Here is a 48657-nt window from a genome sequence, read left to right on the forward strand (position 1 = left end):
CCAGAGCCTCCGCCTCACAAAGCAGACACCCTCAGAATCCCGTTCGGATCAAAAATCCATATGCGATTCCCCTGCCCACGGGGGGAGGGTCTTGAACTCGGGCATCCTCTACCCCTCGACGAACACTTTCTTCAGCTCGTTCTTCATGATCTTGCCGTTGGCGTTGCGCGGCAGGGTCTCGGGCCAGAACAGCACCCTGACCGGCACCTTGAAGGCGGCCAGGCGGTCAGCGACAAAGGCGCGCAGCTCGGCCTCGGTGGCCCCGGCGCCAGGCTTCAGCGTCACCACGGCGGCCGGCTCCTCGCCCAGGGTCTTGTGAGGAATGCCGACCAGGGCGGCGTCCATCACCGCCGGGTGGTCGTACAGCAGGTTCTCGACCTCGATGCAGTAGATGTTCTCGCCGCCCCGGATCAGCATGTCCTTGGCCCGGTCGATGATGTAGCAGAAGCCCTCCTCGTCCAGCCGCGCCAGGTCGCCGGTGCGCACCCAGCCGTCGACGAAGGTCTGGGCGGTGGCCTCGGGCTTGTTCCAGTAGCCCTTCACCACCTGCGGCCCCTTGCACCACAGCTCGCCGACCTCGCCGATCGGCAGCTCGCGATACGGGGCCTCCAGGGTCATGATCTTCAGGTCGGTGACCGGCACGGCCGGGCCGCAGCTGTCGGGCCGGTTCTCGTAGTCTTCCGCCGAGTTGCTGGTGGCGGTGGCCGAGGTCTCGGTCATGCCCCAGCCGTTGCCCGGCAGGGACTTGGGCCAGATCTCCTTGATCTTGCGCACCAGTTCGGGGGCCGAGGGCGCACCGCCATAGGCCACGGTCTCCAGCGACGACAGGTCGTAGTTGGGACGGCTGGGGTGCTCGATGATCTGCCAGGCGATGGTCGGCACCCCGCCCATCTGGGTCAGCTTCTCGTCCTGGATCAGCTGCATGGCCTTTTCCGGGTCCCACTTGCGGATCATGGCCAGCTTGGCGCCGCCGAACAGCGAGGGGTTCATCACCGCGAAGCAGCCGGTGGCGTGGAAGAAGGGCACCGAGACCAGCGAGCCCTTCTGCGGCAGGCTGGGATCGGGCTGGGGCGGGATCTCGCCGCGTCGCAGATAGCCGCGGGCCGTCGCCGCGGCGGTGGCGAAGATGTTGCTGTTGACGTTGCGGTGGGTGCCCAGGGCCCCCTTCGGCTTCCCGGTCGTGCCGGAGGTGTAGAAGATCGTCGCGTCGTCTTCGGGCCCCAGCGCGACGGTCGACAGCGGCTTCTCGTCCAGCTTGATCCAGTCGTTGGGGCAGCCGATCACGCTCTCCAGACGCTTGACGTAGGGGTGGGCGATCTCTTCGCGGGAGCGGCTGACATAGACCCGCTTGAGGTCGGGGCAGTTGTGCAGGTGCTCGGCCAGGCGCTCGAAGCGCTCGACATCCATCACCGCCACCGAGGCGCCGCTGTCGACCAGGCCGTATTCCAGCTCCTGGCCGGTCCACCAGGCGTTCAGCGGGGTCAGGATCGCGCCCAGCGACAGGCCGGCATAGAAGGCCACCGGCCATTCGGGCAGGTTGCGCATGACCAGGGCCACCCGGTCGCCCTTCTTGACGCCGGCCGTCTCCAGTTCGGCGGCGAACACCGTCACGGCGCGGTAGAAGGCCTCGAAGCTGACCCGCTCGTCCTCGTGGACCAGATAGATCTTGTCGCCGTGGGTGCGGCCGACCAGCAGGGTGTCGCGCAGGGTCGGCGGGCAGTGCTTCCACACCCTCGTCTTCACGCCGCGAATCTCGATCTCCTCCATCTCGCCGGGCGAGCCTGGGGCGGTGATCAGGGCGTAGGCCTGTTTCACCGACATGGCGGGCCAGGGGATCGTGGGGGCGGACGCTGCGGCGGCCTGGGTCATCGTTACTCTCCCGGTATGTGTCGCGCTTCGCTGGCCGAGCACGTTTCCTCAAGGAGAAAGCACAGGCCGAGGCGGGATGCAAACGTCCGTTCGAACCTAAGGGAACAATGATAAGTTAGGGTGGGACCGTGCGGGTCTGGCCGGCGCCGCTGGCCCCCTCCGGCCCTTCGGGCCACCTCCCCCAGAGGGAGAGGATCTAGCACAGCGTAGCTGCTCCCCCCTCTGGGGGAGCTGTCGGCGAAGCCGACTGAGGGGGCCTTTCGCGGCGCGATCTCCTGTCCTCGCGAGCGCGACTTGCCGCGTCGCGGGGATCGCCCTACGTCAGGTCGCCAAGACAGGGAGTCGCCGCATGCGTCCGTGGATCTCGAGCCTCGCCGTCGCCGCCAGCCTGGCCCTGGCCTCTCCCGGCTTGGCCGCGCCGCCCGCGGCTCCGGCCCTCGCCGTCGCGCCCGACGCGGCCCTGGCCGCCCGGCTGGACAAGGTGGTCGACACCGCCCTGGCCGAGCACCGGCTGGTCGGGACCGTCGTGCTGGTCGCCCGCGACGGCAAGCTGGTCTACCACCGCGCCGCCGGCCTGGCCGACCGCGAGGCCGGCCGCTCGATGCGCGAGGACGCCATCTTCCGCTTCTCGTCGGTGACCAAGCCGTTCGTCAGCGTGGCGGTGATGAAGCTGGTCGAGGACGACAAGCTGAACCTCGACGATCCGGTGACGAAATGGCTGCCGGACTTCAAGCCGAAGCTGGCCGACGGGACCGCGCCGGTGATCACCCTGCGCCAGCTTCTGACCCACACCAGCGGCCTGACCTACGGCCTGGCCGAGACGTCGTCGCATCCCTATCACACCCTGGGCGTCTCGGACGGGATCGACCTGTCGGGGATCAGCCTGGACGAGAACATGCGCCGCCTGGGCCAAGCGCCCCTGGCCTTCCCGCCCGGCTCGCGCTGGCGCTATTCGCTGGCCATCGACGTGCTGGGCTCGGTGGTCGAGAAGGCGACGGGCGAGCCCCTGCCCCAGGTCGTGGCCGAGACCGTCACGACGCCGCTGGGCCTGGCCGACGCCGGCTTCGTGGCCCGCGATCCGGCCCGGCTGGCGACGCCCTATGTCAACGCCCAGCCCCTGCCGACCCGGATGACCGACAACCAGGACGTCTCGCTGGGCGCCACGGCCGTGCGCTTCGCGCCCAGCCGCGCCACGGACAAGACCGCCTTCCCGTCCGGCGGCGCGGGCATGGTCGGCACGGCCGGCGACGTGCTGGCCCTGCTGGAGACCGTGCGCAAGGGCGGCGCGCCGATCCTGAAGGCCTCGACGGTGGCCGAGATGACGAAGGACCAGGTCGGCCCGCAGGCGGCCACCCAGGGCCCCGGCTGGGGCTTCGGCTATGGCTGGGCGGTGCTGGACGACCCGGCCGTCGCCAGGACCCCGCAGGCCGCCGGAACGCTGGCCTGGGGCGGGGTCTACGGCCACAACTGGTTCGTCGACGGCAAGAACGGCCTGACCGTGGTGATCATGACCAACACCGCCTTCGAGGGCATGAACGGCCCCTTCACCAGCCAGGTGCGCGACGCGGTCTACGGGCGCTGAACAGGGCGCTTGGGCGAACCGCGTTCGGAAACGGACCCATTTTGACCGCATCAGCGTCCAGCCGACGCCCCATTGTCACGTCAGCGTAACGGAACGTCGGGGGACGTTTCGACAGATGGGAAACCGCATGCGTTCATTTCTGACCCTCGGCGCCGCCGCCGTAGCCCTCGCCATCGCCGCCCCGGCCCTGGCCCAGACCACGACTCCGACCGCCCCGGCTCAGGACCCGGCGGCGGCGGCCCCGGCCCAGGATTCCACCACGGCCCCGACCGGAACCTCGGCGTCCACCTCCGCGACCGCCGCCGCGCCGGTCACCGCCGGCCAGCCGGTCAAGGACAACACCGGCGCCACGATCGGCACCGTCGCCGAGGTCAAGCCGGACGCGTCCGGCAAGACGATGGCGGCCATCAAGATGGACGACAAGACCTTCGCCGTGGACGTCGCCAACCTGGCCGTCCGCGACGGCGCCACCCTGATCAACGCCAGCAAGGCCGAGATCGAGGGCATGCTGGGCGGCGCGAAGAAGCAGTAGCGCTTCGGGCGCCGAGGGGACGCACGCTCAGCCAGGAGCTTTCGCCAAGCTGGCCGAGGCCTTGCCGTGAGCGTGCGTCGCCCGCCGAGCCCTACCCCACCGCCTCCAGCCGCGCCAAGGCCGCTTCCAGCTTGGCCTTGGCGGCCTCCGCCTCGGCCAGGCGTTCGCGGTTCTCCTCGACGACCTCTTCCTTGGCCCGGGCCAGGAAGTCGGGATTGTTGAGCTTCTTTCCCGTCTTCTCGATCTCGCCGACATGGCCGGCGATCTCCTTGGCCAGGCGGGCCTTTTCCGCCGAGAGGTCGATGAACTCGGCGATGGCCAGGGCGCCGGTCGCCTCGCCCAGCACGATCGGGACCGAGCCCGTCGGGGCCGCGTCGGCCTCGCGGGCGCTGTCCAGCCGGGCCAGGCTGAGCAGCAGGTCGCGGTGGCGGGCCAGGCGGCCCTTGGTCTCGGCGTTGGCGCCGATCACCGACAGCGGCGGCTTGGCGCCCGGCGGCACGTTCATCTCGGCGCGGATCGAGCGGATCTCGCCGACCGTGTCGACCAGCCAGCCGATCTCGGCCTCGGCGTCCGCGTCGATCCAGGCTTCCGGCAGGTCCGGCCACTTCTCGACGATCAGCAGGCCTTCGCGGGGCGCGCCGAACTCGGCGGTCTTGTCCCACAGTTCCTCGGTGATGAACGGCATGACCGGGTGCAGGAGCTTCAAGATCACATCCAGCGCCCAGGCGGCCGTGGCGCGGGTCTCGGCCTTGGCCTCGGCGTCGTCGCCATTGAGGATCGGCTTGGCCAGCTCGACGTACCAGTCGCAGAACACGTTCCAGATGAACTTGTAGAGCGCGTCGGCGGCGTCGCTGAAGGCCGGGGCCTCCAGGGCCCGCGTCACCTCCGCGGCGGTCTTGACCGTCTCGCCGCGGATCCACTTGTTGATCGGCTGCTTGACGGTCGACGGGTCGAAGCCCTCGACGCGGACGCACTCGTTCATCTGGGCGAAGCGCGAGGCGTTCCACAGCTTGGTGCCGAAGTTGCGGTAACCCTCGATGCGCTGCTTGGAAAGCTTGATGTCGCGGGCCTGGCCCGACATCGCCGTCAGGGTGAAGCGCACCGCGTCGCAGCCCAGCTCGTCGATCAGGACCAGCGGGTCCATGACGTTGCCCTTGGACTTGCTCATCTTGGCGCCCTTCTCGTCGCGGACGAGGGCGTTGATGAACACCTGCTTGAACGGGACCTCGCCCATGAAGTGGATGCCCATCATCATCATCCGGGCCACCCAGAAGAAGATGATGTCGAAGCCGGTGACCAGGGTGCTGGTCGGGTAGAACTGGGCCAGGTCCTGCGTCTTCTCCGGCCAGCCCAGGGTCGAGAACGGCCACAGGGCCGAGCTGAACCAGGTGTCGAGGACGTCCTCGTCGCGCTTCAGGGCCGGGGCCTCGTCGCCATAGTGCAGGATGGCGGCGGCCAGGGCCTCCTCCTCGGTCTCCTCGACGAAGATGTGGCCGTCCGGCCCGAACCAGGCCGGGATCCGGTGGCCCCACCACAGCTGGCGCGAGACGCACCAGGGCTCGATGTTGCGCAGCCACTCGAAATAGGTCTTTTCCCAGTGCCGGGGCTCGAAGACCGTGGCCCCCTCCTCCACCGCCTTCAGGGCCGGTTGAGCGAGGGTCTTGGCGTCGACGTACCACTGGTCGGTCAGGTAGGGCTCGATGACCACGCCCGAGCGGTCGCCGTGCGGGACCATGTGCCGGGTCTTCTCGATCTCGCGCAGCCAGCCGTCTTCCTCGGCCCTGGCGACGATCGCCTTGCGGGCCGCGAAGCGGTCCAGGCCGCGATAGGCCTCGGGGACCTCGTCGTTCAGCCGCGCGTCGGGCGTCAGGATATTGATCGCCGGCAGGCCGTGGCGCTTGCCCACGCCGAAGTCGTTGAAGTCGTGGGCCGGGGTGATCTTGACCGCGCCCGAGCCCTTGGTCGGGTCGGCGTAGTCGTCGGCGACGATCGGGATGCGGCGGCCGACGATCGGCAGGACCACGTCCTTGCCGACCAGGTCCTTGTAGCGTTCGTCCGACGGATGGACGGCCACGGCGGTGTCGCCCAGCATGGTCTCCGGCCGCGTGGTGGCCACGACGATGAAGTCGCGGGTCTCGAACTGCGTCGGCTCGCCCTCGTCGTCGAAGGCGACCGGATACTGGAAGGTCACGCCGTCGGCCAGCGGATAGGCGAAATGCCAGTAGTGGCCGTCGACCTCCTTCTGCTCGACCTCGAGGTCGGAGATGGCGGTCTGGAACTGCGGGTCCCAGTTGACCAGGCGCTTGTCGCGATAGAGCAGGTTCTGCTTGTAGAGCTGGACGAACACCTTGCGGACGGCGGCCGACAGGCCCTCGTCCAGGGTGAAGCGCTCGCGCGACCAGTCGCAGCTGGCGCCCAGGCGGCGCAGCTGGTTGGTGATCGCCCCGCCGCTCTCGGCCTTCCATTCCCAGACCTTCTCGACGAAGGCCTCGCGGCCCATCTCGCGGCGGCCGATGTTGCCGACGGCGGCCAGCTGGCGCTCGACGACCATCTGGGTGGCGATGCCGGCATGGTCGGTGCCCGGCAGCCACAGGGCCGACTTGCCCCGCATGCGGTGGAAGCGGGTCAGCACGTCCTGCAGCGTGTTGTTCAGCGCGTGGCCGATGTGCAGGCTGCCCGTGACGTTCGGCGGCGGGATGACGATCGTGAACGCCTCGGCGCCCGGCGCCTGGCTGGGCTTGAAGGCCCCAGAGGCCTCCCAGGCGGCGTACAGGCGGGGCTCGACGGATTTGGGATCGAAGGTCTTTTCAAGCATGGCGCGGTGGGTATGCCATCTGCGGCCGCCGGACGAAACCGTGGGCCTTGGTTCAACTGGGATTTTAGGACGGAAAAAGGCGGCCGCCGGAGCGACCGCCTTTGATTTTTCGTGGGCCGCCGCCCAGGAGGCGAGGCCGCGCCGCTATACCCCGCGTCCGCGGGCGATGCGGTGGACCTCTTCCTCGACCTTGGCCTCGACGATGCGCGGCAGGTTCTGGTCCAGCCATTCCTTGAGCAGCGGGCGCAGCAGTTCGCGCACGACGTCCTCCAGGGTGCGGCCGTCCTTGGGCATCAGCAGGGCCGAGCTGAGGCTGCCGAACGCGCTGGCGGCCAGGCCGGCGGCGTGGTCGCCCACCAGGTTATCGGCCACTTCCTCGCGCGAGAACACCGGCGCGGGGGCCGGCTCGGGCGGAGGCGGCGGCGTGGGCTCGGGTTCGGGCTCGGGTTCCGGCGAATAGACGTCGATGTCGCCCAGGCTCTCGACCGGCGCGGGCGGCTCGATCGGGTCGGTCAGTTCCAGGACGTCGTCCTCGGCCGGAGCCTCCTCGACGGGCGCGGGCTCCGGTTCGGGCGCCGCAGCGGCCTCCGCCGGCGCGTCATCTTCCGAGATGATGCGTCGGATGGAGGCGAGGATCTCCTCCATCGTCGGTTCTTGGGGGCTCTGGTCGGACATGTGTGGGGCCGTCTCGAAGAGGGTACGAATCCTGGAACGCCCAGGCCGGGCGCTTACCGCGATGGTGCAGACTTGCGCCGGTTAAGCAAGCTCAAGCATCATCGGCGCTTCAATTCGCCCTATTTGCCGGCCGGCGCGGGCGCGTTCCTGACCGCCGTCGACGGGGCGCCGACCTTGTCGATCACCTGGACGACGGGCTCCCAGGGCACCCAGCCGAAGGCGTGGTTGACCTTGTTGTACGACTTGACCGGATCGTAGCGCTCGACCTCGGGGGTCAGGTTGGCGACGTTCAGCACTCCCATGGCCTGCAGCACGCTGGCGCTGGCCACGTACTCGTCGCGGCGGGCCACCACCAGGGCGACCTCGGCGTTGGCCAGCTCCAACTGGGCGTTCAGCACGTCCAGGGTGGTGCGCAGGCCGACCTGCTGCTCCTGGCGCACGCCTTCGAAGGCGATCTTGGTGGCCCGGACCTGCTCCTCGTTCGAGACCAGGTTGGCGCGCGAGGCCAGCAGGTTGTTCCAGGCGGTGGAGATCTGCTGCAGGGCCGAGCGCTGGGCGCTCTCGACCGCGATGCGGGCGGCGTTCTCGCGCTCCTTGGCGGCGCGGACCTGCGAGGCGTTCAGGCCGCCGGTGAAGATCGGCACCGAGGCGGTGACCGAGCCGGTCAGGGCGCGGTCGAACTCGTTGAACTGCGAACCGACGCCATTGGCCCGGCTGGCGTCGACGTCGTAGCCGGCGCGCGCCGACACCGAGGGGCGATAGGCGGCCTTGGCCAGGGCGACGCGGGCCGCGGCGGCCTGCTGGGCGTAGCGGGCGGCCTGGATCTGCGGGTTGTTCTTGTCGACCAGGTCGAAGGCCTGCTCGACGCTGGCGGGCAGCAGGGGGGCCAGGGACGGCTCTGGCGTCAGGTCGGTCGGGTTCTGGCCGACCACGGCGGCGTAGGCCGCGCGGCTGGCGGCCAGCAGGGCTTGGGTCGACGACAAGCTGGCGCGGGCCGCGGCCAGGCGGGCTTCGGATTGGGCCACGTCGGTGCGGGTGATCTCGCCGACCTCGAAGCGCGCCTTGGATTCCTCCAGCTGACGGGTCAGGACGGTGACGTTCTCCTGGGCGATGCGCAGGCGTTCCTGGTCGCGCCGAACGTCGACATAGCTCTGGATGACGCTGCCCAGAACCGACTGCTCGACGCTGCGCAGGTCCTCGCGACCAGCCAGCACGTCGGCCTCGGCGGCGGTCAAGTTGGCCGTGGCGCGACCGCCCGTGTAGAGCGGCTGGGCCAGCGCCAGGCCAGCGCCGCTACCACGGCGCTTGTCGGTGTCGCGGTAGGTCGTGACCAGTTGCCCGTTGACCACCGTGGTGCCCGTGGCGACCGGGTCGGCCAGGTGCGTCTCCGAAGCGCTGACGCTGACCGAACCGTTCAGGGTGGGCCGGAACGCCGTCTTGGCCTGGACCACGCCCTCGTCGGTGACGCGCTGGTTGGCGCGCTGGCCCTGCAGGGTGGGGTTGGTCTGGTAGGCCAGGGCCAGGGCGTCGGCCAGGGTCTCGGCCCGCGCGGCGGAGACCAGGCCCGCCATGAGGCCCATGCTGCAAGCGGCGGCCAGCAAAGCGGCCCGACGGCTATTCGACATCAACTTCATTCCCCACGAAACCCCTGGCCAGACCCGGCGCGACGCCCGCACCCTGTATGACCGGCTGTAAGGCGCGAGACCACAGGCCGCTAGTTAAGCTTTTTTCACGCAAACGTTGCGCTTCAGCTTTCTGGACCCAAGTGGTCAGAACGCAAAGCCCTGTTCAACGGTGAAGCCCGCCAACATCGGCGGGGTGGCGTCGAAAACCGCGCGACGGCCCACGCCGTCCTCGGCCCGAACATAGATCACGGCGCGTCCGACCGGGCCTTCCCGCTCGATCACCGCCAAGCGGCCGCCCTGGGCCAGGGCCCTGGTCCAGCTGTCCGGAGCCCGCGGCACGGCGCCTTCGCAGATGACGACGTCATAGCCCGAGCCCGGCACGGCGGTCAGGTCGTCACCGTCCAGGCGGGTGACCACCAGGCCCATCTGCTCGAGCACGGCGGCGGCGTAGGGGGCGGCGATGGCCAGGGCCTTGTCGCCCTCGCGCGGACGCAGGTGCTGCAGCAGCTTGCCCACCTCGCGCGGGCGCAGCAGCCAGCGCCCGGGGGCGTATTCGACGTCGGCGTCGGCATAGGCCAGATAGCCCTTGCCGGCCGGCACGCAGGCCTCGCGCGCCACGACGCGCAGGGCGTCCTGCAGGGGCAGATCGGTGACGTCGGCCGTGCGGATCTGGCTTTCGACCATGTTCAGGCGCGCGGCCGCGAAATCGGAGCTCATGGAATCCCTCGAAGGGCTGGAATTTTCAGGCCGCTTATAGGTCCGCCGCTCGGTTCTAGGCAATCGAGGGTTTTTACTAGCGAGACTGTAGAATGCCGCCGAGACCGCCTCACCACCGCCGATAGCCCGCGACCCGCGCGGCGAAAGCGTCGGCGTCCTCGTGACCGTCCCAGTCGGCGATGGCCGGGGCCAGGGAGGCGGCCTCCAGCAGCTGCTGCTGGGCGTCCTTGTAGCGGGCCGTGCGGGCGTAGCGGGCGGTGTCCAGGATCATCGCCCGCAACAACAGCGTGGCGGCCAGCGGATGGCGGCCCTCGATGGCGCGCGCGGCGGGCTCCAGCAGTTCCGGACGGTCGCCGTCCAGGTCGCCGGCGCGGCGCAGCACCAGGCGCGCGGCGCGGTCCCAGGCCGGCCAGCGGACCAGGAAGTCGAGCGCCGCGTGGACGTCGTGGAAGTCCTCGGCGTGGGTCAGGGCCCTGTCCTCGGCCTCGACGTCGTCGAAATCGGGCAGGCGCTTGAGGTAGTCGCGCAGCCGCTCGACCGACAGGCCGCGCTCGAAGCTGGTCCAGCGCATGTCCTGGGCCAGGTCGCCCTGCCCGCGCGCCTCCAGCACTTCGATATAGGCGTCCTCCCAGTCCAGGGCGCCGGGGCCGGGCAAGGTCGGACGGCCCAGAACCGTCCCGACCAGTTGGACGAACGAGCCCGGCGTCGAGCGGTCCAGCGCCGCGACGGCCTCGTCCAGCCGGCCCGCCGCCGCCAGGCGCCGGGCGATCTGCGCCCCGATCGGCGGCAGCACGGCCTGGGAGTCGGTGAACTGGGCGATGTAGCCGTCGACGTCGCCCTGGGCGTCGGCCAGCACCTGGACGGCGGCCTTCAGCGCGCCGCTGACCCGCTTCTGCCCAGCCATGGTCGTCTCGACCTGGGCCCGGAGCAGGGCCACGCCCGCCGCGCCCAGCGCCGGCAGGGCGTTCTTCAGCACCCGTGGCCCCAGCCCCGCGCGGCCATGCAGCAGCAGGTCCAGAAGCTGGTCGCCCAAGGCGCGCGGGTCGGACAGGGCCTTGGCCGCGATCGCCGCCACGTCGTCGACGGCCGCGTCGAACACCGCCTCGATCTCGCCCTTGGCGTCGGCGGTGCGGTGCGACACGCCCTCGGCCAGGCCCAGGAACCGCAGCATCATCGGCAAGGCCAGGGTCGCGTCCAGTTCGGCCAGCCGCCCCGCGATCAGGGCGCGCTGCATGTCCAGCTCGCGGACGAACTCCTTGTGCTTGCGCCAGTGGATGCGCGCCCGGCTGTCGGCGATGGCGTCCAGGCGCTTGGCCAGCTCGGCGGCGAGATCTTCGGGCCCGATCTCGCCGGCCAGCTCCAGGCGCAGCCGCCGCTTGATCTGGGCGTGGCCCTCGGCGACGTCGATCAGCAGTTCGGCCAGCCGCTCGGCGCCCAGGGCGGCCAGGTTGGCCGTCGTCAGGGTCTTCTTCGAGCCCGTGCGCTTCACCGTCGCCAGAGGTGTTCTCCTGTCCCATCCCAGCCGGCGCGGCCGAGTCGCCGCGGCCGCCGCCACACCCTAGCACGACCGTTCCGGCGGGTGACCGGACGGCCGATCTTCGTCCAGGGACCGACGCCCGACCGCTGGATCCCCCTGCGGATCTCGCCCTCGGTGACCGCCCCGCCCTCGACCGCGAACGGCTGATGGCGGCGACCTTTTCCCGGTCCCTGACCTGCCGCATCGCTGGCGGCGGACCGGTCAGGATCGCGGCCTGCACCCTCGCCGGGGCGACCGCTGGAGGCCCTACTGGCCGAACCCGCGACGATCACGGAGGCCAAGAACTGGCGCTGACGGCGTAATTCCCGCCGGCCCCTTGCACCGCGAGGCTTCATGTAACATCTATAATTACATGAAACCGAACAGCCGCCTCTCCGTCGCCTTGCACGTGCTGCTGCACATGGCCCAGCGCGACAATCCCATGACCTCCGAAGAGATGGCCGCCTGCGCCGGGACCAACCCGGTGGTCATCCGCCGGACCTTCGCGGGCCTGCGCGAGGCCGGAATCGTTGCTTCCGCCAAGGGCCACGGCGGCGGCTGGCGGCTCGGCCGCTCGCTCCGCGAGGTCAGCCTCGCCCAGGTCCAGGACGCCTTGGGCGAACAGATCGTCGCCCTGGGCAAGGCCGAGGAAATGCCCGACTGCGCCATCGAGAAGGCGGTCAACGCCGCACTCGACGAAGCCGTGACCGAGGCCCGAGCCCTGCTGGCCCGCAAGCTGGCCACCCTTTCGCTGGCCGACCTGTTCGACGGCCTCGACACCGCCCGCATTCCCCAACCCAAGGATCATCATTATGCTTGACGTGGTCGTCGTTGGCGGCAGCTTCGCCGGTCTCTCCGCCGCCATGCAGTTGGCCCGCGCCCGCCGCTCGGTCCTGGTGGTCGACGCCGGCCTGCCGCGCAACCGTTTCGCCGACGCCTCGCACGGCTTCCTGGGCCAGGATGGCAAGGCGCCGGCCAGGATCATGCGCGAGGCCGCCTGCCAGGTGGCGGCCTATCCGACCGCCGAGATCGTGCAGGGCGAGGCCTACAGCGCCGAAGCCGCGCCGGGAGGCTTTTCCGTGACGCTGACGGGCGGTCGACGGGTCCTGGCCAGGCGGCTGATCCTGGCCACCGGCGTCGCCGACATCCTCCCCGACCTGCCCGGTCTCAAGCAACGCTGGGGCGCCAGCGTGCTGCACTGCCCCTATTGCCATGGCTACGAGCACCGCGACCGGCCGCTGGGCGTGCTGGCCGGCCACCCGATGTCGGCCCACCAGGCGGCGCTGATCCCGGACTGGGGCCCCACCACCCTGTTCACCCAGGGCCTGTTCGAGCCCGATGACGAGCAGCGGGCCCTGCTGGACGCGCGGGGCGTCGCCATCGAGCGCACGCCTGTCGCCGCCCTGCTGGGCGACGCCCTCGACCTGGAGGCGGTGCGCCTGGAAGACGGCCGCGTCCTGCCTCTCAACGGCCTGTTCGTCGCGCCCGCCCAGCGGATGGCCAGCCCCCTGGCCGAAAGGCTGGGCTGCGCCTTCGACGAGGGTCCGCTGGGCCCGATCATCCGCACCGACGCCTGGAAGGCTACCACCGTGCCGGGCGTCTTCGCGGCGGGCGACGCGGCGCGCCCGATGCAGAACGCAACCCTGGCCTCGGCTGACGGCGTCCTGGCCGGCGTCGCCGCCCACCAGTCGCTGGTGAAGGCCGCCCTAGCCGCCTAGGCCGAGCGCCTGAAAGGCGCGGCTGGACAATGGGTTCTCAGGAACTCTTCATGACTGGGCAGGGTCGCCACGAAATCGGCCAGCATGGGCGCGGACTTGTCCATCAGGTTCATGATCACGCTCAGCGGGATGCGGTCGACCAGCTGCTGGTAGCGGTCGGGCCGCACGCCCATGCCCTCCATCACCGACTGCCAGCTGGGGGCGCGGAACATGTCGTCGACGCCGTCGCGCAGCACCCCGGCCGCCTTGAACAGCGCCATGCGCTCGCGAAGGCTCTCGGGCGGGACCACCTTCTGGTAGTCGCGCCAGAACGGCGTGTCGTCGCGCCGGGTGGTCACGTAGTGCAGGACGATGAAGTCGCGGATCTCCTCGTAGTCGGCGACCATCCGGCGATTGTACTCGGCCGCCAGGATCGGGTCGGCGTCCATGTCGGGCATGAAGCGCAGCAAATAGTCCATGCCCTTGTAGATCAGGTGCAGGGCGGTGGATTCCAGCGGCTCGATGAAGCCGCACGACAGGCCAATGGACACCACGTTCCGGACCCAGGGCCGCTCGCGCACGCCGGTCTTGAACGGGATGACGTTGGGCCCCAGCACGACCTCGCCCTGAACCTGGCGCATCAGGGTGGCGATCGCCTCGTCGTCGCTCAGATACTTGCTGGCATAGACATAGCCATTGCCCGAGCGGTGCTGCAGCGGGATGCGCCAGCGCCAACCGAAGTCCTGGGCCTGGACCAGGGTGTAGGGATGCGGCGCGCCGACGTTCTCGGTCTGGACGGCGATGGCCCGGTCGCACAGCAGCACATCGCCCCAGTCGCGGAACGGCTCGCCCAGGGTCTTGCCGATCAGCAGGGCGCGGAAGCCCGAACAGTCGATGAAGAAGTCGCCGGCCACCTCGCGACCGTCCTTCAGGATCACCTTCTGGACGCCACCGTCCGGGCGGGTCGCCACCTCGGTGACAATGCCCTCGGTGCGCTTGACGCCGCGCGCCTCGGCGAACCTGCGCAGGTACAGGGCCACCAGCCGCGCATCGACGTGCAGGGCGTAGTTGGCGTTGGCGATCATCGTCCGCTGGGCCTTGGACGGCAGCATGAACTTGCCGGCCTCGGCCATCACCGAGGCCGGGGCGAAGTCCTGCAGCTTCGACGGATGGCCGTTCTGCTTGGCCCGCAGCCAGCACTGGTAGAACTCGTTGACCTCCAGCGGCCCGCCGATCTGGCCGAACGGGTGATAGTAGACGTCGCCCTTCTCCAGCCAGTTCTCAAACCGGATGCCCAGCTTGAAGGCGGCCTGGGTTTCCTGAATGAAGTCCTGCTCGTTGATCCCCAGGGTGCGGATCAGCTGGAGGAACGGCGGGATGGTCGATTCCCCCACCCCGATCGTGCCGATCTCCTCGGATTCGACCAGCTCGACCGCCGTCGGCCCGTTCTGGAAATAGTGGCTGAGCATGGCCGCGCAGATCCAGCCGGCCGAGCCGCCGCCGACGATGACGATCTTGTTCAGGTGGGCCATCTCTAGGGTTCCTACTCGGCCGCCACCGGCTGGGGACGGGCGTACTGTTCGATGAAGTCGCCATGGGCGCGCGTGGCGGCGACGGTGTCGGCCACGGCCTTGCGCATCTCGCCCAGGGCGGCCGACAGCTGTCCGGGGTCGAAGCCGTCGACGCTGAGGTCGTAGGTTTCCGGCAGCAGACCAAAGCCGGCATAGATCGCCAGCCAGCTGGGCGGGGAGAACATCTCCCAGCGATAGCGGACGAAGTGGCCCTGGGCGCGCCACAGGTCGATCTTCTTCTGGAGGGTCTCGGGGACCGCCATCTCGCGGCAGTGGGTCCAGAAGCCCGTCGGGTCGTCGGTCCGCTGGTTGAGCTTGTAGTGCAGGATGATGAAGTCGCGGACGCGCTCCATCTCCAGGCGCGACATCGCGTTGAACTCGTCGACCACCGCGGAGTCGAAGTCGCGGCTGGGGAACAGTTGCTTGATCTTCTCGATGCCCGTCTCGATCAGGGCGATGCTGGTGCTCTCCAGCGGCTCCAGAAAGCCCGAAGCCAGGCCCAGGGCGATGCAGTTCTTGTTCCAGGCCTTCAGGCGGCGGCCGGGATGGAAGCCGATCTTGCGCGGCTCGTGCAGCAGGCGCCCATTCATTTCAGAAGGGGCGAGAGCGCCGGTCAGCACCGCCCTCGCCGCCTCGTCGGTGGTGTGGCGGCTGGAATAGACATAGCCGTTGCCCCAGCGGTGCTGCAGCGGGATCCGCCACCGCCAGCCGGCCTCGTGGGCGGTGACGTCGGTATAGGGCGGCGGCGACCCCGCCGCTCCCCCTTGGCCTTCGCTCTGGACCGCCAGGGCGCTGTCGCACAGCAGCCACTGGCTCCAGTCCTCGTAGCCGGTGTGCAGCGCCTCCTCGATCAGCAGACCCCGAAAGCCCGAGCAGTCGATGAACAGGTCGCCGGCGACGGTCGCGCCGGTGTCCAGCGACACCGACTCGACGAAGCCGTCCTCGCCGCGCAGGTTGGTCTGGACGATCTTGGCGTCGATGCGGCGCACGCCGTTCTGCTCGGCGACCTGGCGCATCAGCCGGGCGAACAGGCCGGCGTCGAAATGCAGGGCCCAGTCGAACACCGACAGCGTCGAGGGCGGGTTGCGCGACGGCGTGGTGAACTTGCCGCCGGCGGCCAGGCTGGCGCCCAGCGAATAGTCGCCGATCGGCGCGGCCTCGCCCAGGGTCCGCAGCCGCATCCAGTAGTGATGGAACGCCACGCCCTTCAGGTCCTGGCCGTAGAGGCCGAAGGGGTGGATGAACGACGAGCCGGGCCCGGACCAGTCGTTGAAGCGGATGCCCAGCTTGCAGGTGCCGCCGGTGGCGCGCAGCACGTCGATGTCGGACAGGCCCAGGGCCTGGTAGAAGCGGCGGATGGTCGGGATCGTCGCCTCGCCCACCCCGATCGTGCCGATCTCGGAGGACTCGATCAGGGTGATGGTCACCGGCGCGGCGCCGAAATGCCGCCTCAGGCTGGCGGCGGCCATCCAGCCCGCCGTACCTCCGCCGACGATGACGATGTCGCGGATGCGCCGGTCGCGCGCGTTGTCCTGCATGGTGGCCTACTCCCTTGGTCGAAGCGCTCGCCGGCTTCTTCTCGCGGGCTTCGAGCGCCCGTCTTGGTCGCAATCATGCTAGCCGCCCCGCTCGAAAAAAGAAGCCGCTGCGACAGGGATCGCAGCGGCCCGCAGGGAAGGGCTGGTCTAGGTCACCACTTGGCGCGAATGCCGAGGGTGTAGCGCGGTTCGAACTGGTTCTGGCTGAAGTACTGAGTCTTACCGTCCGCGAACTTCACGTAGTAATTCTCGATCTCGCCGCTCACGTTCGAGCCGTTGAGGTAGACGACGATGTTGTCGCGAACATTGTAGCTGACGTTCACATCGACGAAGCCGGTGGCGTCCTGGAACACCGCCAGGTTGTCGCCAGAGCTGCCGGTGACGCTGTTCAGGCGGTCGGTGCGGTAGTTGTAGGCGACGCGAGCCTGCCACTTGTCGTCCTGGTACCAGCCCACGAGGTTGTACTGGTACTTGGAGTTATCGGTGAACGGCAGCTTCTTGCCGTCCAGGCCGAGGCGCGACTCCGAGCTGGGCGAGTAGGTGGCGTTGGCGTCGACCCCGAAGTTCGAGAAGAAGCCGCCGTCCGGCAGCAGGTCGCTGAAGGCCAGCTTGGCGCCGACTTCCAGGCCCTTCACCGAACCGCCGTCGCCCTGGATGGGCTGGGTGACGTTGACGGTGCGCGGCGTGCCGTCCTCGTCCTTGAACGTGCCGGTGGTGGTGCCGCCGGTGACGAAGCTGTCGATCTTCAGCTTGAAGGCCGACAGGTTCACCATCGAAGCGCCGCCGAAATAGTACTCGATCGCGCCGTCGAAGTTGGTCGAGCGCCACGGATCCAGGTACGGGTTGCCCGACGAGCTGGCGCCCGTCACGCAGCGGCCCGGCTTGGTGCCGCAGTCGGCGGTCGAGATGCTGAGGCCGCCCCCGTAGTTGCCCAGGTCCAGCGGCTGCATCGTCTTGGAATAGGCGAAGCGGAACTTCAGGTGGTCGTCGAAGTCGTAGACCGCGTTCAGCGACGGCAGCCAATCGGTGTACTTGCGGCGGGTGACCGTGTCGCCGACGTCCAGGTTGGTGTCGCCGTAGTTCTGGGTGGCGCCGGTCAGGTTCTGCTTCACCAGCAGGTCGGTTTGGATGACGTGCAGGCCGATGTTGCCCGACAGCTTGCCGATCTCGAAGTTGGCGTCGGCGTAGGCGCTCTGCTCCTTCAGCGTCACGTCATAGGTGGCGCCGGGGATCTGGTAGCGGACCGCCGCGCCGAACACCTTTTCCTGGAACGACTTCACGTCGTCGAAGTCGCGCGGGTCCACGACCCAGAAGCCCGGGATGCCCTGGGTGATGCTGCCCAGGTCGTCCATCCAGATGACGTTGTTGTAGGCGTCGATCTTGGTCGGCCTGTTGACCGTATAGCCCTGGAAGACCGGCGCCCCGCCCAAGGGATTGGGCACGAACTCGCCCGCCTGGCACTGGTCCTGGCTCATGACCACGTCGATGGCCTTCCACTGCGCGAAGCAGCCCGCGGCCGGCACCGGCGTGCCGTTGGCCTGCACCGCGCCCGGCGTGCCGCCGTAGAACGGCGAGAACAGGTGGAACGCCTCGACCTCGACCGAGCGGTCGCTCTGGCGGACGCCGGCGTCGATCTTGGTGATGAAGCCCAGGAAGTTGTCGTCGAACTTGTAGTGTCCCTCGGCGCGGAACACGTTCATGTCCGACTCGACCTCGTTGTTGCCTTCCGAGGAGAACGCCGCGATCGCGTAGCTGTCCTTGTTGGCCATGTAGTCCTTGAGGGTCTTGCCTGCCCCCAGGCCGCCGGCCAGCGGGTTGTCGAAACCGCTCCAGACCGCCTTGTTACCCCCGATGTTGTAGTGCAGCTGGGGATTGGCGCCGTAGCCCAACGGGTTCGGGTTCAGGTAACAGCCCCCGGCGCTGCCGACGACGGCGTTGCTGCGTTGCGAGGCCGGATACTGGGCGCAGATCGAGGCCGGATAGAACGGCCCGCGCGTGCGGTCGTTCGGGTCGCGGAAGAGATTGAAGCGGCCCGGCGCGTACTGCCAGTTGCTAAGGTCGCCCTGGGCCTGGCCGTTCATGCTCAGACGGTCGCCGTTGGCGCGGATGGCCCGCACCTCGCTCGTGAAGTTGCCGCCGTTGTCGTACTTCAGTTCGAGGTTGTAGTTCTTGGTCTCCGACTTGGTGGTGCGGTTCACCGAGAAGCTGTTCACCCACCAGGCGTTGATGTCGTACTCGTCGACCGCCAGCCAGGGGCGGCCGTTGCCGGTGCTGACCTCGCCGGTGTTCTCGAACGCGGTCGGGGTGGTCCAGACGCCGAACGCGCCGCCGTCCCAGCGGTTGGAGATGTTGATGCCGGCGGCGCGGTTGTACTCGTCGAGCTTGGCGTAGAAGCCCTCGGCCACCAGGGTGAAGCCCTCGCCCAGGTCGGCCTCGAAGGCGACATTGACGCCCAGGCGCTTGCGCTCGACCTCGCGATGGAAGCTTTCGAAGCCGTGCGGCGAGATGAAGTTGTTGGCGGCCGAGCCGCCCCAGTCGTTGTTGCCCGACAGACCCACGACGCCCGACGCGTTGTTGCCCAGGTTGGCCTTGCTGGCCGCGGCCGAGACCATCAGGCCGACGCGGTCGTTGCGCCAGTTGACTAGGCCGTTGATCAGGTAGTCGTTTTCCTTGGTGCGCTCGCCGCGCTGGCCTTCGGCGCCGCCGGCGATCGACAGCCCCGGCTCCATCTGGAACGGACGGCGGGTGCGCAGGTCGATGGTGCCGGTGATGCCCGACAGGGCGTTGGTCGGGTCGGTGGACTTGTAGACCACCACCGAGCTCATCAGCTGGGACGGCACGTCCAGCAGGTTCGGCTGGGCCGAGCCCATGTTGCCGGCGCTCAGATACTGCTCGCCGTTCAGCAGGGTGATGACCTGGGCCAGGCCGCGGATATTGACCGTCGCGCCCTCGCCGGCGTCGCGCTTGATCTGGATGCCCGGGATCCGCTGCAGCGAGTCGGCGATGGTGACGTCGGGAAGCTTGCCGATGTCCTCCGACGAAATCGCGTCGACGATCGAGGCCTCGCGCCGCTTGACGTCGACCGAGCGCATCTGCGAGCCGCGGATGCCGGTGACGACGATCTCGTCGACCTGCGCGGAATCGTCCGGCGCGGCCTGGGCGTGGGCGCCCGTGGCCAGGGCCATGGACGAGGCGCCCGCCAGCAGCGCCAGGGTCATGCCCCGGGTCCAAGCGGACTGATTTCGTGGATTGGACAAGGTCTTCGCTCCCCAAACGTTTTTATGGCCGTTCTTGACCCCGCCAGTTTCGGCGAGGCTGCGTAATCGTTCGCCTGTCGAGGGGGCCTCCAGCCTGCCCGGCAAGCCCCTCTTCCAGCGACAGTCCGTTGGCGACCCTGGCGCCTCTCGACGCCCGCGCTGGCTCACGCCCTCCCCAGCCGTGTCTCAAGATCGGCAAATGTCCCGTTCGTGTCAATCGAAATGTCAACGTTGTCATTTTTTGACCACGTCGCCCAAGAACGGCATGGCCACGGGCGTCGCATCGCTCCCAAAGATCCAGGCAGACCATTACAAACTATTGTTATTATTAAGTTTTCCATGATCTAGATCGAAACAAGCGGCGATCAATCCTGGAAACGTGACTAGGCCGCCGCCAACCGATCGCCACGAATCTGATCACGCAGCCCTCTTGAAATGTCGCCGAACCCCATCGAATTTCCCAGGCGAAATGTCCAACCCCAACCGAAATGTCCCGATAAATGTCTTTTGTGGACAAAACGATGTCCTGCCGCATGACATCGTTGTCGGGCTGAGCTATGGCTTGGGCCACGGGGCGGACGGCGACCACGGCGGTCGGCGCGCGGCGGCGACTTGAATTCTGGGTGCGACAAAGGTCATGGCGACGATCCACGATGTGGCGCTGCGAGCGGGCGTGTCGCCCAAGACCGTCTCGCGGGTGATGAACGACCACGAGAGCGTCAGCACCAAGACCCGCGAGCGAGTGCGCGCCGCCATGCAGGCCCTGGACTACCATCCCAACGCCGTGGCGCGGGGCCTGCGCGCCCAGGCCGCGCCGGCGGTCGGCATCCTGATGGGCGACCCCAGCGGCGGCTACCAGACCCGCATCCACCACGCCCTGATGGTCGCCTGCCTGCAGAACGGCCGCCACCTGTCGGCCGAACTGGTCGAGGGCGACATGGCCGGCTGGCAGGACCGCATCCGCGCCTTCGTGACCGAGGGCGGCATTCGCGAGATGGTGCTGCTGCCGCCCGAATGCGATTTCGCGCCGCTCAAGGCCCTGCTGCGCGAGCACGGCGTGCGCTGCGTGCTGATTTCGCCGACCAGCCCCGATTCCCTGTCGCCCAGCATCGTGATGGACGACCGCGCCGCCGCCCGGGAGGTGGTCGAGCACCTGTTCAGCCTGGGACACGAACGGATCGGCCACATCGCCGGGCACCCCGACCACGCCGCCAGCACCCTGCGCCGCAACGGCTTCTACGAAGCCTACGCCGCCGCCGGCAAGCCGCGTCCCGATCCCGCCCTGATCGTCCCCGGCGACTTCAGCTTCAAGGGCGGCCTGGCCGGCGCCCAGGCCCTGCTGGACATGGACCATCCGCCCACCGCCATCTTCGCGGCCAATGACGACATGGCCGCCGCCACCTGCATGGAGGCCCAGCGCCGCGGCCTCAAGCTGCCCGACGACCTGTCGGTGGTCGGCTTCGACGACGCGCCGATCGCGGCCGCGATCTGGCCGTCCCTGACCACCATCCGCCAGCCCTTCGACCAGATGACCCAGCGCGCCATCACCGCTCTGAACGCCTGGAACGCCAACGAGGCGGTCGGCAAGGCGGCGGCCACCATCCTGACCCAGCACAGCCTGGTGATCCGCGAATCCACCGGCCCGGCCCGCGCCGGCTAGACCGAAACCCGACCACGCGGCCGAGCCCCTCGCCCGCGTCAACAATGTGGGAGGTATTATGAACCGACAGTCCTGGCGGGGCCCGGCCCTGGCCCTCATGCTCGGCGCGTCCGCCGGCGTCCTGGCGTCCACCGCCTGCGCCCAGGCGCCCGCCGCCACGCCCGCCGCCCGTCCGTGGCTCGACCCCAAGCTGGACGCCGACACCCGCGCCGACCTGGCGGTCAAGGCCATGACCCAGGACGAGAAGCTGACGGTGATCTTCGGCTTCTTCGGCGCGGACATGGGCGACAAGTACAAGCGCGTGCCCGAGGCCCTGCCCGGCTCGGCCGGCTATGTGCCGGGAATCGCCCGGCTGGGGATTCCAGCCCAGTTCCAGACCGACGCCGGCATTGGCGTGGCCACCCAGGGCGGCGAGCCCAACAAGCGCGAGCGCACGGCCCTGCCGGCCGGCATCGCCACCACCGCCACATGGAACCCGAAGCTGGCCCAGGCCGGCGGGGCGATGATCGGCGCCGAGGCCCGCGCCTCCGGCTTCAACGTCATGCTGGCCGGCGGCGTCAACCTGGTCCGCGAGCCGCGCAACGGCCGCAATTTCGAATATGGCGGCGAGGATCCCTGGCTGGCCGGCAAGATGGTCGGGGCCCAGATCAAGGGCGTCCAGTCCAACGCCATCGTCTCGACCATCAAGCACTATGCCCTGAACGCCCAGGAGACCGGCCGCTTCGTCCTGGACGCCAAGATCGGCGAGGCCGACCTGCGCGTCTCCGACCTGCTGGCCTTCCAGTTCGCGATCGAGGACTCCGACCCGCATTCGGTGATGTGCGCCTACAACCGCGTCAACGGCGACTACGCCTGCGAGAACGACTTCCTGCTCAACAAGGTCCTCAAGCAGGACTGGGGCTACAAGAACTACGTGATGTCCGACTGGGGCGCGGTCCATTCCAGCGCCAAGGCGATCAACGCCGGCCTCGACCAGGAATCGGCCGGCGACGCCTTCGACAAGCAGCCCTTCTTCAAGGGGCCGCTGAAGGAGGCCCTGGCCAAGGGCGAGGTCAGCCAGGCCCGGCTCGACGACATGGCCCGCCGCGTGCTGCGCGGCCTGTTCGCCAGCGGCGTGGTGGAAAGGCCGGTCAAGATCGCCCCAATCGACTACGCCGCCCACGCCAAGGTCACCCGCGCCGACGCCGAGGAAGGCGTGGTGCTGCTGAAGAACGACAAGGGCCTGCTGCCGCTGGTCGCCGGCGCCCGGAAGATCGCCGTGATCGGCGGCCACGCCGACGTCGGCGTGCTGTCGGGCGGCGGCTCGTCCCAGGTCTATCCGATCGGCGGCCGCGCCGTGCAGGGCGAGGGTCCGGCCACCTGGCCCGGTCCGATGATCTACTTCCCCTCCTCGCCCCTCAAGGCGCTGAAGGCCCGCCTGCCCGGCGCCGACATCCAGTTCGCCGACGGCAAGGACAAGGCCGCCGCCGCCAAGCTGGCGGCCGCCAGCGACGTGGTGCTGGTGTTCGCCACCCAATGGAACGGCGAGGCCTTCGACAGCCCGCTGACGCTGGAGAACGACCAGGACGCCCTGATCGACGCCGTCGCCTCGGCCAACGGCAAGACCGTGGTGGTGCTGGAGACCGGCGGACCGGTGCTGATGCCGTGGCTCTCCAAGGTGGGGGCCGTGGTCGAGGCCTGGTATCCAGGTTCGGAGGGCGGCGAGGCGATCGCCAGCGTGCTGACCGGCGCGGTCGACGCCTCGGGCCGCCTGCCCGTCACCTTCCCGGCTTCGCTGGACCAGTTGCCCCGCCCGGTGCTGGACGGCGATCCCAAGAAGCCCGACGACCTGTTCGCGGTCGACTATACGATCGAGGGCGCGGCGGTCGGCTACAAGTGGTTCGACAAGAAGGGCCACCAGCCGCTGTTCGCCTTCGGCCACGGCCTGTCCTACACGACCTTCGCCTATGACAACCTGAAGGCCGAGGCCAAGGGCGGCGTCCTGACCGTCAGCTTCGACGTGAAGAACACCGGCAAGCGGACCGGCAAGGCCGTGCCCCAGGTCTATGTCTCGCCCAAGGCGGGCGGCTGGGAGGCCCCGCAACGCCTGGCCGGCTTCAGCAAGGTCGAGCTGGCGCCCGGCGCGACCACCAGGGTCGTCCTGAGCGTCGATCCGCGCCTGCTGGCCACCTGGAACGAAAAGGCCCACGGCTGGTCCGTGGCCGCCGGCGACTACACCGTCACCCTTGGCGCTTCATCCCGCGAAACCGCCGCCAGAACCCAGGTCGCGGTCAGCGCCCAGTCAATTCCCGTCGGCCTGATGAAGCGCTGAGGAGCCATTTGGTCGCAGCCGAAATTAAGGCCCGATTAACCATAAAAGCCGAATTTCGCCTGGTCTTTCTTGAAGACACCCCACATCACTGACTTTCCACAGCCCGGTCGTCGACCGGGCTGTTTTTTTGTCCGAATGCGCTTGCACCGAGTCAAATCGGCGGCTATCACCCGGCCTCTTCCTGAGGCGACCTGTTCCGCGGTAGCTCAGTGGTAGAGCAGCCGGCTGTTAACCGGCTGGTCGTAGGTTCGAATCCTACCCGCGGAGCCACCTCCCCCCCCGAGGCCCCTTTGGGTAAGGGGTTTTGAGGGGTGGAGAAAACAGCGCCCTACATTCCGCCCTACACCGTAACTCGACCATGACAGCCGAATTAATCGGCTGGTGACGAACGCCGTTCGCGCCAGGTGAAGGCGTGCTCATTGCGTTCTCGTTGGACTACGGTCGCGGCCATGTCTCGGCTTGTCGAATTTCTGGAATACGGGTGGGATCTCGCCTTGAGGTGCAGGGCTTGCGGTCATGCGCGACGACCCCAACTACGCCGATCCCGACCCGCGCCAGGAAACTTTGTGGGCGACCTGCGAGATGGCGGCGGCCACTGGCGACACCGCGCTGGGCGCGCGGGTGACGGCGACTTTAAAGGAAATCGGCATCTTCCCGTTCTTCTGGCCCTCGCCGCAGGTGCTGGGGGTGATGAGCCTGGCGCGACGTCCCGGCGACGTCGCCGCCGCGGCACGCACGGCGATCGTCGAAACGGCCAAGGCCGCCGCGCCTTATGTCCAGGCCGATCCCTATGGCTTCACGATCCAGCCGGAAGCCTACAGTTGGCGTTCGGTGGAGGTGGTGCTCAACACTGCCGTCATTTGCCTGTTCGCCGCCGAACTGGGCGAGGTCTCGGCCCGCGACACTGCCCAGCGCCTCCTAGACTACGTGCTGGGCTGCAACGCCCTGGACCACGGCTTCGTCACCGGCCATGGCGAGCGCGCCACGCGGCGTCCCTATCACTGGACGTGCCGGGTCTGGGGCATCGTCATGCCGGGCTGGGCCAGCGGCGGCCCGAACGGTGGAGCACTCGGCGCCGATCCGCGCCTGAAAGCCCTGATCGACGCCAAGACCCCTCCGGCCAAGTGCTTCGTCGACGCCTGCGAGAACGACGGCTCCTGGGCCTCAAACGAAGGCCAGACCAGCGAGAATGCGGCGCTGTTGCTGGCGACGGGATTGTTCGGATTGTGAGGTAGCCCAGAAGGGCTCGCGGTCCCAACCCCTGCCCCCAATCGTGAAGTCCGAATGTCCGGCCGCGTCGCACCAGGAGCCGACATCGGCTTGCCGCCAGGAACTGGACATTTCATCATGCTGCTCAGGCGGCCGGTAGAGCTAGCGAGAGGTTTTCGCCCACTCCTCAGGCGACAGCTCCGGCCCCGTATAGGCGGTGGCGAAGTAGGTCTTGAGGTCTCCAGTGAAGGGCCAGTCAGACCCGGCGACGAAACGATCCGGACCGATCCGGCGGATCAGGCCGACCATCCGAGCGCGGTCCTCGGGCGTCGCACCGGTCTTAAAGACTTGGGCAAGGTCGAAGCGGACGTTGCTCACGCGCCCTGGATCTTTCTCTAACGCGTTGGCGAATGCGCCCAGGGCGTCCAGCGTCACCGCGTCGATCCCGCCCCACCCCGCCGCGTGGGCGATGAAGACGGGCTGGTCACCCGCGGCCGGCAGCACCTTATCGATGAAGACCCCGACGTCCCGCGCGCCATAGTCGGCCGCGCCGGTGCGCATATGGATCATGATGGTCCAGCCATTGGCGGCCGCGGCGCGGAAGACCGCCGCCAGCTTTGCCACTTGAGCATGATCGCGCAGGTCGACGCCGGAATTGGTCAGGTGCAGCTTCAGCCCGCTCACGGCGCGGTCGCCCTTCCAGCGGGCGATCTCCGCCAGGGCGTCGGGCGCAGTCGGATTGACGCTGACGAAGGCGGCGAACCGATCGGGCCGGCTGCGCGCCAGGGCGACCGTGAAATCATTGGCCTCGCGAACCACCTGGGCGGCATCGGGCGGCGTCGGGCCCAGAGGGCTCTGCGCCAGATAGGCCGTCGACATCAGCCAGCCCTGCCCGACCTCTGCGCCATCCATCGCCTTCAGCGCATCGGCGGCGGTCAGCGGCGCGGTGAAGCGCGGGTCGCAAGGGCTCTTGCGCTTGGGGCTGGCGCAATAGGCCGGCAGGATCTTGAGGATCGCCGGCGAATGGACGTGCATGTGGTGGTCGATCGCGGGCCCCGCCCAGGCCCGACCGGCAAAAAGCAGCAGCGCCAAGGCCGTCGCGCAACGCAGAAAGGTCGACAAGATCCTGGATCCTTCCAAGAAAAAGGGCGCGGAATCTCGGTTCCGCGCCCTCGCCCGCCCTACTGATCCAGTAGGGTCTTTCGCCAGAACATGATGCTGGTCCAGAAGTAGTAGTCCTCGTTCTCCTTCTTGCGGAAAACGTGGCCGTCGTTCTTGGCCAGCACGTGCCAGGCCTCGCCGCCCTTGGCGCGGACGGCCTTGATCATCTGGTCCGCCTCGGAAGCCGGCACGCGCGGATCGGTCCCGCCCGTGGCCACCAGCAGCGGGATGGTGATCTTGTCGACGCTGGTCAGCGGCGAGATCTTCATCAGCTGCTCGCGCTGCTTGGGATCACGCTCGTCGCCATATTCCACGCGGCGCAGATCGCGACGGTAGGACTGGGTATTCTCCAGGAACGTGACGAAGTTGGAGATCGCGACATAGCAGTTCGCGCCCTTCAGGCGCGGGCTGTAGTGCGTGGCGGAGGCGTAGCACATGTAGCCGCCGTACGAGACGCCGTTGACGGCGAAGCGGCTCGCGTCCAGGGCCGTGTCCTTCTCCAGCGTATCGAGGAAGGCGCCGATGTCCTTGACCGAGTCCTCGCGCTTGAACGGGCCGTTGTCGAGATTGACGAACCGCGCGCCGTAGCCGGACGAGCCACGCACGTTCGGGAAGAACAGCGCGATGCCCAGCTCGTTGAGCAGGTAGTTGTTCCCGCCCAGGAAGTCGGGCCGGGTCTGGCCTTCCGGACCGCCGTGGATGTCGACGATCAGCGGACGTTTGCCGGGGAACTTGGCCGGGTCGGGCTGGTAGAGGAAGCCGGAGACCTTCTCGCCGTCGAAGCTGGCGACCTCGACCAGCTTGGGCTCGACGTTCAGGTTGGGGTCCAGGCCGCCGGTCTCGCTGTGGGTCCACTGGGTGACGGCAAGAGTCTTGGGATCGATGGAGAACGCATCGCCCGGCACCTTGGCGCTGGACAGGCTGAGGCCGATCTGGCCCCAGGGGGCGATCTCGATGGACGCGCCGATGCTGTAAGGGATCACGCCTGCCGGAAGGCCGGTCACGGAACGCACGGCGCCGGTGGCGAGGTCCATCACGCGCACGCGCGATACGCCCGCCTCGTTGATCGCATAGACCACGAAGCCGCCGTCCGGCGCGATGGCGAAGTCGCTGACGTCCCAGCGCGGCTCCTTGGAGACGGGGACGAAACCGCCCTTGGCGTCCAGCTTGCCCAGGCGCAGGAAGTCCGAGCCCTTGTTCGAGGTCAACCAGACCGCGCCGTCGGGACCGTACTTGGGATCGACATAGGAAGCCTTGGCCTTCGGATCGGTCAGCGGCTTCATCTTGCCGGTCGCCAGATCCAGTTCGTAGACCGCCGCGTCGTTGATCGACATGCGGTTCAACACCAGGGCCTTCGAACCGTCGGCCGAGAAGTCGGCGATGTTCCAGCCGCCGCCGCTGACCTGGGCGACCAGGCGGTCGGTCTTGGGGTCCTTCGGATCGACGACATAGAGGTCCATGTCCGCGCCGTTGCGACGCGACGAAGCATAGCCGACCCGCTTGCCGTCGCGCGACCAGGCGCCGAACCAGTTGCGGCTCTTGCCGTCGGTGATCAGCCGCGGGCGGCCGGCCTCCAGGGCGTAGAGCTGGTAGAACTCATCGCCGCCCTTGTCCTTCTGGACGACCAGCGTGTCCCCCTTTGGCGACAGCGCCGCGGCCAGGATCGGCTCGTTCTCGAAGCTGATCTGGCGGCGGTCGCCATCGGGCTTGGCCACGACGTGGACCTGATCGGAGCCGCCGAAGCGGGTCTTGATCAGCATCGAGCGGTCGGCCGCATTCCAGCCCAGGAAGTTGGCGTGGCGGGCCTGCAGGTAGGGCGCGGTGGCCGCGACCAGTTCCTGGGGGATGGCCGGCGCGCCGTCGATGACGATGGCGGCGGGCGGCGCGACGGTCTGGGCCGCGAGCGGGGTCGCGACGACGCTGGCCAGCAGGACCAGCGCCAGGGAAGGACGAGAGATCATGTTCGGAACGCCTTGCGAAGGAAGGAGCGCCGCCGGCGGAGGGAGCGCGGGGGAACGCAGCCGGCGGCGCGATGTCGGGCGGGCTTAGAAACGCATCCGCGCGCCGACGGTCACATAGCGGCCGATCACGTCGTAGTACGGCGAGTACAGCGAGCTGACCGGAGGCTTCTTGTCGAACAGGTTGGTGGCGTTTGCGTACAGTTCGATCGCGTTGCCGCGGATCTCAGGCAGTTTCGCCGCAAGGCCCAGGTCGAAATAGGTGTAGGCCTTGATGTGGTTGTTCACCAGATCGACGGTGTTGTTGTAGTTACCCGCCGAGATGTAGCGGGCGCGCAGGTTGGCGCTGAACACCTCGCCGGCCCAGTCGATCGACGCGTTCGCGCGGGTCTTGGGCGTGCCCAGACCGAACGAATAGCCCTGCGACTTGACGTACTCGATCTTGCTGACGCCGTCGTTGGTGGTCAGGCTGTTGACCCAGGTGCCCAGCAGGCGGGCGCGGATACGGCCAGGCGCGCCCGGGATCAGGCGATCGAACGCGGTCGAGTACGAGATCTCGGCGTCGAAGCCGTCGGTCTTGTAGTTGGCCAGGTTGACGTAGGTCGAGACGATCCGGGTGATCGCGCCGGTTGCGTCACGGGTAACCCGCGAGCACAGGTCCTGATTGCCGTTGGCGCAACGGGTGACGATGTCCTGAGCCGCGATCGTGGTGATCACGTCGTCGATGTTGATCTTGAAATAGTCGAGCGACATGCTCAGGCCCGCGATCGACGGCGGCGAATAGACGAAGCCGGTCGTGAAGGTCTTGGCCGTCTCGGGGTTCAGGTTCGGGTTCCCACCGCCGTTGGTCAGCACATAGACGCTGGAGTTGTTTGTCGGGTCGGTCAGCGTGTTGTAGCCGGTCGTGGTCGTCGTGAAGAGCTCGGTCAGGTTGGCCGAACGGATGTCACGCGACTGGGTGATGCGACCACGGAAGCCCGGGAAGAACTCGTTGGTGGCGCCCAGCTTCCACGACCAGATCGAGCCGGTGGTGTCGTAGTCGGAGATGCGCGCGGCCGCGTTGACTTCCAGCTTGTTGAAGACGGGGATGTCGCGAACGACCGGCACCAGCACTTCGGCGAAGGCTTCCTTGACGCTGAAGCTGCCGGCCATGGCCGAGAAGCTGAACGAGGTGAACGCCTTGGCGGCGTCCAGGGCGCCCACCGTGCGGACGACCGACTCCTTGCGCGCCTCGGCGCCCACGGCGATCGAGACCGGGCCGGCCGGCAGTTCGAAGGGCTCGCCGCGCAGGCTGAAGCCGCCGACGTCCAGCTTGCTGGTTTCACGCATCGACGGTGTGCCGGTGACGTAGTCCAGCGCCGCCTGCGAGGGCGCGCCCTGGCCGAACAGGTTGATCGGCACGCAGTTGGTCGAGGCGTTGGTCAGGGCGACGCGGCAGACCGCCTGGCCGGTCGTGGGGCTGATCACCGAGTCGACGGCGTTGGCGTAGTTCTGGGTCAGGAAGAACCCGGGGGTGTCGATGTTGTTGTCCTGCTCGCCGTGGCTGTAATAGGCGCTCCAGCGCCAGCCGCCGTCGAACTCGCCGTCCAGGGCGATCGTGCCTTGGGTCGAGACGCGTTCGAAGTCGATGGTCGGATAGGCCTCGGTGTTGAAGCGGCCCATCGTGAAGCTCGTCTGGCCGGCGGCGGCCAGCGCCGTCTTCACGGCCGTCGGCAGGAAGGCGTTGTCCGACTTGATCGTCAGGTTGCCGCGGTTGTGGTCGCCGAACCAGATGTAGTTGTTCCACATCCGCGACCGACGCAGTTCGGCGGTCAGCTTGACCTTGTCGGTCAGGTCGTAGGTCGCGCTGGCCATGGTGGCGTAGCGCTTCTGCGGCGTCACCAGCGGCGACAGATCGTCGTTCGAAGGGCCTTCGCCGCCGATCGAGTTCGTGCCTTGCACCGTGCCGTAGTCGAAGGCGCGCAGGGTGCCGTCCGGATTGAAGGTCTGGCCGCGCAGCACGCCCGAGGTGATCAGGCCTCCGGGAGCGGCGTTCGAGAAGCCGACGTCGGGGGCCAGGACGAAGCGGCCCGCGCCGTTCGAGATGGTGGCCCAACGGCCGATGTTCGGGCGGCTGTTCTTCGGAATGACGCCGTCGTTGTCGAGATATTCGCCGCCGATGACAAAGTGGCCGCGGCCGCCGGCGAAGGTCGTGCCGGCCGCGCCTTCGACGCGGATCTGTTTGGCGTCGTCAAAGGACGATTCGCCGCCCTCGATGCCGAACTTGAAGCCGGTGAAGTTGCGGTCGATGGAGAGGTTGACGACACCGGCGACGGCGCCCGAGCCCCAGGCGGCCGAGGCGCCGCCGGTCACGACGTCCACGCCTTTCAGCATGACGCTGGGGATCATGTTCAGGTCGTTCTCGCCCGAGAAGCGGCGGCCATCCAGCAGCACCAGGGTGCGGTTGATGCCCAGGCCGCGCAGGTCGACCGGAGCGTTGCCCGCGCCGGTGTTGGTGCCGGTGGTCTGGGGCGAGGTGGTGGCGCGGAACTGCGGCAGGTCGTTCAGGGCGGCGGCCACGTTCGGACGGGCGCCGACGGCCAGGTCCTGGGCGGTGACGCGCACGGTCGGGGTCGGGGCTTCGAAACCGGCGCGATCGATGCGCGAGCCGGTGACGATGATCTCGGCGACGCTGGTGTCTTCCGCAGGCGCGGTCTGGGCGAAGGCTGCGGTGTGCAGCACGAGCGCGGCAGGCGCGATGCTGCAGCCCAGCAGCAGGTTACGGCGGGTTTGGCGTGAAAGTGTCAAACGAGATCCCCTCGGTGTTTGCAGTCGACAACGCCCGTCCCGTGCGCCGCACGATGCGACGCGCCCGGGTTCGTCAGGCGGTTTCCTCTGCCCCCGCTGTCCTTGGGCCTGAGAGATTCAGGCGCATGCGCGCCCTTGCTCCTTCGGCGAGGCCGCTTCCTTTTCGGAGCGGTCCTGCTTTCCAGCGTCCTCGTGCCCTGCGGTCCTTGTTGCCTGAGCGTTTCCGGGGCGGTTGCGCCTTCGGCGTCGGGACGGAGCCGATCTCTTCCGCGAGAGCCAGGCCAATACGAACGCTTCGTCGCATCGCGTCAAAGCGCCCAAAGTCGGTATAAATTTCCCCTAAAGTCCGCAATTGGAACAAGTAGTTCCTAAAAACCATCTTACGGCGATAGGTGCGCCCGCCCGATGCCCAGCTCATCGCGTCGCATGACAGGTCGGTGACAGCTTGGCGCTCGCCTGGCAGCGCCTCAAAAGGCATGCCGAAGCGCCGCCGCACTCCGATAAGATCAAAGTTTAATCAGAAAATGCCCAAATATACGCCAAACATCAGCGCTCGGCGGCCGCTCGCCGCCAGCGAGCCAGAAGTTCGGCGCGGCGCCCTTGATCAAAATTGGCCAACAGAGCCGGCCCCACTCTGATAGGCCTACCACCCGACGGCGAGACGGCGCCCAGTCCCGGACGGATCGGCGTCAATCGAACTTCAAGCAGACGCCGCTGCCCTGCTTCCGACATCAGATAGTCTAGGAACACCCGCGCCGCGCCGGGGTGTCGGGCCACGCGGGTGATGAAGGCGACCCTGGAGATCGACAGGTGATAGTCCTCCGGGACGACGTAGCCGATGTCGGGACCGTGGTTGCGCACGTACCAGTCGGCGTAGGACCCGTTCATGTCGAAGGCCAGCAGGTGCTCGCCGGACGCCACGCGATCCAGCATCGGCTTGCCGGGCACATAGGTTCGCGCGCCCGTCGCGGCCATCGCGTCGTAAAGCGCCCAGGCGTCGGGATAGAACTGGGTGTTGCTGGACAGATAGAAGAACCCCATGCCGCTGCGCTCGGGGTCATACAAGGCCACCTTGCCGCGCCAGCGTTCGGGATCGGCGCGCAGGGCGGCCAGCAAGGCCGCGTGGCTGCGCGGCGCGTCGTCCCCTTTGAGAAGGCGCTTGTTGTAGACGAAGACGATCGGTTCGCTGGTCACGCCGAAGCCCTGGTCGCGCCATCGCGCCCAGGCGGGAAGGCTCCTGGCCTCGGGACTTCTATAGGTCTGGGCGTAGCCGTCGTTGATCAGCTTGACCTGGGTGTCCATGGCCGAGGTCCAGACCACGTCGGCGACCGGCTTGCCGCGCGTGGCCTCTTCGATCACCCGGGCCTGCATGTCGCGCGACGTCAGCACGACGAACCGAAGCTTCACCTTCGGAAAGCGGCGTTCGAAATCCTCGACCAACGGCTGATGGATGTCGTTGTTGATATAGACCACGACCTCGCCCTCGCGGGCGGCCGCCCGGATGTCCGAGGCCCGCGTCGCCTGTCCCGGCGCGCCGGGCGCGCAGCCCGTCAGCACCAGGGCGGCCGCGCCCAGGCTTGCGAAGAGGTTGGCGACGAAGCACCGTCTCTTGACCTGATGTGGCAATCGGCGTCGGATGCCGCTCTCCCCTGAGTGTGTCCGGCTCCTACATCCCCGATGAAGATACTGGTTGTCGAGGATGATCCGCCCCTGCGTCGCTCGCTGACCGCGACGCTGGAGAGTGAAGGGCACGAGCCCGTCTGCGCCGAGACCGGTGAGGCCGCCCTGGCCCTGGCCCTGGCTCACGGGGCCGACTTCGACGCCGTCGTCCTGGATATAGGCCTGCCCGACATCGACGGCTTTGAGATCCTGGGCCGACTGCGGCGCGAGGGCGTGCTCACCCCTATCGTCATGTTGACCGCCCGTGACGCGGTGCGCGATCGCATCGCGGGCCTGGACATGGGCGCGGACGACTACGTGCTGAAGCCGTTCGACCCGTTCGAGCTGGTGGCCCGGGTGCGAGCGGTGGCGCGGCGGAAGGGCGGCTACGCCACACGGACGGCCCATGTCGGCGCCCTGGTCTGCGACTGGGAAGCCGGCGCGGCCTGGATCGGCGAGCGGCGGCTGGACCTGCGCCCGCGCGAATGGGCCGTGCTCAAGGCGCTGGCCGCGCGTCCCGGTCGGGTCGTCGAGCGCGACCGTCTGGCCGCCGACGTGTTCCCCGACGAACAGGCCCCCTCGCCCAACGCCCTGGACATCCATGTCGGCCGACTGCGGCGCAAGCTGGCGCCGGACGGCCCGCGCCTGAGCACGCTGCGGGGCGTGGGCTACCGGATCGACCCGTGAAGGCCAAGCTTCTGAACTGGAGCCGTCCTAGCCTGGTCGGCCGCCTGTTGCTGGCGCAGGTCGCCCCGCTGGCCCTGCTGGGCGCGGCGCTCGCCCTGGCCGGCGCCCTGGCCGCCGGGGCAGTGGTGGAGAAGTCGTCAGACCGCCTGCTGGCCGGATCCGTGGCCTCGATCGTCGCCCAGATCGGTGTGCGAGAGGGCCAGGCCCAGGTGGCCCTGCCGCCCTGGTCCTTGGCCCTGCTGGACAGTCCCGAGCGCGATGCGGTGTTCTATGCTGTGCGCCAAGGTCCGCGCCTGGTCACTGGCTACGACGACCTCCCTCGCCTGCCCGCGCCCGCGCCGAACGAGACCAGTTTCAGCTATGCGACGATGCGCGGCTACGAGGTGCGGATCGCCCAGTCGACCTTGATGGTGCCGGGCGTGCGCGACCCCGTCGTGGTGGCGGTCGCGCAAAGCCTCGACTCCCGTCGCGCCAGCGTGCGCGAGCTGCTCTCCACCTTGATCGGCCTTCCCGTCCTGTTGGTCGCCGTCGCCGCGGTTCTGGTCGTGCCGGCCGTCGGCTGGGGTCTGGCGCCGCTGCGCCGCCTGACGGACGATCTGAAAAGCCGCGCCCAGGCTCCGCGCCCGAACCTCGCGCCCATCGACGCCGCCGATACGCCCGCCGAACTGTCGCCAGCGGTCGAAGCCTTCAATCACCTCATGAGCAGCCTGGAGCGCTTCACCCGCGCGCTGGAACGTTTCTCGGCCGACGCCTCCCACCAGTTGCGCACGCCCCTGTCGGTGATCGTCGCCAACCTCGCCCTGCTGGAGCGCTCGGCCGCCACGCCGCGCGACAAGGCCCTGCTCGGCGACTCGCGGGACGCCGCGGCCAACCTGCGCCAGGTGCTGTCGCAGTTCTTGGCCCTGGCCCGCTCCGAGGCGACCGCGGCCGAAGGCGAGGCCGACCTCGTCGCCCTGCTCACCGCGATCCAGGTGGAGGCCGCCCGCGCCTTCCCCGAGGTCGAACTGCTGACGCGCCTGCCTGCCGACCTCGGGCTCGCGCGCGGCAACGCGGTGTTGATCGGCGAGGTTCTACGCAATCTCATCTTTAATGCCTGCGCCTATGGCGCGAGCACGGTGCATATCGTCGCCAGGACGGACGGGGCCGGACTGAGGGTCGTGATCTGGGATCGCGGTCGCGGCATGAGCGAAGACGAACTGCGAAACCTGTTCACGCCGTTCAACCGGGGCGCCGCTGGCCAGGGATCGGCCGGCGCGGGCTTGGGCCTGGCCATCGTGCATTCGATCACCCGGCGCCTGGACATCAACCTCGACCTGCGCGCCCGCCATCCCAGGCCAGGCTTGGTCGCTGACCTCCGCTTCTCAGTGGTATAGCATCCGGGAGACGATGTAGCGCCACTTGCAGACATTGAGGTCTCTCCGGAATCCAGACATCCGGCACGAAATCATCGCGGCCTGCCCGCATAGGCGCAACCTCATCCCACCGCCCCTCAGCCTGACGTTCAGGCCGAATCTGGTCGTCCTGATCGTTTCATCTCGATGCGCGTGCGTTCACGTTGGCGCTGTTGATAAGAAAGATCGCCAACACCGTGGCCGCCTGCGCCAGATCGCCCGGCGACAACCGTTCCACGGCGTCCAGGTTGGTGTGATGCGCCCGGCTGTCGTAGTCGAGCGGATCCTGCAGGAACGACACGCCCGGCAGACCGATCTGGGTGAAGGTCGACTGGTCGGCCGGCCAGTGCGGTCCGTCGTAGACCGCCAGGACGCCAAGATCCTTCAGCGGCGCGATCCAGGCGCGATAGCGTTCGGCCAGCGCGGGGTTTCCGCCCGTGAAGACGCCCCGGATGCGTCCCGATCCGCCGTCGAGATTGAAGGCGACCGAGAAGTTGTCGTACTCGGGGCCCTTGCGCAGCGGACCGACCTTGGCGCGCCGTCCCTCGACGGGCAGGGCCAGCTGTTCCGGCGCCGTCGAGCGCGGGATGTGACCCAGGCGCCGCTTCGCATAGGCCTCCGAGCCGAACAGCCCCTGCTCCTCGCCGCCGTACAGAACCACGCGGAGGGTGCGGCGCGGCTTCAGACCCAACGCGCGCAGGATGCGGACGGCCTCCAGGGTCGCGGCCACGCCCGCGCCGTTATCGGCGGCGCCCGTTCCGGTCGCCCAGCTGTCGAGGTGCGCGCCCGCCAGCACGATCTGGGAGCTCAGCTCGGGATCCTCCCCCGGGATCTCGGCCAGCACATTGTGGCCCGGCTCGTTCGCGTCGCCTTCCTCGGTGGCGATTTCCACTTCCAGGCTCACCGGCACGCCGGCCTGCGCCAGCCGCCAGCACCGGCCGAAGGCCTCCCCCGCTACATAGAACGCGGGAAAGGTCGGACGCTCGGCCGCCAGCCAGGGCCGACCGCCCAGTTCCGAGCCGTCCACGACCAGCGCGCCCGGCTCGGCGCCGCCGCTGATGACCACCGCCCGCACGCCCTCGGTCGCTAGGAAGGCGTTGCGTCGGGCCTTGAACAGCCCCTCGCGTCCCTGGCGCGCGCGGCGCTCGGCGATGGTCCGATAGTAGGCGCGCACCGCCTCGGCGGCGTCGCCCCTGAGGACCTCTTCGTCGCTGTAGCGGACATGGGCGAGACTCGTCGCTGCCGGCGCCGAGGGTGGTCCCAGCAGCACGATCTTGCCGCTCAGGCGGCCCCTGGCCCTTTCCAGATCCTCGTCGGTGTCCAGCCGGACGGCGATGATCTCGGCCCCGATGAGGCCGTTCGTCGCCACCGACCAAGGGCTGGCCTGGGTCACGAACTGGGCGCTGTCCGGCGCCGACATGCGGGCCGACGCGCGGATCTGGCGCCAGGACAGTCCGAACGGACCGATCGGCTCCAGCCGGGGATCGCTGAGTCCCAGGTCGCGCAGCCGCGCCAGCGACCAGTCGTAGGCCCGCCGCATGTTCGGCGAGCCCATCAAACGGGCGCCGACGCCGTCGGCAAGGCTCGCGGCATAGACCATGGCCTGGCCGCGCTTCAGCCCCTCCTCGCGGATCGCCTGATAGAGTTCGAGGTCTGGCCCATCGCCGACACGGGCGACCGCCGGACGATCGAGAACCAATCCGCCGGCCAGCGCGCCCAGCCCCGCCAGGGCCTGCCGACGATCAAGGCTCATCTCAGCGGCCCGCCGCCAGATGGATCACGCCGACGTCGCCCTCGATGTCGATGCGGGTGCCGAACTGGATCGAGGCCGCCTGGATGCGCTGGAGTATCCGCTGGGCGTCGTCATGCGAAGGCGACTTCGGGGTCCCCTGCAGCCGCGCGTCCTCCAGGTTCTGGACGAACGGATAGAGGCGGATGGTCGCCACCCGGCCCTGTTCGTACTGGCTGACCGCGACAGCGCCGTCGTACCAGGCCGCCGGCAGGGTGAAGCCCCGGAACTGGCGGTTCTTGTCGCCCACCTGGAACATCAGGCTGCCCATCCCGTAGAAGATCGGCCGGCCCTTGTAGATCTCCACCCCCAGCAAGGCATGCGGGCCGTGGCGCACGACGGCGTCGGCGCCCGCGTCGATCAGCTCGTGGAACAGGGGCGTCATGTAGTCGGCCGGCCGCACGTCCTCGGGATCGGCCGAGGCGGTCTCGTGGGCATGGATCGAGAAGACCACGAGATCGGCCTTTCCCCGGGCCTCCTTGACGCTGGCCAGCAGGGCGGCGCGGTCGTCGGCGTTGACGTCGTAGCTCAGACCCGGCCGATCGGCGACGCGGAACGTCGTGCGGCCGATGGTCAACTCTTCGCCGGTCTTGGCGGCGCTGAACACCTCGGGGTTCTGGGTCGCGTCGGGCCTCAGGGAACGGGCCGCGATCGCGCGCAAGGTCGCCATCTGCCCGGCCGTGACCAGCTGCAGCTCACGAGAGCGCAGAGGGCTGAGTCCTGGCCGGGCGCGAAAACCCCGACCCGGATTGGGATCGGCCGCGACGGAAAGGTCCGTGTAGGTTCCCGCCACCGCAACCAGACCGACCGTCCCCCTGGGCGTGGTTACATAGGCCGGACGACGCGCCGCCGTCAGGCTGTCGCCCGTGCCGGCGCGAACGATCCCGGCCGCGTCCAGCGCCCGCTGTGTCTCCAGCATGCCGTCGACGCCGAAGTCGGTGGCGTGGTTGTTGGCCAGCGACATGATCTTGAAGCCCATGGCCTTCAGGTCGTGCGCCACGGCCGCGTCGTTGATCGGCGTGCCGCCGCCGTTCTGCGCGGCCGGATAGCCCGGGAACTTGTCCAGATCGAAGATCGCGCCCTCCTGGTTGCCGAACGCGGCGTCGGCGCCCGACAGCAGGGTCTGGATTCGCAGCGTGCCGGGATCGCCGTGACGGGTGATGGGATGCTCGGGCCCGATCAGGTCGCCCGTCACCGCCAGAGTGAAGCCGTCCTTGACCGTCGCGGGTGCGGGCTGCTGGGTTAAGGCGGAACCCGCCCCCAGCACGACCGCAGAAACAACCATCAGGGCGACGACAAGCCGGGAGACGAGCATCGGCGGCATCCTTCTAGCGACACTTGGCGGTCAGTAGACGCATTGCAGGCCCTGCGTCCCCGGACGACGCGTCCATTGATAGATCTCGGCCAGTCCGCCCCGGGGCAGATAGGTCAACGGGAAGGTCTTGCCGTCCCGTGTCACCTTCAGCGTCAGGGTCTGGTTCGGATCACCCTGCACGCCGTCCAGCGCGACGGCGTAGGTCACGACATCGCCGTCGCGCAGACCGGCTTTCGCCGCTTCCGAGCCGGCCATCAGCCCTCGGATGGTCTTCGTTGTCCCGACCAGCGACTTGGGCTCGAAGCCCAGCTCGAAGCGGCGGACCTTGGCCGTGACGCGGGTGAAGCACGGACCGAAGTCCTCCGGCTCGGGCAGCATCAGCGCGCCCGCCAACATGGCCTCGTGCAGCTTGCGGCCATCCTCGCCGAGCGCCTGCGTCACCAGCTCGACCCAGGCGGCATCGCCGGTCCCCTGCCCCGCCGCATGGCGCCGGCTCATTTCCAGGACCAGATCGTCGACCGAACGCCTGCCGCCCGTGGCGCGGCGGATGCGGCCGTCGAGCACCGCAAAATAGAGGCCGCCCCGGTCGTAGGGCAGCACCCGGATGCGCGTGTCCTCCCAGAAGCGCGGCGCGATCTCCTGGTCGGGCGTGGCGTTGAGCGGGTTGGCGTAGTAGCGGCGCGCGGTGTCGTTGAGGTCCTCGAGGAAGGCCTCCGGCGACAACAGGCCGGCGCGGAACGGCAACAGGCCCTGGTAGTGGACGGCCACGCCCTCGCCATACCACTGGCCGGCGTCCGATTCCGTCCAGGTATGGATCATCTCGTGAGCCAGCGTGCCCTTGAGGCTCTCGCCCTGGGTGTCGGCGCCATAGGTGGTCAGGAACGAGCGGGTCAGCGCCGTGCCGCCGCCCGCATTGATCGGGTTGTAGCGCAGGAAGACCCGGTACGGCGGAACGGCCTTGTCCTGGAAGAAGTCGCTCATCCAGCCATGCAGGCGGTTGGTCCAAGCCATCAGCGGAGCCGGGTCGAACGGCGGCTGGCCCAGCCAGGCCGACGAGAAACCGGCCTCGGAGACGACGCCCGGTTCGCGCTTCATCGGCCCGGCCATGAACACGGTCGAGGCCAACTGGTCGGCCGGTCCGTCCGGCAGGGCGACATCCCCCTCGCCGAAGCTGGAGGTGGCGGTCGAGCCCTGGGGCAATGCGCCGAGGTCCCAGCGCAGGGAGATCTTCCGGACCTTGGTCTCCTCGGGCAGCAGGATGAAGGTGTTGCCCACGCCCGAGACGCCGCCGCCCTCGGTGCGCAAGGCGTAGGGCGGCCCCGAACCGCGCTTGGGCGCGGTGTTGTCGACCGGCGCCCGGTAGCGCACGACGACGGGCCCACGCACGGCGCGGCCCGCCAGCCAGTGGCGCGACCAGACCAGGCCGCTGGCCGGATCGTCCCGAACAGTGAGCGGGATCTCGCCGTCGGCGTCGGTCGCCACCAAGCCAGTAAGAGAGTCGGCGACGGTGACTGTGTTGGCGATCACCAGCGGCAGGCTTAGCAACTCCGCGCCGGCCGCGACGGGCAGTTCGGAGAAGCGCAGCTCGACCGCGACGCTCCCCGCCCCCTTCGCTTCGTCCATGCGGCCAGGCCTGAGCAGCACCGACAGGGACGAGGCCGGATCGGCCAGGGCCGTCGTTCCCAGCGCGGTCAGGAGGAACGCGGCGGTCAGGCCGCCAAGACGGATCGCTAAGCTCATCGCACCTGCTCGTAAAGATAGGCCGCCGCCGCCAGGTCCTGCACGGCGTGACCGATCGACTTGTAGACGGTGATGTCCGAAGCCGACTGGCGCCCCGGTCGCGTCCCCGCCATGACCTCGCCGATCTCGGCCTGGATGCAGTCCTCGGCGACGAGACCGGCGGCGATGGCGCGCAGGAACTCGCCCGCGCCGTTGTGCGCCGACTCCCGGCTCTCGACGAAGTAGCGGCCGACGCAGACCACGGCGGCGTCCGCCTCGGCCGCCGAGGCGACGCTGGCGCCGACCAGGTTCACATGGGTTCCGGGCGACAGCCAGTCGGCCAGCAGGATCGGCTCGACCGCGCCCGTGACCGTACAGACGATCTGGGCGTCGGCCACGGCCTCGCGGGCGTCGACAACGGCCACCACGGAAAGTCCGGTCTCGCGGCTCATGGCGTCGGAGAAAACCCGAGCCCGGTCGGGCGAGCGCCCCCAGACCCGGATCTCGCGCAGCGGGCGAATACGCGCCAGGGCCTGGATGTGGGCGCTGGCCTGGTGGCCCAGGCCCATGACGGTGAGGCGCTCGGCGTCGGGCCTCGCCAGGACGTCGGTGGCCGCCGCCGTGCCGGCGGCGGTGCGGATCTGGGTGATCGCGCCGGCGTCCGCGACACAGACCGCCTGGCCGCTCTCGGCGTCGAACAAGACCACCACGCCAAGGTGGGTGCTACGTCCTGGGCGGCTAGGGTCGGCGAATACGCTGACCAGCTTGGCCCCGAAATAGCCGTCGGCGAGCAGTGCGCCCGGCATCTGGCCGAACAGCCGCCCCGCGCCGATCGGGATGATCGAGCGGGGCAGTTGTCGGGTCTCGCCGGCGGACAGGGCGATCATCGCACCGCGCACCGCCGTCCGGCACCCCTCCAGATCGAGGCGTTGCAGGACAGCGGCTTCGTCGAGGAACACCATGCCTAGAAGCTGCGAGCGATCGTCACGCCCACCGTACGCGGCTGGAGGAAGATCGCCTGCGCCGGGCTAGTGCCGCCCCGCGTGGTGGCTTCCACGACGCCGCGCTTGTCGCCGATGTTCTTGGCGTACAGGTTCAGCTTCCAGTCGTCGTTGTAGAAGCCGCCGCGCAGGTCGACGGTGGTGTAGGACGGCAGCTTCACCCGCGTGGTCGGTTGGATGTTGTCGAACTCGGCGTAGCGGTCACCCACATGGGCCAGGCTGGTGCCGGCGAAGGCCGAAACGCCGCGACCGACGTCCCAGTCGTATTGCGCCGAGAGACTGCCGGAAAACCGCGCCGATCCGGGCAGCCGGTCGCCCTTGGAACCGTAGATCGGCGAGGCGCCGGCCGGGGTTCGCAGGTCGTCGGTCAGCTCGGCCTGGAGGTAGGTCATGTTGCCCTCGACCGACAAGCCCTGCACCGGCGCCCAGCGTCCCGACAGTTCAACGCCGCGGCTGCGGGCGGTCGAGCCGTTCGTATAATAGGTGAACTGGGAGTCCACATCGGTGGTCAACAGCTGGATGTCGTCCCAGTCGATCTGGAACAGCGACGCGTCGAAGGTGGCGTTGAACTGGGGGAGCGTCCCCTTCAGGCCCGCCTCATAGCTGACCACGCTGTCGGACTTGAACGACAGCGGGATGCCGGTGACGCCAGTGCTGTTGGGGCCGCCCGGCCGGTAGCCGGTGGCGATGCGCAAATAGGCCATCAGGTCCGACGAGACCTTGTAGCGCGGCGTGAACAACCAGGTGACGGCGTCATCCGAGGAGCTGGTCCTGGCGATGCTCGAGCTGGGGCCGAAGAACCGCGTCGCCGGGGCGGCGATGGTCGTGGTCGAGGCGCTGGACTGGTCGTTGGACGAGTATCGCACGCCGGCCTGCACATCGAACTTGTCGGTGAAGTGGTAGGTGGCGTCGGCGAACACCGCCTTCTCTTCAAGCTTGGCCGGCCCGACCGAGGCATAGGCCGTCGTGCCGCCGTCCGAGGGCGGGACGATCAGGATGGTCTGGTCCACCGAGATCTTCTCGTGGGTGTAGAAGCCGCCGACCAGCCATTCGAAGGCGCCGCCGTCCTGCGAGGCCAGGCGCACTTCCTGGCTGAATTTCTTGGTGCGGTCGGCGTTGATCAGGGTCGCGGCCGAGCCGGCGGGCGCGGAGAAGGCCGGCAGCAGGAAGCCGAAGGTGTTGGTCTGGTCCAGGTCCGAGGCCGACTTGATGTCGTTCCAGGCGCTGATCGCGGTCAGGTCGGCGAAACCCAGGTCGTAGTTCACGCGGCCCTGATAGAGCGTGAAGTCGACGTCGCGGCGGGTCGGCGCCAGGTTCAGCGTGAACTCGCCGTAGACGGGCGTGAAGTCCGTAGCGCTGACAATCCGGATCTGCGGGCTGCCGATGAAGCGCGACTTCTGGCGAAGGGCAGACAGGTCGACGGTGAGGTTATCGGTCGGCTTGAACAGCAGCGCGGCGCGGCCGCCTTCGACGCGGTTCTTGTTGATGTCCTCGCCGGCGGCGCGGGGGTTGATGTTGTCCAGATAGGCGGGATCATGACGCGTGAAAGCGCTGACGCGGAGAGCCAGCTTGTCCTGGACGATCGGAACATTGACCGCGCCGCGCAGCGACCAACCCTGGTCGCCCTTGGAGATGGTGTTGCCGCCGGCTTCGATCCGGCCGCTGAACTGCTGGGTGTCGGGGCTGACGGTCACGTACTTGATCAGGCCGCCCAGGCCCGAGGCGCCATAGAGCGTGCCCTGCGGGCCGCGGAGGATTTCGACACGCTGCAGATCCGACGGGTCGATGTCGATCAGCGGCGACTGGGCCGAGGCCGCGCCGGAGGTTAGCGGCACATCGTCCAGCGTGAAGGCGACGGTGGGGGCCGTACCGCCGCCGGTCGTTACACCGCGGATCGACACGCCATTAGCGCGTTGCTCGGTGCCGCCGCCACTGATGGCCACGCCCGGCACGCGGTTATAGAAGTCGCGCAACTGGACGAGGTTCTGCTGGGTGAGGCTTTCGGCCGAAACCGCCGAAACCGAGACCGGCACGTCCTGCAGGCGCTCGGAACGCTTCTGAGCGGTGACGACGATCTCGGTCATCGTCGCGGTGTCGCCCGCCGCTTCCTGGGCCCAGGCGGCGGAGCCGGCCAGGACGAACGCGCCGCCCGAACCCGCCAGCAGGAAAGCCTTCAAACCGTTGCGCATCACAGTTCCCCCATGGTCGGGCCCGGCGCAAACGCCGCCCGAGATCAATGTTCGCCAGGAGTCTTGCAACAAAATGGAGACTACTTCAACATTTTGTTGATTTCATCGACGAAGCGTTGAGACTGGTTAATTTTTGTATTTATTACAGGCATTTCGAGTTCAAAACCCAGGCACAAGCTCGCCGTGGGCTGCCGAGAGCCGATCCTATTGACCGCGAACCGGGGCGTAGATATCAACGATATGTTGAAGTCGACGGTGTTGTTGTCCGCCGTCGCCGTCGACCTGCCCTGCGCATGAAAGAACCCACCGCCGTGCAAGACGAACAAGCCCTGCTGGGCGTCCTTCAAGGTGTGGCCAAGGCGCTGGAGTGCGCTCTGAACCAGCACACCGAGGTGGTGGTCCACGATCTGAGGCGGCCCGAGGCCTCGATCGTCGAGATCGTCAACGGACACGTCAGCGGTCGCCACGTGGGCTCGGCGATCATCGCCGGCCCCGCGGAGGACAAGGCCTTCGACACCCTCGTCGCCAGCAAGGCCGCAGCCCACCCCAACGAGGTGCGCGTGGTCGCCAACTACACCTCGAAGGCCGGCGACGGACGCGCGCTCCGGTCGTCCTCGGTCGTGATGTTCGACGCGGACGGGGCCCCCGCGGCCGCGCTGTGCGTGAACATCGACCTAGGGGCGATCGAGCGGATCCAGCGCGACATTCAAAGCGCCTTGATCCCGGCCATTCTGCCCCCCCTGCCCGCGCCCCGAGCCGAAACCAATATCGAGGACCTGATCGAGGAGATCATCACCTCCGCGCTCGACGGCGCCGGCGTCCCGGTCGAGCGCCTGTCCAAGGCCGAGAAGATGGCGGCCGTGGCGATCATGCACGAGCGGGGTCTGTTCGTGATCCGCGGCTCGGTGGAGCGTGTCGCCGCCCGTCTCGGCGTCACCAAGTTCACGATCTACAACTATCTCGACGAAATCGGCGCCAAGCGAAGCTAGCGCGCGGGATCGCCGCCGCCCAGCCGGATCGAAGGAGGCCTCTCCGAGCTCGGCGCCATCGGCATAGGACCTGTCTCGAGCCGGCCGCCCCCCCTCGCAGCCGCGGCGGATGCCGACATTCCAGCACTGGCGCGTCTCAGATCGGCTATGCGCCAGCATGCGAACATTGGCTGTTGGCCAAAGCCAAGCACCGGGGAGCGCGGCGGCGATCACATGACATCGACGAAATGGCCGCGCTCCGAAGAGCGCGGCCACGAGGTCAGAAGCTCTTGCGAACGCTGGCGTAAAGGTAGCGTCCGTAGGGCTGGTACATCGAGCCGAGATAGCCGTTTGACGACAGCGGCGGCGCCTCATCGGTGATGTTGCGCACCCCCAGCTTGACCTTGGTGTTGGCGGCCCAGCCGTCGGTGAACTCGTACTGGGCGTAGACGTTGCCGGTCACCTGGGAGTCGATCACCCAAGGCGCGCCGGCGGAGTTCAGCAGGTTGGTGTCGTCGACGGCGGACATGTACTGGATGAATACTCCCGCCGAGACGTTGTTGAGACGCCAACTGAGCGCCGCCGTCCACTTCCATTCCGGCTTGCCGTTCTGGCGGATGTAGTCGCCGCCGCCGGTGATGGTGGTGCCGGCATTGATGTCGCCATCCGCGCGCGCGGCCATCAATTCAGCGATGGCCGGCGATGGGCTCTGGTAGAACTTCAGCAGGTGCGCGCCGTTGACGCTAACATCGAAGTCGCCCAGCCGCGTGCCGCGCAGACGCCACATCGCACCGATGTCGATCCCGCGCGCCTCTTGCGGCAGGGCGTTGACGTACTGGTCCTTGACGTACAGCACCGTGCCAACCGGGGCCAGGCCGGTGCCCGTGAAGGCCGCGACGTCGTCGGCCGTGGGCGCGGCGCGGACGACATTGGCGTTGCTGCCGCCTTGCGTGCGCAGCAGGTAGTCGAGGATCAGGGCGTTGCCCTCGCCGAACAGGCTGACGATGCCCTTCTGCTTAACGCGCCAGTAATCGACCGTGAAGGTGAACTGGCCGTAGTCGGACGGCACGAACTTGGGTTCGAACACGAAGCCGAAGCCCGAGGTTTCGGACTCCTCGGGCTTCAGGTCCGGATTGCCCGAGCGCTGCGCCGCGACGCTGAGCGAGCGCGAGCAGTTGCTGAAGCTGGCGATCCGATTGGACCGCAGGTCGGCCTCGCATCGCACGTAGTCGGTGCGGGTGTTCGAGCGCGTGATGACCTCGGCGTTGATCTGCTCCAGGTTCGGGGCCTTGAAGCCCTGCGACCAGGAACCACGCAGGCGGAAGCCGTCCAGGACGTCCCACGCCACCGCCACCTTCGGCTTGGTCACCGAGCCGACGTCGCTGTAATTCTCGGCGCGACCGGCCAGCTGGACCTCGACGCTGCGCACCAGCGGGATGTTCATCTCCGGCGAGATGATCGGCACGGCCAGTTCGGCATAGGCCGAGGCGACCTTGCGCGATCCCTTGGTGTCCGGCGACGGACTGGTGCCGATCAGGTCGCTGCCATAGACCACGCCCGTGACGCTGTTGGTGTAGGTGATCGTGCCGTCGACGCGGTCGTCGCGATCGTCCTTCTGGGTCTCGCGACGGAACTCGACCCCGGCGGCCAAGCCCAGGCCGCCGGCCGGCAAGGTGAACAGGTCGGCCTTTGAAATCCGGAAGTCCCACGAGGCCAGGGTGCTTTTGCTGTCGCGGGTCGACTTGACCCGGATGGCGTTGAGCGCCGCGGCGCTGCTGGACGCGCCGTCGCCGACGCTGGGCGTGGCCACGTTGGCGCCATTGAACGGGTTGTAGGCGTCCGGCGTCGACAGGGCCAGCTGCCGCTGCAGCGCCGTGGCGCTGATGCCGTCGGAGACGTCCTTCACCTCGGCCGCCGAATAAAGCAGCGCCGATTCCCATTTGAAGCCGAACTTCTCGCCCTTCAGTCCGCCCAGGTAACGGGTCTGAGTGTTCTCCACGTCGACCTTGGACAGGCCGGCGTCGGCGAACTGATAGCCGTTGATGGTGACGTTCAGGCCGGCCGCGGGCGCGGTGGTCCCGGCCACGCGGTTGGGGTTGGCCGTGCCGTCGGCGAAGGCCGTCGGGCCGAAGGGGTTCCAGTAGTTCGAGCGCGGAACCGTGATCACCTGGGCCGAGGTCGTCGCGGACGGCGCCTGCCAAGCATGGGTGTTGGCGAGATAGACGCCCAGTTCGCCGAAGGCCGTGATCTCTTCGGTGATCCGATAGTTGCCGGTCAGGAAGATGTTAATGCGCTTCAGTTCGGGCATCACCGACAGGCCGGTGGCGGCCGCGTCATAGCGCAGGTTGCGATCGTCGCCCGAGGTGGCGATGGCGGCGTCGTCGATGCTGATGCCGTTGCCCAGCGAGACCAGGCTGCCGGCGTTGGTAGTCGGCTGGATGTGGAAGGCGCCGGCCGAGCTGGTGATCAGGGCCCCGTTCTGGCGGACGGCGGCCGAGGCGGTGAAGCTGCCCCATGGCGTGGTGGTGGCGCGGCCGTCCAGGCCCGTGGCGCCTTCGAAGGCCGTACCGACGAACAGCGGACGCTTGTCCCCCGAGGCCGTGTAGTCCTGGTCCGTCGTGCGCAGCGCGGTGCGCTGGTCGTAGGACAGGAACGCCGTGACGTTGCCGCGGTCGAAGGTTTTGCCGAACAGACCCGTCAGGCCGTATTCCTTCAGGTGCGTGCCCGGCGCGTAGCCGTACTGGGCCTCGACGTCGCCGCCGTCGTAGTTGTCCTGCAGCACGGTGTTGACCACGCCGGCGACCGCGTCGGTGCCGTAGATCGCGGCCGCGCCGTCGCGCAGGACTTCCAGGCGCTTGAGCCCCGACGTCGGAATGGCGTTGGTGTTGTAGGTGATCGTCGGCACCAGGCTCGTGCCGTCGGCCTGGCTGGTCGGGTGCGCCACCACGCGGCGGCCGTTCAGCAGGACCAGGGTGTTGCCCGAACCCAGGTTGCGCAGGTTCACAGAACCGATGTCGCCGCGCGCGGAGTTGCTGCTGCCCGGCAGGTAGCTGCTGTTGTAGTTGACATCGCCCATCTGCGGGATCGCGCGGAACAGGTCGTCGCCCGAGGTGGCGCCGATGGCGGCCAACTGCTTGGAGTCGACGACCGTGACCGGCAGGGCGGCCGTGGCCTTGGCGCCTTCGATGCGCGAGCCGACGACGACGATTTCCTCGACGGTGGCGTCCGGCGACGGCGCGCTCTGGGCGAAGGCGTTGCTGGCCCACCCCGCGCAGAGCGCCGAGGTCGCCAGCATGACGGCGCGAAGCGCCTTGGTGTTGTTCATTTCGATTATCCCCGATCCTAGACCCGGGGGCCGCCGGATCCAGACGTGGATCGGGGCCCTCAGGGTCAGTCAGACGGAAGCGGAGAGCGGTCCCTCACCTGCTGGAGCGACTTTTTTCGAAGCCCGTGCGGAAAGGCCTCAGTAGAAGGTGACGTTGTCGACCTCCATCCACATCTTCTCGCCGCCCAGTCGGCCGCCCATGAACTCGACCTCGGTCAGATCCACGCCGCTCCAGGTCGCCTTGTCATCCTTGTCGCCGCGATAGGTCATGGCCTTGAGCGCGGAGAACGGCACCTCCACCGTGCGCCACGCCTGACCTGCCGTGAACGGCGCGGACCAGCGAGCGGTCGTGGTGGTGACGCCCAGAGCGTAGTCGCCGTCGCCGCGCACCTCGAAGCGCACGCCCTCGAAGGCGCGGGCGTCGACCGGCTGGATCGAGCCTCGGGTCAGAGGAATGATGACGCCGGCGTTGGGCTTGGCCTTCATGGCCATGCGCGCGGCGATCGACAGCGCCCAGCCCTCGGTCCCGCGCGAGATCACCTGGCTGATCTCGACGGTGCGATCCAGTCCCCCGTCGGGATCGTCGTTGCGCAGGGTGTCCAGGCTGGAACGGCCGTCCGCGCGCTCGAAATCGTCGATCAGCGCCTTGGCCTGGACGGGCGGCATGGTGGTCGCGACGTTGGCGGTCATCGCCGGCGCCCCCGGTCCGAACACCAACTTGCCGTCGATGAACACCCGGTCGGTCTTGCGGACGTCCTCGATGGCCTTCCAGGGCGCGCCCTTGATCAGCACCAGGTCGGCGCGCTTGCCCGGTTCGATCGTGCCTCGGTCGTCAAGCTGACCGATGACCCTGGCGCTGTCGGCGGTGCCCGCGATCAAAGCTTGGGCCGGCGTCAGGCCGGCGCGAACCAGCAGTTCCATCTCGTGCAGGGTCGACACGCCGTGCGGCGTCGCGGGCATGCCCGCGTCGGTGCCCAGGGCGACGGTCACGCCCGCGTCGTGCAGCGCCTTGGCGTTGGCCAGGGCGTAGTCGAACTTTTGGAAGCTCTGCTTGACCTTGGGATCGCTCATGTCGCGCGGTGGACCAGCCTTGGTCGGTTCATAGACGGCCAAGGTGGGGGTGTCGGACGTGCCGCCGGCCTTGATCGCCGCGATGGCTTCGGCGTCCAGCGGCCGGTCCTGCAGGCTGTGGGTGATCACATCGACCTTGGCGCGGCCCGCCGCCTCGCCACGATCGACGGTCACGGTGTGAGTGAACACCTTCAGCTGGTTCTTGTGGGCCTCGTCGACCAGGGCGGCCAAGGTCCACTCGTCCATGCTGGTGTTGTCGGGTGCGACGCCGTAGCGCCAGCCGTCGGTGAAGGCCTTGATCAGGTCGGGCTTGTAGCCGGCGATCGTACGCACGGCGGCCCGGGCGGCCTCGGGCGTATTGACCCACTTGGTGGTGTTGCTGTCGGCCCAGTCCGCGCCATGGCCGCCAGGCGTGCTCATGCGGGCGGCGAAATTGACGTGAGGCGCGACCAGGGTCGACAGCCACTGACGGCGCGGGGCGAAGGATTCCGGCGTGGCGTTGAAGTCGCTGACCGTGGTGACGCCGGCCGAGACATAGGCGGCGGCGATCTGCGGCGTGGTTCCCGGCATGCCGCTGGGCGTCCAGTGGGTGTGCAGGTCGTAGAAGCCCGGCAGCATCGCCTGGCCCTTGGCGTCGATCACCCGCGCACCCTTGGGAGCCTTCACGCCAGGCCCCACTTCCGCGATGCGCCCGTCGCGGATCACCACGTTGGCCAGGCGCGGTTCGGCGCCCGTGCCGTCGAACACGGTCGCGCCCATGATCGCCGTCACCTCGGCCTTGGGAGACGCGGCGACGCCGGCGCCGGCCGACGCGAGGAACAGGGCCGCGCCGAGGGCGACGGCGCTGACGGTGGCTTTCAAGACGAGCTTCATGGAACGCGATCCTACCGAGGTCGACGGTGCTGATAAGGGTTAGACGGAAGCTGAGCCGAGCCCCTCACCCCTCGCGCCGAACTTTTTACGCCGGCTCGACGTCCACATCCGGCTCGTCCAGTTCGCCCTCCCACTTGGCGACCACGGCGGCGGCGACGGAGTTGCCGACCACGTTGGTGGCGCTGCGGCC

Annotated in this window: 31 protein-coding genes, 1 tRNA gene and 2 riboswitches; of the genes, 11 read left to right on the forward strand and 21 right to left on the reverse strand. The window is 68.4% G+C overall.

Going from position 1 to position 48657, the window contains the following annotated elements; all coding sequences use genetic code 11:
* Nucleotides 1-108 precede the first annotated feature (108 nt).
* Nucleotides 109-1869, reverse strand: a complete 1761-nt coding sequence (locus AC07NX_RS22645; RefSeq protein ID WP_494644894.1) for a class I adenylate-forming enzyme family protein — start codon at nt 1867-1869, stop codon at nt 109-111.
* A 349-nt stretch (nt 1870-2218) separates the two neighbouring features.
* Here AC07NX_RS22645 and AC07NX_RS22650 point away from each other — a divergent pair, with 349 nt between their 5' ends.
* Entirely contained in the window at nt 2219-3451 is a 1233-nt protein-coding gene (locus AC07NX_RS22650; protein ID WP_494644896.1) for a serine hydrolase domain-containing protein, read from the forward strand.
* 127 nt (nt 3452-3578) lie between these two features.
* The gene (locus AC07NX_RS22655) at nt 3579-3983 is read left to right on the forward strand and encodes a hypothetical protein (RefSeq protein WP_494644898.1); all 405 of its coding nucleotides are present in this window, start codon (nt 3579-3581) and stop codon (nt 3981-3983) included.
* Between the two features lie 91 nt (nt 3984-4074).
* On the opposite strand, the gene AC07NX_RS22660 is transcribed toward AC07NX_RS22655, so the two are convergent.
* The 5 genes from AC07NX_RS22660 to AC07NX_RS22680 form a co-directional block, all read right to left on the reverse strand.
* Entirely contained in the window at nt 4075-6798 is a 2724-nt protein-coding gene (locus AC07NX_RS22660; RefSeq protein WP_494644900.1) for a valine--tRNA ligase, read from the reverse strand.
* A 144-nt stretch (nt 6799-6942) separates the two neighbouring features.
* Entirely contained in the window at nt 6943-7473 is a 531-nt protein-coding gene (gene popZ / locus AC07NX_RS22665; protein ID WP_494644902.1) for a pole-organizing protein PopZ, read from the reverse strand.
* 119 nt (nt 7474-7592) lie between these two features.
* Nucleotides 7593-9107, reverse strand: coding sequence for a TolC family outer membrane protein (locus tag AC07NX_RS22670; RefSeq protein ID WP_494644904.1), 1515 nt, complete (start codon nt 9105-9107; stop codon nt 7593-7595).
* A 135-nt stretch (nt 9108-9242) separates the two neighbouring features.
* Nucleotides 9243-9815, reverse strand: coding sequence for a protein-L-isoaspartate O-methyltransferase family protein (locus AC07NX_RS22675; protein ID WP_494644906.1), 573 nt, complete (start codon nt 9813-9815; stop codon nt 9243-9245).
* A 109-nt stretch (nt 9816-9924) separates the two neighbouring features.
* The gene (locus AC07NX_RS22680; RefSeq protein ID WP_494644908.1) at nt 9925-11304 is read right to left on the reverse strand and encodes a DUF6880 family protein; all 1380 of its coding nucleotides are present in this window, start codon (nt 11302-11304) and stop codon (nt 9925-9927) included.
* Nucleotides 11305-11704: 400 nt separating this feature from the next.
* Between AC07NX_RS22680 and AC07NX_RS22685 the strand changes: the two genes are divergently transcribed.
* Nucleotides 11705-12151 (forward strand): RrF2 family transcriptional regulator, encoded by a 447-nt coding sequence (locus AC07NX_RS22685; RefSeq protein ID WP_494644910.1) that lies wholly within the window; start codon nt 11705-11707, stop codon nt 12149-12151.
* On the forward strand, nt 12144-13049 hold the full coding sequence (locus tag AC07NX_RS22690; protein WP_494644912.1) for an NAD(P)/FAD-dependent oxidoreductase: 906 nt from the start codon (nt 12144-12146) through the stop codon (nt 13047-13049). Before AC07NX_RS22685 ends, AC07NX_RS22690 begins: the two co-directional genes overlap by 8 nt.
* On the opposite strand, the gene AC07NX_RS22695 is transcribed toward AC07NX_RS22690, so the two are convergent.
* From AC07NX_RS22695 to AC07NX_RS22705, 3 genes are all read right to left on the reverse strand, one after another.
* Nucleotides 13046-14560 (reverse strand): tryptophan halogenase family protein, encoded by a 1515-nt coding sequence (locus AC07NX_RS22695; RefSeq protein WP_494644914.1) that lies wholly within the window; start codon nt 14558-14560, stop codon nt 13046-13048. The two genes, AC07NX_RS22690 and AC07NX_RS22695, sit on opposite strands and share 4 nt — an antisense overlap.
* Before the next feature lie 11 nt (nt 14561-14571).
* Nucleotides 14572-16137 carry a tryptophan halogenase family protein gene (locus AC07NX_RS22700; protein ID WP_494644916.1) on the reverse strand — a complete coding sequence of 522 codons (1566 nt, stop codon included), beginning with the start codon at nt 16135-16137 and terminating at the stop codon, nt 14572-14574.
* Between the two features lie 152 nt (nt 16138-16289).
* Entirely contained in the window at nt 16290-19355 is a 3066-nt protein-coding gene (locus tag AC07NX_RS22705; protein WP_494644918.1) for a TonB-dependent receptor, read from the reverse strand.
* 676 nt (nt 19356-20031) lie between these two features.
* Between AC07NX_RS22705 and AC07NX_RS22710 the strand changes: the two genes are divergently transcribed.
* The 4 genes from AC07NX_RS22710 (at nt 20032) to AC07NX_RS22725 (ending at nt 24595) form a co-directional block, all read left to right on the forward strand.
* Nucleotides 20032-21054 (forward strand): LacI family DNA-binding transcriptional regulator, encoded by a 1023-nt coding sequence (locus AC07NX_RS22710; protein ID WP_494644920.1) that lies wholly within the window; start codon nt 20032-20034, stop codon nt 21052-21054.
* 58 nt (nt 21055-21112) lie between these two features.
* Nucleotides 21113-23365, forward strand: coding sequence for a beta-glucosidase (locus tag AC07NX_RS22715; RefSeq protein ID WP_494644922.1), 2253 nt, complete (start codon nt 21113-21115; stop codon nt 23363-23365).
* Nucleotides 23366-23560: 195 nt separating this feature from the next.
* A tRNA-Asn gene (locus AC07NX_RS22720) sits at nt 23561-23635 on the forward strand.
* A 246-nt stretch (nt 23636-23881) separates the two neighbouring features.
* Entirely contained in the window at nt 23882-24595 is a 714-nt protein-coding gene (locus AC07NX_RS22725; protein ID WP_494644924.1) for a glycoside hydrolase family 9 protein, read from the forward strand.
* A gap of 141 nt (nt 24596-24736) precedes the next feature.
* Here the strand turns inward: AC07NX_RS22725 and AC07NX_RS22730 are convergent, their stop codons facing one another.
* From AC07NX_RS22730 to AC07NX_RS22745, 4 genes are all read right to left on the reverse strand, one after another.
* On the reverse strand, nt 24737-25696 hold the full coding sequence (locus AC07NX_RS22730; RefSeq protein ID WP_494644926.1) for an amidohydrolase family protein: 960 nt from the start codon (nt 25694-25696) through the stop codon (nt 24737-24739).
* A gap of 59 nt (nt 25697-25755) precedes the next feature.
* Nucleotides 25756-27696 carry a S9 family peptidase gene (locus AC07NX_RS22735; RefSeq protein ID WP_494644928.1) on the reverse strand — a complete coding sequence of 647 codons (1941 nt, stop codon included), beginning with the start codon at nt 27694-27696 and terminating at the stop codon, nt 25756-25758.
* An 84-nt stretch (nt 27697-27780) separates the two neighbouring features.
* A complete protein-coding gene (locus AC07NX_RS22740) occupies nt 27781-30480 on the reverse strand; it encodes a TonB-dependent receptor domain-containing protein (protein ID WP_494644930.1) in 2700 nt (899 codons plus the stop codon).
* Nucleotides 30481-30574: 94 nt separating this feature from the next.
* Nucleotides 30575-30667, reverse strand: a riboswitch (glycine riboswitch).
* Between the two features lie 3 nt (nt 30668-30670).
* Nucleotides 30671-30760, reverse strand: a riboswitch (glycine riboswitch).
* Between the two features lie 266 nt (nt 30761-31026).
* Nucleotides 31027-32106 carry an ABC transporter substrate-binding protein gene (locus tag AC07NX_RS22745; RefSeq protein WP_494644932.1) on the reverse strand — a complete coding sequence of 360 codons (1080 nt, stop codon included), beginning with the start codon at nt 32104-32106 and terminating at the stop codon, nt 31027-31029.
* A 51-nt stretch (nt 32107-32157) separates the two neighbouring features.
* Between AC07NX_RS22745 and AC07NX_RS22750 the strand changes: the two genes are divergently transcribed.
* Both AC07NX_RS22750 and AC07NX_RS22755 read left to right on the forward strand, forming a co-directional pair.
* Nucleotides 32158-32826 carry a response regulator transcription factor gene (locus AC07NX_RS22750; RefSeq protein WP_494644934.1) on the forward strand — a complete coding sequence of 223 codons (669 nt, stop codon included), beginning with the start codon at nt 32158-32160 and terminating at the stop codon, nt 32824-32826.
* Nucleotides 32823-34199 (forward strand): sensor histidine kinase, encoded by a 1377-nt coding sequence (locus AC07NX_RS22755; protein ID WP_494644936.1) that lies wholly within the window; start codon nt 32823-32825, stop codon nt 34197-34199. The genes AC07NX_RS22750 and AC07NX_RS22755 overlap by 4 nt, the downstream gene beginning before the upstream one ends.
* A 157-nt stretch (nt 34200-34356) precedes the next feature.
* Here the strand turns inward: AC07NX_RS22755 and AC07NX_RS22760 are convergent, their stop codons facing one another.
* Genes AC07NX_RS22760 through AC07NX_RS22780 form a run of 5 tightly spaced genes read right to left on the reverse strand, consistent with a single transcriptional unit; the run spans nt 34357 to nt 42230 of the window.
* On the reverse strand, nt 34357-35970 hold the full coding sequence (locus tag AC07NX_RS22760) for a M20/M25/M40 family metallo-hydrolase (RefSeq protein WP_494644938.1): 1614 nt from the start codon (nt 35968-35970) through the stop codon (nt 34357-34359).
* 1 nt (nt 35971) lies between these two features.
* Nucleotides 35972-37321: a CapA family protein gene (locus tag AC07NX_RS22765; protein WP_494644940.1), complete on the reverse strand. Its 1350-nt coding sequence runs from the start codon at nt 37319-37321 to the stop codon at nt 35972-35974.
* Between the two features lie 30 nt (nt 37322-37351).
* On the reverse strand, nt 37352-39061 hold the full coding sequence (locus AC07NX_RS22770; RefSeq protein WP_494644942.1) for a M61 metallopeptidase family protein: 1710 nt from the start codon (nt 39059-39061) through the stop codon (nt 37352-37354).
* The gene (locus AC07NX_RS22775) at nt 39058-40002 is read right to left on the reverse strand and encodes an ornithine cyclodeaminase family protein (protein WP_494644943.1); all 945 of its coding nucleotides are present in this window, start codon (nt 40000-40002) and stop codon (nt 39058-39060) included. The genes AC07NX_RS22770 and AC07NX_RS22775 overlap by 4 nt, the downstream gene beginning before the upstream one ends.
* 2 nt (nt 40003-40004) lie before the next feature.
* Nucleotides 40005-42230: a TonB-dependent receptor gene (locus tag AC07NX_RS22780; protein ID WP_494644944.1), complete on the reverse strand. Its 2226-nt coding sequence runs from the start codon at nt 42228-42230 to the stop codon at nt 40005-40007.
* Between the two features lie 311 nt (nt 42231-42541).
* On the opposite strand from AC07NX_RS22780, the gene AC07NX_RS22785 reads away from it, so the two are divergent.
* Complete coding sequence (locus AC07NX_RS22785) at nt 42542-43219, forward strand: helix-turn-helix transcriptional regulator (protein ID WP_494644946.1); 678 nt, start codon at nt 42542-42544, stop codon at nt 43217-43219.
* A 259-nt stretch (nt 43220-43478) separates the two neighbouring features.
* On the opposite strand, the gene AC07NX_RS22790 is transcribed toward AC07NX_RS22785, so the two are convergent.
* From AC07NX_RS22790 to AC07NX_RS22800, 3 genes are all read right to left on the reverse strand, one after another.
* Nucleotides 43479-46523 (reverse strand): TonB-dependent receptor plug domain-containing protein, encoded by a 3045-nt coding sequence (locus AC07NX_RS22790; RefSeq protein ID WP_494644948.1) that lies wholly within the window; start codon nt 46521-46523, stop codon nt 43479-43481.
* Between the two features lie 138 nt (nt 46524-46661).
* Complete coding sequence (locus AC07NX_RS22795) at nt 46662-48467, reverse strand: CIA30 family protein (protein WP_494644949.1); 1806 nt, start codon at nt 48465-48467, stop codon at nt 46662-46664.
* 85 nt (nt 48468-48552) lie between these two features.
* Nucleotides 48553-48657: hypothetical protein (locus tag AC07NX_RS22800; protein WP_494644951.1), on the reverse strand; the 105-nt coding region annotated here is incomplete at its 5' end.

The sequence above is a fragment of the Caulobacter sp. GW821-FHT09A05 genome (assembly GCF_059418465.1).

Bases quoted from the DNA above. Each gene is read 5' to 3' on its own strand.
- AC07NX_RS22645 (WP_494644894.1), bottom strand. From the start codon at position 1,869: ATGACCCAGGCCGCCGCAGCGTCCGCCCCCACGATCCCCTGGCCCGCC.
- AC07NX_RS22650 (WP_494644896.1), top strand. From the start codon at position 2,219: ATGCGTCCGTGGATCTCGAGCCTCGCCGTCGCCGCCAGCCTGGCCCTG.
- AC07NX_RS22655 (WP_494644898.1), top strand. From the start codon at position 3,579: ATGCGTTCATTTCTGACCCTCGGCGCCGCCGCCGTAGCCCTCGCCATC.
- AC07NX_RS22660 (WP_494644900.1), bottom strand. From the start codon at position 6,798: ATGCTTGAAAAGACCTTCGATCCCAAATCCGTCGAGCCCCGCCTGTAC.
- popZ (WP_494644902.1), bottom strand. From the start codon at position 7,473: ATGTCCGACCAGAGCCCCCAAGAACCGACGATGGAGGAGATCCTCGCC.
- AC07NX_RS22670 (WP_494644904.1), bottom strand. From the start codon at position 9,107: ATGAAGTTGATGTCGAATAGCCGTCGGGCCGCTTTGCTGGCCGCCGCT.
- AC07NX_RS22675 (WP_494644906.1), bottom strand. From the start codon at position 9,815: ATGAGCTCCGATTTCGCGGCCGCGCGCCTGAACATGGTCGAAAGCCAG.
- AC07NX_RS22685 (WP_494644910.1), top strand. From the start codon at position 11,705: ATGAAACCGAACAGCCGCCTCTCCGTCGCCTTGCACGTGCTGCTGCAC.
- AC07NX_RS22690 (WP_494644912.1), top strand. From the start codon at position 12,144: ATGCTTGACGTGGTCGTCGTTGGCGGCAGCTTCGCCGGTCTCTCCGCC.
- AC07NX_RS22695 (WP_494644914.1), bottom strand. From the start codon at position 14,560: ATGGCCCACCTGAACAAGATCGTCATCGTCGGCGGCGGCTCGGCCGGC.
- AC07NX_RS22700 (WP_494644916.1), bottom strand. From the start codon at position 16,137: ATGCAGGACAACGCGCGCGACCGGCGCATCCGCGACATCGTCATCGTC.
- AC07NX_RS22705 (WP_494644918.1), bottom strand. From the start codon at position 19,355: ATGACCCTGGCGCTGCTGGCGGGCGCCTCGTCCATGGCCCTGGCCACG.
- AC07NX_RS22710 (WP_494644920.1), top strand. From the start codon at position 20,032: ATGGCGACGATCCACGATGTGGCGCTGCGAGCGGGCGTGTCGCCCAAG.
- AC07NX_RS22715 (WP_494644922.1), top strand. From the start codon at position 21,113: ATGAACCGACAGTCCTGGCGGGGCCCGGCCCTGGCCCTCATGCTCGGC.
- AC07NX_RS22725 (WP_494644924.1), top strand. From the start codon at position 23,882: ATGCGCGACGACCCCAACTACGCCGATCCCGACCCGCGCCAGGAAACT.
- AC07NX_RS22735 (WP_494644928.1), bottom strand. From the start codon at position 27,696: ATGATCTCTCGTCCTTCCCTGGCGCTGGTCCTGCTGGCCAGCGTCGTC.
- AC07NX_RS22750 (WP_494644934.1), top strand. From the start codon at position 32,158: ATGAAGATACTGGTTGTCGAGGATGATCCGCCCCTGCGTCGCTCGCTG.
- AC07NX_RS22760 (WP_494644938.1), bottom strand. From the start codon at position 35,970: ATGAGCCTTGATCGTCGGCAGGCCCTGGCGGGGCTGGGCGCGCTGGCC.
- AC07NX_RS22765 (WP_494644940.1), bottom strand. From the start codon at position 37,321: ATGCTCGTCTCCCGGCTTGTCGTCGCCCTGATGGTTGTTTCTGCGGTC.
- AC07NX_RS22770 (WP_494644942.1), bottom strand. From the start codon at position 39,061: ATGAGCTTAGCGATCCGTCTTGGCGGCCTGACCGCCGCGTTCCTCCTG.
- AC07NX_RS22775 (WP_494644943.1), bottom strand. From the start codon at position 40,002: ATGGTGTTCCTCGACGAAGCCGCTGTCCTGCAACGCCTCGATCTGGAG.
- AC07NX_RS22780 (WP_494644944.1), bottom strand. From the start codon at position 42,230: ATGCGCAACGGTTTGAAGGCTTTCCTGCTGGCGGGTTCGGGCGGCGCG.
- AC07NX_RS22790 (WP_494644948.1), bottom strand. From the start codon at position 46,523: ATGAACAACACCAAGGCGCTTCGCGCCGTCATGCTGGCGACCTCGGCG.
- AC07NX_RS22795 (WP_494644949.1), bottom strand. From the start codon at position 48,467: ATGAAGCTCGTCTTGAAAGCCACCGTCAGCGCCGTCGCCCTCGGCGCG.